Source organism: Desulfosporosinus lacus DSM 15449 (assembly GCF_900129935.1).
Lineage (GTDB): Bacteria > Bacillota > Desulfitobacteriia > Desulfitobacteriales > Desulfitobacteriaceae > Desulfosporosinus > Desulfosporosinus lacus.
In genome coordinates, this window is the sequence record NZ_FQXJ01000016.1 from 57,672 (window position 1) to 115,342 (window position 57,671).

Annotated in this window: 57 protein-coding genes, 1 pseudogene and 1 riboswitch (2 of these 59 cut by a window edge); of the genes and pseudogenes, 22 read left to right on the forward strand and 36 right to left on the reverse strand. The window is 42.1% G+C overall.

Annotated features, from left to right (window positions below; translation table 11 throughout):
- From BUB11_RS18980 to BUB11_RS19025, 10 genes are all read right to left on the reverse strand, one after another.
- Nucleotides 1-162, reverse strand: the start of a protein-coding gene (locus BUB11_RS18980) for a molybdopterin dinucleotide binding domain-containing protein (protein ID WP_073031334.1). 219 nt of this gene lie to the left of the window's left edge; the window shows 162 of its 381 coding nt (coding positions 1-162); its start codon is at nt 160-162; the stop codon falls past the left edge of the window.
- 44 nt (nt 163-206) lie between these two features.
- A complete protein-coding gene (locus tag BUB11_RS18985) occupies nt 207-1,445 on the reverse strand; it encodes an ATP-grasp domain-containing protein (RefSeq protein ID WP_073031336.1) in 1,239 nt (412 codons plus the stop codon).
- Between the two features lies 1 nt (nt 1,446).
- On the reverse strand, nt 1,447-2,310 hold the full coding sequence (locus BUB11_RS18990) for an NADP-dependent methylenetetrahydromethanopterin/methylenetetrahydrofolate dehydrogenase (RefSeq protein ID WP_073031339.1): 864 nt from the start codon (nt 2,308-2,310) through the stop codon (nt 1,447-1,449).
- 74 nt (nt 2,311-2,384) lie between these two features.
- The gene (locus tag BUB11_RS18995) at nt 2,385-2,984 is read right to left on the reverse strand and encodes a DUF447 domain-containing protein (protein ID WP_073031341.1); all 600 of its coding nucleotides are present in this window, start codon (nt 2,982-2,984) and stop codon (nt 2,385-2,387) included.
- A 20-nt stretch (nt 2,985-3,004) separates the two neighbouring features.
- On the reverse strand, nt 3,005-4,378 hold the full coding sequence (locus BUB11_RS19000; protein WP_073031343.1) for a DUF6513 domain-containing protein: 1,374 nt from the start codon (nt 4,376-4,378) through the stop codon (nt 3,005-3,007).
- 53 nt (nt 4,379-4,431) lie between these two features.
- Nucleotides 4,432-4,998, reverse strand: coding sequence for a flavoprotein (locus tag BUB11_RS19005; RefSeq protein WP_159436957.1), 567 nt, complete (start codon nt 4,996-4,998; stop codon nt 4,432-4,434).
- A gap of 30 nt (nt 4,999-5,028) precedes the next feature.
- Complete coding sequence (locus tag BUB11_RS19010) at nt 5,029-6,003, reverse strand: beta-ribofuranosylaminobenzene 5'-phosphate synthase family protein (RefSeq protein ID WP_073031345.1); 975 nt, start codon at nt 6,001-6,003, stop codon at nt 5,029-5,031.
- A gap of 203 nt (nt 6,004-6,206) precedes the next feature.
- Nucleotides 6,207-6,995, reverse strand: a complete 789-nt coding sequence (locus tag BUB11_RS19015) for an MIP/aquaporin family protein (RefSeq protein WP_073031347.1) — start codon at nt 6,993-6,995, stop codon at nt 6,207-6,209.
- Between the two features lie 120 nt (nt 6,996-7,115).
- Nucleotides 7,116-8,579 (reverse strand): DUF2193 domain-containing protein, encoded by a 1,464-nt coding sequence (locus tag BUB11_RS19020; RefSeq protein WP_073031349.1) that lies wholly within the window; start codon nt 8,577-8,579, stop codon nt 7,116-7,118.
- Between the two features lie 355 nt (nt 8,580-8,934).
- A complete protein-coding gene (locus BUB11_RS19025; RefSeq protein ID WP_084110405.1) occupies nt 8,935-10,818 on the reverse strand; it encodes a sigma-54-dependent Fis family transcriptional regulator in 1,884 nt (627 codons plus the stop codon).
- A 542-nt stretch (nt 10,819-11,360) separates the two neighbouring features.
- Here BUB11_RS19025 and BUB11_RS19030 point away from each other — a divergent pair.
- Together BUB11_RS19030 and BUB11_RS19035 are read left to right on the forward strand one after the other, a co-directional pair.
- On the forward strand, nt 11,361-11,579 hold the full coding sequence (locus BUB11_RS19030; RefSeq protein WP_073031353.1) for a hypothetical protein: 219 nt from the start codon (nt 11,361-11,363) through the stop codon (nt 11,577-11,579).
- Complete coding sequence (locus BUB11_RS19035; RefSeq protein WP_073031355.1) at nt 11,560-11,859, forward strand: hypothetical protein; 300 nt, start codon at nt 11,560-11,562, stop codon at nt 11,857-11,859. Before BUB11_RS19030 ends, BUB11_RS19035 begins: the two co-directional genes overlap by 20 nt.
- Nucleotides 11,860-11,990: 131 nt before the next feature.
- Here BUB11_RS19035 and BUB11_RS19040 read toward each other — a convergent pair whose 3' ends face one another.
- The 8 genes from BUB11_RS19040 to BUB11_RS19075 form a co-directional block, all read right to left on the reverse strand.
- Nucleotides 11,991-13,436, reverse strand: a complete 1,446-nt coding sequence (locus tag BUB11_RS19040) for a DEAD/DEAH box helicase (protein ID WP_073031357.1) — start codon at nt 13,434-13,436, stop codon at nt 11,991-11,993.
- A 248-nt stretch (nt 13,437-13,684) separates the two neighbouring features.
- Complete coding sequence (hepT, locus tag BUB11_RS19045) at nt 13,685-13,930, reverse strand: type VII toxin-antitoxin system HepT family RNase toxin (RefSeq protein ID WP_073031360.1); 246 nt, start codon at nt 13,928-13,930, stop codon at nt 13,685-13,687.
- Complete coding sequence (gene mntA, locus BUB11_RS19050) at nt 13,872-14,342, reverse strand: type VII toxin-antitoxin system MntA family adenylyltransferase antitoxin (RefSeq protein WP_073031362.1); 471 nt, start codon at nt 14,340-14,342, stop codon at nt 13,872-13,874. The genes hepT and mntA overlap by 59 nt, the downstream gene beginning before the upstream one ends.
- 106 nt (nt 14,343-14,448) lie before the next feature.
- The gene (locus BUB11_RS19055) at nt 14,449-15,411 is read right to left on the reverse strand and encodes an ABC transporter ATP-binding protein (RefSeq protein WP_073031365.1); all 963 of its coding nucleotides are present in this window, start codon (nt 15,409-15,411) and stop codon (nt 14,449-14,451) included.
- Entirely contained in the window at nt 15,408-16,394 is a 987-nt protein-coding gene (locus BUB11_RS19060; protein WP_073031368.1) for an ABC transporter ATP-binding protein, read from the reverse strand. The genes BUB11_RS19055 and BUB11_RS19060 overlap by 4 nt, the downstream gene beginning before the upstream one ends.
- A 14-nt stretch (nt 16,395-16,408) precedes the next feature.
- Nucleotides 16,409-17,341, reverse strand: a complete 933-nt coding sequence (locus tag BUB11_RS19065) for an ABC transporter permease (protein WP_073031370.1) — start codon at nt 17,339-17,341, stop codon at nt 16,409-16,411.
- Between the two features lie 3 nt (nt 17,342-17,344).
- Nucleotides 17,345-18,361, reverse strand: a complete 1,017-nt coding sequence (locus BUB11_RS19070; RefSeq protein WP_073031373.1) for an ABC transporter permease — start codon at nt 18,359-18,361, stop codon at nt 17,345-17,347.
- Between the two features lie 88 nt (nt 18,362-18,449).
- On the reverse strand, nt 18,450-20,012 hold the full coding sequence (locus BUB11_RS19075) for an ABC transporter substrate-binding protein (RefSeq protein ID WP_073031375.1): 1,563 nt from the start codon (nt 20,010-20,012) through the stop codon (nt 18,450-18,452).
- A 589-nt stretch (nt 20,013-20,601) separates the two neighbouring features.
- On the opposite strand from BUB11_RS19075, the gene BUB11_RS19080 reads away from it, so the two are divergent.
- On the forward strand, nt 20,602-20,835 hold the full coding sequence (locus BUB11_RS19080) for a hypothetical protein (protein WP_073031377.1): 234 nt from the start codon (nt 20,602-20,604) through the stop codon (nt 20,833-20,835).
- 83 nt (nt 20,836-20,918) lie between these two features.
- Here BUB11_RS19080 and BUB11_RS19085 read toward each other — a convergent pair whose 3' ends face one another.
- The 3 genes from BUB11_RS19085 to fabG form a co-directional block, all read right to left on the reverse strand.
- Nucleotides 20,919-21,074 carry a toxin-antitoxin system YwqK family antitoxin gene (locus tag BUB11_RS19085; RefSeq protein WP_084110408.1) on the reverse strand — a complete coding sequence of 52 codons (156 nt, stop codon included), beginning with the start codon at nt 21,072-21,074 and terminating at the stop codon, nt 20,919-20,921.
- Between the two features lie 42 nt (nt 21,075-21,116).
- Nucleotides 21,117-21,752, reverse strand: coding sequence for a 3'-5' exonuclease (locus BUB11_RS19090; RefSeq protein WP_242947613.1), 636 nt, complete (start codon nt 21,750-21,752; stop codon nt 21,117-21,119).
- Nucleotides 21,753-22,790: 1,038 nt separating this feature from the next.
- Nucleotides 22,791-23,534, reverse strand: coding sequence for a 3-oxoacyl-ACP reductase FabG (gene fabG / locus BUB11_RS19095; RefSeq protein WP_073031382.1), 744 nt, complete (start codon nt 23,532-23,534; stop codon nt 22,791-22,793).
- Between the two features lie 360 nt (nt 23,535-23,894).
- On the opposite strand from fabG, the gene BUB11_RS19100 reads away from it, so the two are divergent.
- Nucleotides 23,895-24,473 carry a Uma2 family endonuclease gene (locus BUB11_RS19100; protein WP_073031384.1) on the forward strand — a complete coding sequence of 193 codons (579 nt, stop codon included), beginning with the start codon at nt 23,895-23,897 and terminating at the stop codon, nt 24,471-24,473.
- A 61-nt stretch (nt 24,474-24,534) separates the two neighbouring features.
- On the opposite strand, the gene BUB11_RS19105 is transcribed toward BUB11_RS19100, so the two are convergent.
- The 8 genes from BUB11_RS19105 to BUB11_RS19140 form a co-directional block, all read right to left on the reverse strand.
- Entirely contained in the window at nt 24,535-25,119 is a 585-nt protein-coding gene (locus BUB11_RS19105; RefSeq protein ID WP_073031387.1) for a helix-turn-helix domain-containing protein, read from the reverse strand.
- 5 nt (nt 25,120-25,124) lie between these two features.
- Nucleotides 25,125-26,042 carry an aminopeptidase gene (locus BUB11_RS19110; RefSeq protein WP_073031389.1) on the reverse strand — a complete coding sequence of 306 codons (918 nt, stop codon included), beginning with the start codon at nt 26,040-26,042 and terminating at the stop codon, nt 25,125-25,127.
- Nucleotides 26,043-26,170: 128 nt separating this feature from the next.
- Entirely contained in the window at nt 26,171-27,130 is a 960-nt protein-coding gene (locus BUB11_RS19115; RefSeq protein ID WP_073031391.1) for an ABC transporter ATP-binding protein, read from the reverse strand.
- A complete protein-coding gene (locus tag BUB11_RS19120) occupies nt 27,123-28,097 on the reverse strand; it encodes an ABC transporter ATP-binding protein (RefSeq protein ID WP_073031392.1) in 975 nt (324 codons plus the stop codon). The genes BUB11_RS19115 and BUB11_RS19120 overlap by 8 nt, the downstream gene beginning before the upstream one ends.
- A 10-nt stretch (nt 28,098-28,107) precedes the next feature.
- Nucleotides 28,108-28,947 carry an ABC transporter permease subunit gene (locus tag BUB11_RS19125; protein ID WP_242947614.1) on the reverse strand — a complete coding sequence of 280 codons (840 nt, stop codon included), beginning with the start codon at nt 28,945-28,947 and terminating at the stop codon, nt 28,108-28,110.
- A gap of 7 nt (nt 28,948-28,954) precedes the next feature.
- Entirely contained in the window at nt 28,955-29,965 is a 1,011-nt protein-coding gene (locus BUB11_RS19130; RefSeq protein ID WP_073031396.1) for an ABC transporter permease, read from the reverse strand.
- Nucleotides 29,966-29,978: 13 nt separating this feature from the next.
- On the reverse strand, nt 29,979-31,538 hold the full coding sequence (locus BUB11_RS19135) for an ABC transporter substrate-binding protein (RefSeq protein ID WP_073031399.1): 1,560 nt from the start codon (nt 31,536-31,538) through the stop codon (nt 29,979-29,981).
- Between the two features lie 380 nt (nt 31,539-31,918).
- The gene (locus tag BUB11_RS19140) at nt 31,919-32,272 is read right to left on the reverse strand and encodes a cupin domain-containing protein (protein WP_073031401.1); all 354 of its coding nucleotides are present in this window, start codon (nt 32,270-32,272) and stop codon (nt 31,919-31,921) included.
- A 168-nt stretch (nt 32,273-32,440) separates the two neighbouring features.
- Between BUB11_RS19140 and BUB11_RS19145 the strand changes: the two genes are divergently transcribed.
- Both BUB11_RS19145 and BUB11_RS19150 read left to right on the forward strand, forming a co-directional pair.
- A complete protein-coding gene (locus tag BUB11_RS19145) occupies nt 32,441-33,667 on the forward strand; it encodes an aminopeptidase (RefSeq protein WP_073031412.1) in 1,227 nt (408 codons plus the stop codon).
- A 57-nt stretch (nt 33,668-33,724) separates the two neighbouring features.
- The gene (locus BUB11_RS19150; RefSeq protein WP_242947615.1) at nt 33,725-34,252 is read left to right on the forward strand and encodes a Uma2 family endonuclease; all 528 of its coding nucleotides are present in this window, start codon (nt 33,725-33,727) and stop codon (nt 34,250-34,252) included.
- A 191-nt stretch (nt 34,253-34,443) separates the two neighbouring features.
- On the opposite strand, the pseudogene BUB11_RS19155 reads toward BUB11_RS19150, so the two are convergent.
- Nucleotides 34,444-34,677, reverse strand: a pseudogene (locus BUB11_RS19155) (oxidoreductase); the annotation flags it as partial.
- 134 nt (nt 34,678-34,811) lie between these two features.
- Between BUB11_RS19155 and BUB11_RS19160 the strand changes: the two are divergent.
- On the forward strand, nt 34,812-35,540 hold the full coding sequence (locus BUB11_RS19160) for a GGDEF domain-containing protein (RefSeq protein ID WP_073031417.1): 729 nt from the start codon (nt 34,812-34,814) through the stop codon (nt 35,538-35,540).
- 283 nt (nt 35,541-35,823) lie between these two features.
- Here BUB11_RS19160 and BUB11_RS19165 read toward each other — a convergent pair whose 3' ends face one another.
- Entirely contained in the window at nt 35,824-36,999 is a 1,176-nt protein-coding gene (locus BUB11_RS19165; RefSeq protein ID WP_143187662.1) for an AI-2E family transporter, read from the reverse strand.
- A 402-nt stretch (nt 37,000-37,401) separates the two neighbouring features.
- Here BUB11_RS19165 and BUB11_RS19170 point away from each other — a divergent pair, with 402 nt between their 5' ends.
- From BUB11_RS19170 to BUB11_RS27645, 13 genes are all read left to right on the forward strand, one after another.
- Nucleotides 37,402-37,773, forward strand: a complete 372-nt coding sequence (locus BUB11_RS19170) for a GntR family transcriptional regulator (protein ID WP_073031418.1) — start codon at nt 37,402-37,404, stop codon at nt 37,771-37,773.
- Nucleotides 37,770-38,468 (forward strand): ABC transporter ATP-binding protein, encoded by a 699-nt coding sequence (locus BUB11_RS19175; RefSeq protein WP_073031419.1) that lies wholly within the window; start codon nt 37,770-37,772, stop codon nt 38,466-38,468. The genes BUB11_RS19170 and BUB11_RS19175 overlap by 4 nt, the downstream gene beginning before the upstream one ends.
- Nucleotides 38,462-39,262: a hypothetical protein gene (locus BUB11_RS19180; protein WP_073031420.1), complete on the forward strand. Its 801-nt coding sequence runs from the start codon at nt 38,462-38,464 to the stop codon at nt 39,260-39,262. The genes BUB11_RS19175 and BUB11_RS19180 overlap by 7 nt, the downstream gene beginning before the upstream one ends.
- Before the next feature lie 163 nt (nt 39,263-39,425).
- Complete coding sequence (locus BUB11_RS19185) at nt 39,426-39,980, forward strand: ferritin-like domain-containing protein (RefSeq protein WP_073031421.1); 555 nt, start codon at nt 39,426-39,428, stop codon at nt 39,978-39,980.
- Nucleotides 39,981-40,217: 237 nt separating this feature from the next.
- Nucleotides 40,218-40,664, forward strand: a complete 447-nt coding sequence (locus BUB11_RS19190) for a MarR family winged helix-turn-helix transcriptional regulator (protein ID WP_143187663.1) — start codon at nt 40,218-40,220, stop codon at nt 40,662-40,664.
- Nucleotides 40,665-40,678: 14 nt separating this feature from the next.
- The gene (locus BUB11_RS19195; protein WP_073031422.1) at nt 40,679-42,121 is read left to right on the forward strand and encodes an MATE family efflux transporter; all 1,443 of its coding nucleotides are present in this window, start codon (nt 40,679-40,681) and stop codon (nt 42,119-42,121) included.
- A gap of 376 nt (nt 42,122-42,497) precedes the next feature.
- Nucleotides 42,498-43,247, forward strand: a complete 750-nt coding sequence (locus BUB11_RS19200; RefSeq protein ID WP_073031423.1) for a sensor histidine kinase — start codon at nt 42,498-42,500, stop codon at nt 43,245-43,247.
- Complete coding sequence (locus tag BUB11_RS19205) at nt 43,244-43,957, forward strand: response regulator transcription factor (RefSeq protein WP_073031424.1); 714 nt, start codon at nt 43,244-43,246, stop codon at nt 43,955-43,957. Before BUB11_RS19200 ends, BUB11_RS19205 begins: the two co-directional genes overlap by 4 nt.
- Nucleotides 43,950-45,314, forward strand: a complete 1,365-nt coding sequence (locus BUB11_RS19210; protein WP_073031425.1) for an SLC5/6 family protein — start codon at nt 43,950-43,952, stop codon at nt 45,312-45,314. Before BUB11_RS19205 ends, BUB11_RS19210 begins: the two co-directional genes overlap by 8 nt.
- A 100-nt stretch (nt 45,315-45,414) precedes the next feature.
- The gene (locus BUB11_RS19215) at nt 45,415-46,761 is read left to right on the forward strand and encodes an APC family permease (RefSeq protein WP_073031426.1); all 1,347 of its coding nucleotides are present in this window, start codon (nt 45,415-45,417) and stop codon (nt 46,759-46,761) included.
- A gap of 55 nt (nt 46,762-46,816) precedes the next feature.
- Nucleotides 46,817-47,704: an acetamidase/formamidase family protein gene (locus BUB11_RS19220; protein ID WP_073031427.1), complete on the forward strand. Its 888-nt coding sequence runs from the start codon at nt 46,817-46,819 to the stop codon at nt 47,702-47,704.
- A gap of 30 nt (nt 47,705-47,734) precedes the next feature.
- Complete coding sequence (locus BUB11_RS19225; protein WP_073031428.1) at nt 47,735-49,108, forward strand: APC family permease; 1,374 nt, start codon at nt 47,735-47,737, stop codon at nt 49,106-49,108.
- A gap of 342 nt (nt 49,109-49,450) precedes the next feature.
- Nucleotides 49,451-49,603, forward strand: coding sequence for a hypothetical protein (locus tag BUB11_RS27645; RefSeq protein ID WP_159436958.1), 153 nt, complete (start codon nt 49,451-49,453; stop codon nt 49,601-49,603).
- Nucleotides 49,604-49,977: 374 nt separating this feature from the next.
- Here BUB11_RS27645 and lysA read toward each other — a convergent pair whose 3' ends face one another.
- Nucleotides 49,978-51,237, reverse strand: a complete 1,260-nt coding sequence (lysA, locus tag BUB11_RS19230) for a diaminopimelate decarboxylase (RefSeq protein ID WP_073031429.1) — start codon at nt 51,235-51,237, stop codon at nt 49,978-49,980.
- A gap of 93 nt (nt 51,238-51,330) precedes the next feature.
- A riboswitch (Lysine riboswitch) is annotated at nt 51,331-51,504 on the reverse strand.
- Nucleotides 51,505-51,573: 69 nt separating this feature from the next.
- The gene (locus BUB11_RS19235; protein ID WP_073031430.1) at nt 51,574-51,924 is read right to left on the reverse strand and encodes a thioredoxin family protein; all 351 of its coding nucleotides are present in this window, start codon (nt 51,922-51,924) and stop codon (nt 51,574-51,576) included.
- Between the two features lie 112 nt (nt 51,925-52,036).
- On the opposite strand from BUB11_RS19235, the gene BUB11_RS19240 reads away from it, so the two are divergent.
- Entirely contained in the window at nt 52,037-53,209 is a 1,173-nt protein-coding gene (locus BUB11_RS19240) for an MFS transporter (RefSeq protein WP_084110411.1), read from the forward strand.
- A 147-nt stretch (nt 53,210-53,356) separates the two neighbouring features.
- Here BUB11_RS19240 and BUB11_RS19245 read toward each other — a convergent pair whose 3' ends face one another.
- From BUB11_RS19245 to BUB11_RS19255, 3 genes are all read right to left on the reverse strand, one after another.
- Nucleotides 53,357-53,938, reverse strand: a complete 582-nt coding sequence (locus tag BUB11_RS19245) for a Uma2 family endonuclease (protein ID WP_073031431.1) — start codon at nt 53,936-53,938, stop codon at nt 53,357-53,359.
- 174 nt (nt 53,939-54,112) lie between these two features.
- Nucleotides 54,113-55,723, reverse strand: coding sequence for a hypothetical protein (locus tag BUB11_RS19250; RefSeq protein ID WP_073031432.1), 1,611 nt, complete (start codon nt 55,721-55,723; stop codon nt 54,113-54,115).
- 318 nt (nt 55,724-56,041) lie between these two features.
- A complete protein-coding gene (locus tag BUB11_RS19255) occupies nt 56,042-56,392 on the reverse strand; it encodes a hypothetical protein (protein WP_073031433.1) in 351 nt (116 codons plus the stop codon).
- Nucleotides 56,393-56,944: 552 nt separating this feature from the next.
- On the opposite strand from BUB11_RS19255, the gene BUB11_RS19260 reads away from it, so the two are divergent.
- Nucleotides 56,945-57,671 carry the 5' portion of a formate/nitrite transporter family protein gene (locus BUB11_RS19260; protein ID WP_073031475.1) on the forward strand. The gene runs 164 nt beyond the window's last position, so 727 of the gene's 891 nt are visible here — the first part of the coding sequence; it begins with the start codon at nt 56,945-56,947; its stop codon lies beyond the right edge, outside the window.

The following is a 57,671-nucleotide window of genomic DNA, read 5'->3' on the forward strand; positions in this document are numbered from 1 at the left end:
CGCCGGTTGGCCCGGAGCCATTTCGAGTGCCGCTAAATCCTCCGGATTAATAGCCAACATGGATGTTTCTTCAAGGTATTCCGGGGTTAACTTTCCGTTTTCCATCGTGGCGCCTTGCCGGCCGGTACGAACAGTAATTAATAAACCGGATATGGTACCCATTTATAACCCCTCCTCTGCCAATCTATAACCTAACGTTTTAACTCTTAATGTGATTCGGCCTGTCGAACCACCGACGAGCTCAGGTCGCCAAAGACCCGAGCTACCCATTCACCCTTCACCTGGAGCTCTTCCCAACAGGTCATGTCACTCTCAGCCTTTGCAATAACCGTGCAGATAGGTTGCCCACACTCAATCTGTGTTCCTGGGAAAGGAATATCTCGAACCCCTTGCTCGTAAAGAAAATCCAGATTACGACCCAGTTGCTCCTTTACATTGAACGATGTTTGGGCATAGACGATACGCTTTCCCCAAAAACCCTGAAAGTCATTCTTCTTTCCCCTCCGAAGGCTAAGCTCAACTGAGTGGGTATCCCTCAGTCCCCGGCCTCCGCAGGCGGTAATATGATCAGAAAAAAAGCGTTTTCCTCTCCATTTTTCGATGAGTTCTACTGAGGCCGACCAGCGGGGATTCAGTTCGAGGATCCATATCCCTCTTGAGTTAATCATAAAATCTAAGGTATTGAGTCCCCGCAGGCCAAAGGTGATCGTTAGGTGCTGACTTATCCTGATCATGTCTGCTTCGAAGGAGCTTAGACCGGATAGGAAAGCAGTATCGAGGGGTACGATATTTCCCGCGTAGATATACGGCTTTCCACTCGGCCCCTGTAAACCGACCAATTGTCGGCTGGTTCCTAACACAACCGCCTCTCTGCCATCCGCCAGAAAGGTCACCGAGGCAGGGATTCCGGAGAGGTATTCCTCAATAATATACTGTGCTGGATCTCCTAAGTCCGCTATGAGTTCTAAGGCAACAGCCTTGTTCTGAGGCAGTTCGAGGATTCCGTGCCCTCCGCCTCTGTTGACAGCTTTTAAGAGCCACTTTTTTTCTGTTCCCTCCGGTCTCCATTGCTCAACGCTATAAAATAAAGGCATCGATACTCCTATTTCCAAAAGGGTTGCCTTAAGTCTCCAGGGATCTCGAACTTGCTTTAATGTCGAAATTCCATTCCCCATCAACAACCCCCGCTCTGCCCAGAAGACCAGCGGGTCAGGTTGGTTTTCCGGACCAGAGGCATAGGTCATTCCCTCACAGGAAATAGTCTTCGCCGCTTGCAGCAAATTTCTTACGGTGGGAGCTGACTTAAAATCGTTTACTAAGCTTAAGGTTTTTCCACACCACCGGCTGTCTACATCCCCAAAGAAATCGATCCCCATCACTGAAAACCCGGCTTCGACTGCCGATTCCATCATAGCCCGAATGCTAACCCCTGCGAGCAGGAACATTTTATCCTTCCATCTCCTTAGCTAACGCATAAATGGACTCATAGTCGAATACTTGGTCATTCCGCTTAAACAAGGCAGCCACTGTGGCGCGGTGCACTTTCATTTTAAAATTACCGATAGCAATCGCCCCATAGAGAATTTTCCCCTCCCGTTCTTTGCCATTGTCTGTCACCTTCATACCCTCTACCCCTGACGGTTCTACCGCATTAATGTCAGCGATAACCTCCAAGGACGGGGCAGAAGTCCAAGTCTCATGGTCGAGCAAACGCACTCCCGGAGAACCACAACAGGCCACGATATTTGTTCCTTCAGCTAAAGCCCTTTTCACCTCTTCCTGATTAGCCGCCTGAAGAGGCTGTATCTTTCTGCCAATATTCTTCTCCATACGCTGGCATACTTCCACTGCGCGTGAAAGCTGGCGTGAGGAAAGAACTACCTGACAGCCCTCCCGAGCGAGCAATGTCGCCACTCGAATCCCTACGGGACCTGTACCAGCCAAGACAAGCACTTTCTTACCCGCCAAGTCACGGCCCTTGGCGACTTTATGCACTAAGGCGGCCGCAGTCGTGTTGCATCCGTTGGCATCGAACATTACGGACACTTTAAATTGAGCAAAGAACGTTCCTAAGACTTGCTTCATCAGCTCCTCCGACGCAGGGACTTGCGTACCCCCAATAAAAATAGCGGTATGGCGCAATTCTTCACCACCGCGAGTAAAGATAGTACCATAGACAAGATTCGCAACATCGTAGGCTTGAACTCCCCCGTAAGGGAGAACATGATCTACCCCGGCATCATAGGCCGTAATCTGGTCGAAGACACTGACCTGCACATCCGGTTCAAGTTGGAGTAAAATATTCTTCATCAGCCGCTCCTCCTAGTATCTCGATTTTATGGGTTACAAATTAAATCAGCTTAGTCTGAAACTCGGATTTTCGTTTAAGACTCAGGAACACCCGCTACCTGAATTCCTCGTTCCATCAAAAAGAGGCTTACTCGGTTAAAGGCCTGGCGTTCCCTTTTCCCTCCTGTTTTTCGAACTATGTCCGACCACATAGGCCATGGGTCTGTAATATTCAACTTCGGCAACCATTGCCAACGGGTTGCTGCGATAGTCGCTTCCAATACAGCCGATTGGGCTCTGCAGAATCCGCCATACCCGGCCCGCTCCACCCGATGCTCCACTTGCCCCTCGACAAACGCAGGTTCGATGGAATCATCAAAGCGGATAACCTTGAATTCCCATAGGGTCTGCACATCAGCTAAGCTTGGGGGACAAACCCTTTGGGACGGCACATAGGGCAAACATTTAGAATACAGAGCGGTCTCAACAAAAACAGCGACATCCTGAGTGAAATTGATCACCCCTTGCCCTGTGGAGCGTAAATTCTCATAGGTTTGGGAATTTGAAAAGAGACGTAAAACAAACGAGTTTACCGGCTCAGGTTTATGGTCCGACTCCAAAATATGAACTCCCATCGGGGCAAAGTTGACATTCCCCTCCGGGCTGAGTGATGAAACGATGGCTTCAAGAATCATAGTGATTAACCTGCCTTAGACTATTCAACTTCGCTCTCATTTATATACCCCCAGCGTAAAGGGTCATCCTGAACATATTTTTTTCCGAGTCTTAAAGCCAGCTCTGCCTTACTTAGTTCACGACCCAGATAAAAGGCATGGTTCACATCGCAAATTCCTAATTGAGTAAAGAGTCCTTGAGCTGAAGTACCTTGTAAGAACATATTGGCATTAAAGATATAAATAGATTTGTCAGCAACAAAAATACGAAAGTTTTTATCTTTTATAACCGACTGCATCTCTTTTAATTCACTATGATTAAACCGATTGCCATAAGGGTCTTTAATCGTTAACAAACCATAATCCAAATGTTTGGGCAAACGCCCCTCTATTGAAGCTCGGTACATCAAATGACGCGCCCTGCTTGCTTCCGAAACTGCGCCCCGGGCCCTATGACTTACTTCGGTGGTCAGGATGTAATTTACGTTTAGCTCTGTAGCAATCCCCATCATGAGAGCATTAATCCCTGTGCTATCCGCATCGACCAGTTCTGTGACATTCCCTAAACCCATTAACAGATTGCAGCCCGGTAATTCCCGCCGAAGAGTTCTGTACCGGCTGATCCCCTCAGCCAAGCCCATGGTTAACGGGGGAAGAATTGGGTCAAGGATGTAAGGTTTATGCCATTTTTCCATTAATTCGAGGGTCCGGTACAAAGAAGGCAAATCTTCCCCATCATCTGGAATCAGCACCGCCGGACAGTCAAGGATTTGCCCTAGGTCAATGTTCTGGGAATTCAAACTAAGAACGAGATCGACCCCTTCCTGATTGGCTGTCAGGATGTCTTCGCGTTGATGGCTGTCAATACTGACTTTAAACCCTTCAGCTTTCAGAGAGCGTATGACCTCTCGCAAACCTGGAAAAGGGCCGTGCACATCCCCTCCAAGATCGATGATGTCTGCACCGCTTTGTTGATAGTAATGCGCCTTTGCTATGATCTCAGCAAGGCTCAAACGAGGTGCATCGACGATTTCCGCTAAAATCTGCATGGGTGAAGCTGCACTGCCTTCGCTGATATCAGGGAGAGACTCCTCAAGGTAAATACCGCCTGTGAGAAAGGCAGGCAAATCCTTTAAATCCTTAGGACCCCGTAACACTTGACAGCCGGTTCTCTGTTTGATGGATTCAAGTGAACCCTGACATAAACCGGGGATGATGATGGTTTCAGCTCCGCTTAAAGAAGCGTACTCCTCCAATTTCCGGGCAATAAAGTCTGTCGTCATCAGGGCAGCCACACTGCACCGGAGAGATTTTACTTCACAGAACAGGTCACAGTTTATGGTTTTCACCACAGAGGCAAGGGCTCGATTCGCAATGGTTCCGGTAATCAATAAGTATTTCTGTAAAGAAGTCATCACTTATCCCCCACACTTTGGGTTAATTTATACGGAAGTATTAAAGAGCGTTTTTACAACTCATATTTGCGATCATGACTGAAAGTGCGCAGTTGTAGTTTCAAGTCTTCCGGATCACGAGCTACTTCCACTCCTGTCCAGCTCGCTAAACAATCTATATTGTCCAGATCGACTTTGCGTACGTGAACTTGCACAGACTCTCCGAGGGGGGTTAACGAATTCATTTCCGGCTTAATATCACAGGGCAATATTAGGGTAGGGATCTGACATTTACCAGCGTGCGCAAATAAATTCGTTACCAAATTATCGGAGATGCCGTTCACCATCTTGGCGATAGTATTTGAGGTTACCGGAGCAATGACTGCCGCCTGATAATATCCCCTATACAGTTTTGTTACTGGTCTGGAACTGAAACCGGTATCCCAAAATAAGTGCCGGCCGGATTGTTCTAATCGTTTAAGCAGTCCATAGTTAGCCAGCACTTCTTTGGCCGCATTGGAGATGAAAATATCCACCTGATCTAACTCAAGCAAGATATTCAGACATGGCTCCAAGAAATGCCCTGCTCCGGTTATTCCCCATGCTATTCTCGGATGCATGCTTTCCACAACTTCAGGCATCCCCATTACCACCCTCTCACTTTTAGGGTTTTAACTTATACTCCATTCTGCTCCATGGTTTACGCCCCCGGCCACCCAAACTTGACCGCGGTCACCCATTAAATTCCGGATGTTCTCTGCTAAGGAGGCCAATTTCTTCCTATCGGTAAACCCGTATACCGTTGGGCCCCACGAACTTTGTCCAACTCCTGCTGCTCCTTGGGACAACATATATTCTGCCACGCGCGCTCCATCAGTTGTTGCAAATCGACCACCTTGAACCGGACTAAAATAGTCTCCTAAATGTTCTTGGATTTCTGTCACACCCTGTCCAAAACGTTGTAAATCCTTTTCTGCCAAAGCCGGTAACAGCTTCATAAGCAGGAGCCTGCTAATCCTCCCGGATATATGCTCTTCCATCGGCAACAGAGATTTAAACGCCTTTTCTTCCTTACTGCCGAACATTTCCTCACCTTTCTTGGGGATGGCAATCACGATGGCCCACTCTTTAGGAAATGAAAATCTTGTTATAACCGGAGGTACATGGTAGTTAGTTTTAGTACCGCTGATCGTTTCACTGGCGGGTTTTCCTCCATCCACTAAAAATCCACCTTTTTTAAAGGCTGCTACCCCTATTCCGGAACGACTTCCCTCGCGATCCGTCAAACCGGCTAATTCCAGCAAAGGGGGACGCAGTCCGTAAACGCGAGTGATAGCAAAACCTAAAGCTAAGGCGAGTTGCGTTCCCGAACCCAGGCCGCTATGGCTGGGTAATGACTGCATAAGTTTGATTTTTACGCCCGGTAATGAATAGTGTTGGAGATATTGCAAGGCAATGCGTTCCGCCCTTTTTATTTCAGATTCCGGACCTTCAATCTGCAACTTACTTCCCTGCTCCGATGTCAATTCTAACTGAGGTTGATCGATCGCTAAACCTAACCCTCCGTAAAGACGGCCTAACGAGCCATTCAAATCTAACTGACCGAGGTGCAAACGGGCGCCAACTCTAACCCAGGCCTTCGGCATACATTCATCACCTTTCCATCGCAAAGTCGGAAAACATTTGCAGGCGCAGTTTACTGTGTGTCGTTTGAGGCATCCACTTTCTTCAACAGGAAGACTCCGCAACGAAGCCTTCCTTTAAAAGAATAGTTAGGCCTTTTTACTCATCAATAGACTCTCGGCATTCGCCGAGGAAGTTGGGACACTTTTTGGAGACTCTCCCCGTTTCAGCTCCCGAAATCTCGCGAGGCTACACCAGTAGCTGTTTCAGCTTCTTTTTCATTCACCACTACTTCATACACAAAAGCCGCTAAGATCGCACCGATAATTGGGGCCACCAAAAAGATCCAGAAGGTAGGCCATCCATTGGGTCCGCCCGCTAAACTGTCCACTAAAATCGGACCAAAAGAACGGGCCGGATTGATTCCTTGTCCGGAAATGTTTCCAAATGCGGTAATAATCAACGCTATATTTAGTCCTATTCCTAAACCAGCCAAGCCTTTGGGAGCTCTTTTGTCAACGGCATAAGCCATGATACCTAACATGAGCAAGAAAGTGCCCACTAATTCAGCTAAAAACACTTGCCCTAAGCTCATTCCAGGGAATACCCCCGGCGCTCCTAACCCACCAACCGTAGCACCCTTGCTCCCTAACATGCCAAGAAGAGTAAAAGAGCCTAGGGTAGCGCCAATAAATTGGGCGATTATATAGACAATGGCATCTTTAGTCGGGATACGTTTGGTTATCCAAAGAGCAATCGTCACTGATGGATTAATATGACAACCCGATACCGGCCCAAAAAGATAAATAGCAGTGGCAATCACAATTCCGAAGCACATACCGATTGCCAGCCAATCACCCAATCCCCCCAAAGCACCAATGCCAATGTTAAAAGCAGAGGCCTTCTGTTCCCCTTCTGCCAGCATTAAAGTAACTGCTGCGCTGCCAGTACCAACAATAACGAGCATCCATATTCCAATTAATTCAGCAAAGAATTTCTTAGTCAATGAACCCATTCCAACACACCTCTTTCAAATATGATCAATCGAGAGAGGAATATTTGAGGACGAGAGGAGGCTGCTTTGGCATCACCTCCAACTCCCCTTCTTGCTTACTCCAACTGCTTGGATATGCTGTTAAACAGCACTGCTCCAGTTACAATAAGCACATCGTTTTATTAAACTGGTGACAGCACAGTCTTTACAGACTCTGGCCGGTGAACCCGGGCTTGTCGGATCTAACGCAATAATATTGGTCATTAAGGTTGCCGTCACAGGTTCACTGGTCAAAAGACATGGGAAATCCGCCAGACGCATTAGGGAAGAGAAATGGACAGTTATTCCGCACGCCGGATAAGTATAGCGTTGTGGATTAACGATCACTTCATTGGCATCAATTGCGCTTATTTGAACCGGAACCCCTTTTACTTTTCCGCTGGCCAGGATTTTAGCGCCACGGTGAATCATGTCCATAAAGTCTACATTGTGAAGCTCAGCCGCAGGCCCGCGATCCGGGTATTTTTGGACAAAGTTTGTATAACGTTTAGTAAGAAGATCAACAACCATCGGGACTGTGAAAGCGTCTTTCTCCAGGATGTAAGTGACAGCTGCAGCCGTAGATCCTGTGGCAACACTCAAGATATCATAAACACCTTTGTAGCCTTGATCTAAACCTAGCTTTAAAGTTTGCTCCATAACATCGGAAGTCGCTTCAATAATTGCCATGGTCATGTCATCTTTGGTCATGTTATACATAGATTGGGAAATGTGATGGGCTACATCCCCAACGCAATACGCCGGTACTGTAACAATGTTGCTGTAATGGACTCCTGCATCAACTGCAGCTTTAATCGCCGGGCGCATTCTTTCTCGATAGATTTCCATGTATTTCTTGACGTCAAACGAGGAATGCCCCGAATCTGTCATCAACTTTGTTTGAGCTTCAATCGGTCGATCATAGACGAGTTGAAGCATGGCAATTTCTTCTTCGACTGCCTTTGCAGTTGTCGCTCCGGCATTGATTGCATTTGCGAAAGCGGAGCCGATTCCATACGAGGTATTCATCCCCCAAGATTTCGAAGACAAGATTGCTTGCTTATATTTTTTCTCTATATTCATGCCGCTTAAAATAGTGTTCACAACGTTACTGGTGGACCCCGGAACGAAAGCAAAATCGACCACAGCTGTAGGCCCATAGAACCCACCATAGCGCCGTAAGGATTCTCTGCCGATTAAAGCCTCGTTGGTAGCAATTGCTGCCATGAACTGTTCGACTGCGCTCCTGAAAGCCGGATCTAATTCGTAAAGAACTTCAAGGATAGCTGGAGTTTGGTAATGCTCAACGAAGGGATCATCTTCAGGGCGAACCGTATCTGTGAGTTGCAGCAAGGTTTCATAATGAGCATTCACTGAATCAACATGAAGACGAATTACTTCAGGACTTTGCCCTTCTCCAACGGTCATGGCGTTGACGGCATCGACATAGGGTTTGGCATCAGTAATTTTAAATTCTCCACCTCTTTTCGCCTTAATCACGCTCAAATCCGCTTTTTGGGCTGCTAAGGCTTCCTCAATCATTTTGGCATACAGTTCTTTTGACATGAAGTTAAAACCCCCCATTTTTTATTTGGATACCTTTGTAAGCATCCATCTACCTATATAGCAAATAAGAGGCCAAGCCTAAAATTCCCTTTAAACACAACTAATTTGACTTAATTTTTGCAATTGAGCCAAATTAGTTGTAAATTAACGCATCTGTAAGCCATCTGAGTACTAGATAATATAAAAAACATTGCTCAAAAGTGGTACGCTGTTCAAAATTGTAACGTTCCGTTTTCTTACAAAGAAAACTTGGCTAGTGCCAAGTACAAAAAAAACAAAAGACCCTTCGATAAATTTCGAAAGAGCCCTTTTGAGCGAAACGTTATTTTTAATTACTAAATACTAAATTTCATCCTTACTTAAACCCGTTTAAATCTCTTGGAATGGAAATGTGATACGTTTTTATTTTTCGATAAAGTGTATTACGGGCGATGCCTAACGCTGAAGCACAATGGGTAATATTCCAACCAGCCATTTCCAGTGCCTCAATAATTAGCGTCTTCTCCAGATCCTCCATCGAGGAAACATTTATTTTGGCTTTTTCAGGAGGTTCACTTAAACTTTGTAAGGACTCCGGTAAAAGCTCCGTCGTAATGATTCGTCCCTTTGCTAAGATCACAGCATGTTCAATGGCATTAGAAAGTTCGCGCACATTTCCTGGCCAGGAATAGCTTTCTAACGCTTCAGCAGCTTTTCTGTCAAGTTCACATAATGGTAACTGGAGCAGTTGCGAAAACTTATTGATATAATAATCTACCAAGAGCAGGGTGTCTCCTTTTCGATGTCGTAAAGGAGGCACAGAAATATTAATAACGTTTAAGCGATAGTACAGATCTGCCCGAAAATTACCCCTCCGAACTTCTTCCTTCAAATTCCTATTGGTTGCCGCAATCACTCTAATGGTAACCGCAATTGGCTTAAATCCCCCAACACGAACAACTTGTTTCTCTTGAAGTACTCGCAGTAACGATACTTGCGTCTCCAAGGGCATGTCCCCAACTTCATCCAAAAAAATGGTGCCTTCGTTGGCCAACTCAAATTTGCCTGGCCGTCCCCCCCGCTTAGCCCCGGTAAATGCACCTTCTTCATATCCGAAAAGCTCACTCTGCATAAGCTCACGCGGGATGGCAGCGCAGTTAATGGCCACAAATGGACCGTGACAGACCGGGCTGGCATTGTGTAAAGCTTGGGCAAACATTTCTTTACCCGTGCCGCTTTCCCCCTGTAAGTAAATCGAGGACATACTGTCTGCCACATCTTTAGCCACTTGGATACTTTTTTGCAGTGAGGAACTTTGTCCAATAATATCTTCGAAGGTAAAATGTGCTCTTGCTCCAACTATTTTATTAACTAAGCGGTGGATATTTTTCACTTCCCGAAGGATTGCCACGCCACCACAGACTTCTTGGTTTTTGTCAATAATAGGTTGACCTGAAAATAGAAAGCGCACCTGCCCTGACCCTGTATCGAGAGTCATCTCGCGGTCGTTAATCCTGCGCCCTTCAGTCAGCATGACAGTGGAAATCTTTGAGTTTTTGAGAAGATCACCAATCAATTGACCTTTGTAGCTCTCAGAGTTAATATGCAAAATTTTTTGGGCAACCGGATTCAACTTAGTAACTCTTCCGGCTTCATCAAAAGAGATAAGCCCTTCTGACATATACTGCAAAATAGCATTAACATTATTATAAGCGCGAATGATTTCCCTATTAGCCGATTCCAGGCGCAGTAAGTTCTCAATTGCTTCGGCTGCTGCGACGACCATCCCTAATGTATGAGCGTGAGCATTATGATAATCCCCAGAAACATCGAGAATCCCTATCATTTCACCGTTTTCTCCCCTGATAGGCGCCCCTGAACATGTAATCCCATGGTTCTTTCGGAAAAAATGCTCTGCCGCAAAAACTTGAAGTGGCTTTTTCTCTATTTTCACTAGGCCCATAGCATTTGTGCCTTTGTTCTCCTCATTCCAGAATTCGCCAATTCTAAAAGTACAGTTTTCTCCTATGATATCTTGGTCCCCCAAAAGTTCAAGTATACAGGCCTCATGGTCAAGTAAAAGAACAACGAAGCCCGAACCTTTTACCAACTGATAAAGTCTCTCCAAAAAAGGTTTGGCCACTTCAATAAGCTTTCGATTAGATTTTCTTCGAATCTCTATCTCATTTTCGGATGCTCGTGAGGTTTGAACCACTTCCGGGTCCAGATTTTTCGCCAGGCAACGTTGCCATGAGGACATGATTATTGGATTCAGCTGGTCTGTCTTACTATTTGTATTTCCCTTTATAACAACCTCTTCCCAGGCTCTGTCTAGATTTTGAATATATTTTCACCTCGCTTTTTATCTGAATTAATTAAATACTTGGGTGAAATACCTCCCGAATTATTTAAATAAATCCCCTATCCTTATACGTAAGCAGGGCTACAATCATATTAATGACAGCTATACCCTGCATCTTTCTTTTCTTTTCTTTTCTTTTCTTTTCTTTTATTTTCTTATCTACATTCTACATCACTTAACTGAATTTTCAAGGATTATGGCCGTTTATTAAGAATAGAATTTTCTAATATCTTTTTATAAAAAAGAGACATCTAACGCATCTTGTCCGCTCCAAATGCTCTTTTTGGAGTTGGGCATTGGCAAGGGCCAGACTATCCACTTCTTTTAACCACTCAAATAAACGATCATTCGTTTAATGTGAAATCCTAGATTTTCAACATTTCAGGACAAAATCTCACATCCTAACACCCCCACTCATAAACTATCGTGGAGGTGTAGGAATGAATGGAGTGAATTCCGTCCCTGGTCCAGTAACCCAATGCAGCACTCGAATTAAAAGTGTTGAAGAATTTCTAAGTACTGTCGATAATGCCTTTAAAAACATTTGTCCAGTTACCGAGAAATGCGAATTATGGTATCGTGGTCAACCCCTATGGACAATACTAAAGTGTAAAGAAAATCAAGGGAGAGGTGACCATTTTGAGGGAGGATTTCAATAATATTGAAGCTGAGTCCGATCAACAGCAAAATGCAGCTAATGCCGCAGAAGGTTCAATTCCATTTACCGATCTTTTTTCGTCTCAATTTATGCAACAGTACACACAGTTTGATTCCATTGACGAGTTGCTGTCATCTGGTGGATTTGAAGTAAATTCTGAAGAAGATTATGAGGCTATCTCAGATGAAGACATAGATGCTCATGTAGTAAAAACTACCAAATTTAATTCTTGGAAAGAAATGCTAACGAACGCGATAGCAACCGAATTTACTATGAAATAGGTTGTTATGGAAAATTGCTTTTTCTTGATTGGTGTTCAATATTAAACAAGGTGTTCCGCTAAACAACGAAACACCTTGTTTTTGAGTGTTCGGCACTTTACCGAGAGTTGAGATCTAAATCAGGGCTCCTTTTACCTGTCCGCTTTGCTTACCTTCCGAAGCCGGCCCTTAATCGGAGTGTTTTGCAGATTCTGCAACACCAACTCCCCTTTATTGTTTAAGATTTCGACAAAGGTTGATACATCCAGGATATTGATGATCCCGATATCTGCCGCAGTTATGCCCTCAATACTGCAAAGCGTGCCCACAATATCGACGGGCCTCATCTTTGTTTTCTTCCCGGCATTCACATGGATCTTCATGATTTCGGTGCTCAGCTGCACGCCTTTTGTTTCCTTGATTTCTGGCAACGCATTGTTTTTCTCCATAAAATCTGGTTTCGACTTATGTACCGTTTCTTCTTCCGGTCTTTCCTTTAAAAGAATCTCTTTGCCGATGTAGTCGTGGATTTCCTTTAAAAACTTATCTTCATTTTTGGTAACAAAGGTTATGGCTTTACCCAGTTTGTTGACTCGGCCTGTTCTTCCGATCCGATGAACATAGCTTTCTCGGTCGTATGGGATGTCATAATTGATGACCAAGGTAATGTCCTCTATATCCAGACCTCTCGAGGCAACATCTGTCGCACATAGATATCTAAAATACCCTTGTTTAAAATCCTTCATAACATTCAATCGATCTCGTTGTTCCATTCCGCCATGAATCTTCTCACAAGCATAGTCCAGCTTCACGAGTTCAGTGTAAACTTCATCAACCGTTTGTTTAGTATTGCAAAATATCATGCAGCTGTCCGGGTTTTCAATAATCGTCAGATCTCTCAAAAGTTTCATCTTGTCTGTCTGATCGACAAGATATCTTTCCTGAGTGATCCGATCTGCCGCCGGATTCTGTTCTTCGATTTCCACGCGGATGGGATTTTTCATAATCTTACTGCATAAAACATTGATGTCTTGGGGCATTGTCGCTGACAATAAAATGGTCACCCGCTCTTGAGACAAGTTGGCAATGATCGTTTCGATTTGCTCGATAAAACCCATATTCAGCATCTCATCTGCTTCATCGATGACCAGGTATTTTATATTTGATATATCCAAGGTCCCTCTTTCGATATGATCGATCAAGCGACCCGGGGTTCCAACCACAACATGGGTTTTTTGTTTAAGTTCTTTTTCCTGAACATGAAAAGGGTACTTCCCAAAAATTGCTGCTACTTTTATTCTTCTAAATCTGCCGATATGAAACAGATCTTCTTTGACCTGAACTGCAAGTTCTCTGGTGGGGGTAAGCACTAATGCCTGGGGTTTATTCTGCTCCCAATCCACTAATTCACAAATAGGAATGGCAAAGGCCGCCGTCTTTCCGCTTCCGGTCTGGGACTTGACGATGATATCCTTTTGGGCCAAGACAGCCGGGATCACCTGCTCCTGGACTTTAGTGGGACTGGTGAAATTCAATAAGCTAATTGCTTTTAATAACTCACTACTTAATTGATAGTCGTTAAAATTACCCTTGTTCATTTAGAGGTCTCTCTTTCATTATGCGTTTCCTGATACTGGCTTTCAAAGTATAAGATTACTAAACACAGTTTAAATAATCCAAACTAAATTATAATGCAAATTCATATTTAAGCAAATTTATGCTTATCTTCTTGAAATCCCCTCTGAATCCCGCAGTTCTCGGAACAGCCCAAAAAGGCCTTAGGAGTTTGCGCTCCTAAGGCCTGGCTTCTCTAAGCGGGATAGCTGATACTCATAGATTTGCTGAGTTAAAAAAATCTGTTTATCACTGCCTGGATAAACCCTTTTATATCCTTAAGGTTTTCTTGTAAAATCCGATAAATCTCAGCGTCATCAACCTCTTGGTACAGGTTCACAATTCGATTGCGGAACTTCACCATTTGCACTAGCGAGTGTTCTTTATCTTTATCCAATATCCCATGTTTTATTAATAGCTTAACAGCTTCTGCAGATGTATTGGGGATTCCCCACCGCTCTCTTGCTACTACCACCATGACTGTATTCCTCCTTAAGAGCCAACTCGTAATCTCGAGCGAATACTGCATACTTAACTGCATAGTCAGGATAAGCCTTTATCACACATTCAATAAAATCGCTATGTTTTACATAATCTCCCTCGTAAAGAAGCATGCCTTCCCGGAGTGCACGAAATTGTAAAGCGATAGGTGAGCGATTAAGATTTACCAAATCTATTCGATCATGACCAATATGAAGGCTTAAGGCTCCATCCAGCTCCAACTCTTCCGATAATGTAACTGGGCGAGTAAAAACTACCCCCAAATCAATGTCACTCTGTGGATGCTCAAACTCTGTCCCAAGTGATCCAAATAAATAAACAGCAGCTATCTCAACTCGGGCCCGAAAAAATTCTTTCCATGATTGCAGCTCCACGGGTACCTTTCGCATAGATATGTCCCCCCTTGTCCCATTATAGCATGGCATATGTGAACAAAAAAGGCATATGGAAAAATTTTACTATCGCGATATCCGTCACTCAAGACAATTCGATTATTTAAAACAAATGACAGGCGACCCAATGGCCGGGAGAAACTTCTTTCAGTTTCGGTGCATTTAGTTTACAAGGTCCAAACTCCTTAAAACAGCGGGAACTGAAGCGGCAGCCGGCGGGCGGGTTAATCGGACTGGGCACGTCGCCCTTTAAGATAATGCGTTCTTTTTTCTCCGAATTAATGACGGGAATAGCCGAAAGCAAAGCCTGAGTGTAAGGGTTCAGTGGGTTGGCGTAAAGCTCTTTTTTCGGAGCGATTTCAACCAGTTTCCCCAAGTACATTACCCCTACCCTGTCGCTGATGTGTTTGACTACCCCTAAGCCATGAGCAATAAACAGATAAGTAAGCTTAAACTCTTCCTTTAAATCATCTAGCAGATTTAAGACCTGGGCTTGGATGGAAACGTCCAGGGCGGAAACCGGCTCATCACAGACGATTAGCTTGGGCTCCACAGCCAGGGCACGGGCAATCCCCACCCGCTGCCTCTGACCGCCGGAGAACTCATGCGGAAAGCGGTTGCGCTGGTGTCTTGCCAGACCCACACAGTTTAAGAGAAAGATGACCCGCTCTTCCACTTCACTCATCGGAAGCAGCTTGTTGATGATGATCGGTTCGGCGATGATATCCCCAACTGTCATTCTGGGATTCAAAGAAGCGTACGGATCCTGGAAAATCATCTGGATATCCTTACAATAGGAACGGCGCTGTTTCTTATTTAGAGCAGACAGTTCCTTGCCCTCAAAAAATATCTTTCCGCTTGTAGGACTGTAGAGATTGACCAGTATTTTACCCAGGGTTGTTTTCCCGCAACCCGATTCACCAACTAAGCCGAAGGCCTCCCCTTTGTTAATGGTTAAGGACACTTCATCAACTGCTTTCAAAACGGAAACGGGCTTGCCGCGCCAATCAGTATCAATGGTAAAATACTTGGAAAGGTCTTGAACTTTCATTAATACTTCGTTCATTTTGCGCTCAATTCCCCTTCCTCGGCTTTGTCATATAAAAAGCAACGTACCTTGTGCCCATTTATCTCTTGCAACTCCGGCATTTCTTTAGTGCAACGTTCCATGCAACGGTCGCAACGGTCGGAAAAGGAACATCCTGGCGGCATATGCAAGGGGTTAGGCACCATACCTTTGATCATGAATAAATGTTCATCACTCTCATTATCGATTTGAGGAATAGATTGCAGCAAACCCACGGTGTAAGGATGTTGAGGGTGCTCAAAAAGGGTCTTTACGTCGGCTTCCTCCACAATTTTACCGCAGTACATTACGATAACCCGATCGGCTGCTTCGTAAACAACGCCTAAATCATGGGTAATGAGCAGAACAGCCATATTAAACTTTTCCCTCATTTGATAAAGCAGCTCCAGAATTTGAGCCTGAATTGTTACGTCCAGTGCCGTAGTGGGTTCGTCGGCAATCAAAAGATCCGGTTCGCAGGAAAGTGCCATAGCGGTCATGACTCTCTGGCGCATTCCACCACTCATTTGATGGGGATAGTCGTTGGCACGTTCGGCCGGGGAAGGTATGCCCACTGTATCCAGCATTTCAACAGTACGTGCCAGGGCTTCTTTTTTGGACATTTTCATATGAGTCATAATGTTTTCCATGATCTGATCCTTGATACGCCAAACCGGATTTAAAGAGGTCATCGGTTCTTGGAATATCATTGAGATCTTATTGCCACGGATTTCTTGCAGTTCTTTTTGGCTCAACTTAGTCAAATCCTGAGATTTAAATAAGATTTCTCCGCCGGCAACTCCGCCCGGTTTCTGGATTAGTCCCATAAGGGAAAGGGATGTCACGCTTTTTCCTGAGCCGGATTCGCCAACAATGGCCAGAATCTCGCCTTTATCTATAGTAAAACTGACATCATCGACGGCCCTTACAGTGCCACGTTTCAGTTTGAATTCCGTTCTTAAATTTTTAACTTCCAGTAACATCCTATTCACCACCCTTATTTTATTCTGGATTTCGGATCTAGGGCATCTCGAAGTCCGTCGCCAAAGAGGTTAAACGCCAGTACAGTAATGGTGATAGCAATACCGGGGAAAATCAGTGTATAGGGTGCAGTGAAAATAAAACCCCTTGCTCTGCCCAGCATATCGCCCCACTCGGCAAACGGTGGCTGAACACCCAAACCTAAAAAGCCAAGTGCCGCAGTGTCTAGCACAGCACTGGATATACCCAGGGTGGCCCGGACGACAATTAGGGAAATAATATTCGGCAAAATATGCTTGAAAATAATACGACTGTCTCCATTGCCAATGACCCTTGCAGCTTGGACATAGTCATTTTCTTTGACTGAGAGAATACTTCCTCGAACTATTCGGGCATATTCCGGAATGGAAACTAGACCGATGGCAATGACTGCCTTGTCCAATCCTTTGCCCAGCGCCGCCATAAAGGCGATGGCCAGCAAAATAGACGGAATAGCCAGCATTACATCCATTGTCCTCATAATGAGAGCATCCGTCTTGCCCCCGCGGTACCCCGCAATGGATCCTAACAGAACTCCGATGGAAAGAGAAATCGCAACGGCCGTAACTCCCACAAACAGTGAGATCTTTGTGCCGTCAATAATTCTGCTGAACACGTCTCTGCCCAGTTGATCCGTGCCAAACCAGTGCTCGGCATTTGGCCAGATAAAGCTTTTAGTCATATCGGAATAATTGGGATCATAGGGCAATATCTGTATTCCTATTAGCTCACTTATCCATACAGTAATGGCAATCAGGGCCAGCAAAGCGATGATAACCAGACCAACAACTGCGGCCTTATTCTGCTTAAGGGTTTCCCACATTTCTTTCAGCTGCGATTCCGGTTTCTCCACATATTCTGCAGCCTGTATCAAATTCTCAGCTGAATTCGCACTATTATCTTTAGCCACAAGCTACACCTCTTTTTTAGAATATTTAATACGTGGATCAAGGAATGCATAGAACACATCAACAATCAAGTTTACAAGCACGAAAATTGAAGCAATGAGCAAGACAACCCCCTGCACCACAGGAAAATCCGATTTTAGGATGCAGGCCACGGTGTAGGCACCGATCCCGGGCCAGGAGAACACTGTTTCCGTTAGCACAGCACCGCCGAGAAGACTGCCAAGTTGCAGTCCAATAACCGTGACGATGGGAATCAAGCCATTGCGAAGAGCATGCCTGATAATCACTCTGCCTTCTGAAATTCCTTTGGCTCTGGCAGTGCGAATAAAATCCTGCTGCAAGGTTTCCAGCATACTAGAGCGGGTCATTCTGGCAATGATGGCCATGGAATACATTGCCAGGGCACTTGCCGGCAGCACCAAATGCCGAAAAGCATCCTTAAAGCCGTCCATATTGTTTGTCATCAGACTGTCAATTAAATAAAAACCCGTAATATCTAACGGCTGCAACAAAGGGTCAATTCTTCCGCTCGAGGGAAGCCAATGCAAGGTGCCTGAAAAGAAAATAATCAGCAAAATACCAAGCCAGAAAATCGGCATTGAAACGCCGATGAGAGCAATAAACATACCGGCATTATCGAAAATTGAGTTCTTTTTCACCGCAGAAATCACACCAATAAGGATACCGAAAAAAGAAGCAAGCATTATAGCAACTAAAGCCAACTCGATTGTGGCCGGAAAACGGGCAAAAATCTCTTTAGTGACGGGCATCTTGGTATAGTAAGAAGTACCTAGATCGCCGGTTAGAGCACCTGTAATATAATGAAAATACTGCAGGTAAATCGGATCATTCAGTCCATTTGCCTGTCGCCACACCTCGACAGCTTCCTGCGTTGCGTGCTGGCCCAAAACAATCGGAGCGGGATCCGGTGAAAAGACGCGCATGATGAGAAACACAATAATGGAAACCCCAATCAATACGGGAATTAACATCAAGATTCGTTTAAAGATATATTTGAGCATTTACAACAACCTTTCAGCAAAAAACAAAACCGGGAACCGGTTTGAAGACCGGTTCTCGGCAGCCTAAATTCACAATACGAAAACAGAGTTATTTCTTCGATACGCCAACAAACGGTGTAACACCGGTCATATGGAAGTAGAAATCACTAATATTCGGTCTGTAGGCACAAAGTGTTTCAGCGTGGGAAATTGGAAGCCAAGCAGCGTCTGCAGCAGCCATTTTTTCCAGTTGGGTATAAATCGCAATGCGATCTGCACCGGCAGGAGTTTCCACACCCTTGACAATTAACTTATTAAATTCAGGATTTTTGTAGAGTGCAACGTTCATGGTGGGGTCTTCGTGAGCTAACAGATACATAAAGTTATCTGGGTCCCCGTTATCTCCGATCCAACCATAGAAGCAGATATCATAATTGCCTGCTTTTAATTTTTCCTTATAAGTTGTCCAGTCATAAGAATCGATAGTGCAGGTGACGCCTACTTTGGAAAGATACCCTTGAACCGCTTCAGCCAACGCTTGTCCTGTTGCTGAATTATAGGGTCTGGGGTTGGTGTAAGTCATCAATTTTACGGAAGTTAAGCCTGATGCTTTAATCGCTTTGGCAGCAGCCTCGACATCGTATGGTACTTGAGCGATGCTCTTGTCGTACCCTTCCATAAAGGTGGGCAGAACGGAAGTTGCAGGTTCGGAGTAACCTTGATAGAGGCTCTTCACCATTTCTGGGACATTGATAGACTGAGAAATAGCAGCCCGAAGCTTAGGATCGTTAAATGGTTTTTTGGATGTGTTGAAAGCCATGTAATTGATATTCATACCCGGGGCTTGGAAGATTTTATTGCCTGCGTCAGTGATCTGTTTAACCACAGTGGCATCAATACCATCAATCATATCAGCCTCGCCATTGTTTAAAGCAACTACGCGTGCTGAGTTGTCTTTAATAAATTTGAAAATAACATTCTTGGTAAGGGCCTTGGTTCCCCAGTATTCGTCATTGCGAACTAAAACAATGTTTTCGTCCTTTGCCCAATTTACAAACTTGTAAGGACCTGTACCAACCGGTGCCTGGTTCACATTGTTGTTATTGTCTTTTAAAGCCTTGGGGCTGATAATCGGTGCACTCATAACCATGGCCAGATTGGCGAGGAAAGGCGTGCTGGGAGCTGTCAGATTGACTTTGACTGTGTTCTTGTCCACAACCTGAACATCTTTCACGGAACCGTAAACAAACGATGCGTAAGCCATGTCCGCAGTCACCTGGGGAGGCAACTGGCGATCGATGTTAAACTTCACAGCATCGGCATCAAAATCAGTGCCGTCATGGAATTTTACGCCCTCTTGCAGATGGAACGTATATGTAAGGCCGTCCGGACTCACATCCCAACTTTTAGCAAGAGAAGGCTCAACCTTTGTGGAATCTTTGCTGTACTTTAGAAGCCCATCATAGATATTGATCATTACTTTAGCCGACTCACCGTCGTCGACCATTGCCGGGTCCAGCCCTCTTGGCTCTGCGCCCTGAGCATAGATCAGGGTATCACTTGCCTTTGGTGCTGTGTCACTGCTTGCCTTAGGCCCTCCGCAGCCGGTCAAGGAAATCCCGACGAGAGCTACTGACAGAACAAGAGCAGCGATCCTTTTGAATTTCTTCATTTTTTTCTCCCCTTTTTTACTTTCTGATTTCAGAATACAATATACCGTCACTTTTTTAATAGTGACACCATAAAATTGTATGCGCAATACTTCATTTGCTAATAAAACTATAATTTCTATTTAATTATTTGATAATTGAAAATTACAAGCGGATATCCCCAATGTATGGTTACGTCACATTTTTTCATTACATATTCTTAGTATACTTCAGTTAATTTATACATTACTGTGTTGTATTACAGACCGTCTGACAAACCGACAAAAACTAAGTATATTTTATCTCCAATCTACACATTTGATCATTATAATTATATTCATCTAATAAGTATTAACTTTAAAGTAACTTACTTCAATTGGAAAGATTCCTTTAATATAAAGAAAAGTTTTTCAGCAGATTATAACTTGGCTCAGGCAATAAGTGTTCAAGTGTCATAGCTTGATCATTGAGATCTTTTGCAGTAGGCCAATAACAGCCCATCACATTCAATACATAATACTTAGAATTTAAATGATTCTTAATCCCTAATTTCATTTCATAAGTCTGCCAAAAGATATATAATTAATTAAAATCACGAAAGAAGGTAGAACTATGTCCGTCTCTTTAGTTTTTGTAAATAACAAAATCGAGTTTGAATATGTCTCAGATCAAAATAAAATTTTTGTTTTTGATATCAAGAATGATAAGGCGTTACCAACTTATTCATTACCTGATAAATCTGCAGAACTCGATAAAGCTGCTTTCATTGATATTTGTCTGAATATCCGTAAACAAATTGACAAAGGAAGACAGACCTTGAAACAGCGTTCGCAAGCAAATTTGTAAATTATGCAGCTGTGCCGTTAAAAGTAAACTCGTTCAATGAATTTCAAAAGCCCCAGCAATGCTGGGGCTTTCGCCGTAAGACCCTATTTTATCTTCTTATCATTCACAAACTCTTCTTCATATTCTAATTGTTTATTCTTATCGTACCTTACCCAACTCCCATTTTTCTTGCCATTCTCAAAACTTCCAATTTGCCATAACTGACCCGTTTCCCTATAGAACTTCCATTCCCCTGCCATTAGTTCATTTTCGTAAGCACCTTCTGCTCTTACTGTTTACGCCTATGCCCTTTTACTTGTTTTCTTCGCTATGCTGCAAGGCTTATATCCCCCGGCGTACAGTTTTCCGAGCCTCATTCCTACAAGAGAAGCGAGTTCGTCTATAGAGGACACTCCCCTTTCAGATAATGCTGACAATAAAACATTTCCACAAGCAGCAGCATCTTCTAAGGCGTTATGATGCTCAAAATCATGATTTATAAATTTGCAAACTGTATCAAGTTTGTAGTTGTCTAAACCGCTCCAGGTCTTTAGCGCCGTTTTATATGTACATAAATATTCTACTTCTGGATATGGGATTTCATATAAGTCCAATACATGGCGCAATACTGACATATCAAAAGACGCATTGTGCGCAATAACATAAGCATTTTTAAAGAGCGGTTTGAGTTCCGCATAAATCACATCGAATTCCGGAGCGTTCTTAACATCTTCCTCTTTAATTCCATGGATCATGACATTGTAAGGATCAAAGTAGCAATACTCCAGATGTGGTTTTATAAGCCAATACTTGGTATCGATTATCTTACCCTCTTCGATAACTGCAATCCCCACTGAGCATGCACTTCCGATAAAATTATTTGCTGTTTCAAAATCTATACACACGGCCCTCATTAAAATTTCCTCCTGTTTTCCCAATCCTTTGAGTATGCCAATCAAATCTTTTCTGTATAAAAGTCTACCAATGACCTTATTCTGCGTTTTTCAGCTAAACCCTGCTTTAATGTGCTTGCTCCATTGGCAATTGGACCAGAAAGCTGATTCGCCATTAATTCGGGTAGGAAGTGTGCTCATAGAAAAAAGGCCACTCATTGAGTAGCCTTCAAAATTAAATCCCGCAAAGTTCCTCCAGAATTAATGGATACACGGCTCTAGATTAATCGTCAATCAAACTGAACCTATACGTTTTTCACCGGAGTAAATAGGGTTGTAGCAAAAGCTCCTTACAACTACGAAAACAAAACAAGATAAATGTCACTCTGTAAACCAACTAGTAAGGGAATCTCAATACTTTGACCTAACTAAACGCAAACCAGTCAAAAACTAAGCTTTTAAGGTAATGAAACTAATCTGGACAAATCCTCCACTATTTCTTCAATTACTTTAGGTTCTAACCAGGAACAATCGAAAAACAGTCACTAAGGAGAAGTTTTAGATTTCAGATCACTCAACAGGTAACTTGAAAAACCATACAACAATTAGGATAATCTTCGGACTAGACTTACCGAGCTCATTGACATGCGGACTCAACAACGACTTTCCAACACGCTTTTCCCAAAGACCAAACTACTACTGACTTCTAAATAGTGAGAGGAACTTTGCGGGAAATCTCTCATTATAACAACAAAAACCACCCTTCTAGGCGGCTCCAATTCTTCGAAATTCAGCATCGACTTAATTAATTGCGATGCCTAAACCTTCGATGAATCGAAACTTTACCTAGCACGCGACCAATAAGTTATTTTGCAAATCTGAATCTTATGATTGACTCTTTATGCCTTTATTATAGCTGAAATCCGGTTCCTGTCAAGTGCCTTTAAGAAGTTTTTTAAAGGCCTTGTGACGTGTCTGAATCCAATAATGCAATCGTACAAAAGAAGCATGCCCGCGCCTATTCAACGTGGAGCATACTTCTTGTTTATCCTTAATAACACCCCCCGGCAAAGCAGCTTGTCATTACATCAAGAATCCTCCACAGACTTTGATACATTCACCATTAACAAAACTAGAGTCATCTGAAGCCAAAAATGATACCACTGAGGCAACTTCTGACGGATTTCCGGCTCTGGCCGCAGGACATAACATAATTGCCATGGACTTCATGGGTTCAGGCATGACCCTTGTCATCTCTGTATCTATTAGTCCTGGGGCTATCGCATTAATGGTGATATTTTTATTTCCCAGCTCTTTGGCAAGAGACTTGGTTAAACCAATCATACCCGCTTTAGAGGCGCTGTAGTTTACTTGTCCTGCATTACCCCAAGCAGATGTTGAGGAAAGGTTGACTATTTTCCCATATTTCTGCTGACGCATTTTGGCAACTACTGCCTGACAACAATTGTACACGCTAGTAAGGTTTACAGATATAACCGAATCCCATTGATCTTCTGTCATTTTATGAAACATAGCATCTCTGGTGATTCCTGCATTGTTGACAAGTATATCTACTTTGCCAAGTGTCTCATAGATTTTGCTGAATACTTCATTTACTTCGCTTCTATCTGCGATGTTACATTTCATAGGTATAACTCTTTTTCCCCCAGTGTCCAATTCCTTAACTGTTTGGTCCAGTTGTTCCTGGTTAATGTCCAAAGCCACTACTGAAGAAGCACCGTCTTCCAATAGCCGCGCTACAATGGCAGCACCAATACCTTGGGCCGCTCCTGTTACAACCGCCACTTTGTTTAATAATTTCGTCATAAATTTTCCCTCCTTATTTCGGATGCAATTTGATAACTTCATTTGTAAAACTTCATTTGTTTAAACTTTCCATATCTTCCCTTGATCTCCTGCCAGAATCAATAGGAATAATCAAAAAAATCAGACCTTTAATCGCGGCAGTTCATCACTATACTCCTTACGAGGTCATTCGAGACTCTTTCAACCCTTAAGACCATGTTTAACTTTGCAGTCCTGAGGCAATAACCTGTATTTAGACGGATTGATCAAATCATATGACCGGAGCGATAGGATCTCAAGTATAAATAGTCCTTGTCCCAACAAGAACGATGTGTTACCATATTGACAGGGAATAACTGGAATCAGAAGGAGGTTTAATCCTTGAGTGATACTGCTCAGCGCTCTGAACAATTGTACACGTACCAGGATTACCTTACTTGGCCGGAAAGTGAGCGCTGGGAATTGCTTAATGGACGGGCTTACAATATGACTCCAGCCCCTTCGCGCAAGCATCAGGAAATTTCCGGACAGTTACTTACTCTATTTAATAACTATTTAAAAGGTAAAACTTGCCGAGTTTATGCAGCCCCTTTCGATGTCCGCTTACCCCAGCTGCAAGAGAGCGACGAACAAACTTCAACTGTGGTTCAACCGGATTTAGTGATAGTATGTGATACGAGCAAATTAGACCATCGAGGCTGCAAGGGCAGTCCGGACCTGGTTGTGGAGATTACTTCTCCCTCCACTTTTCAAAAGGACCTGAAGAAAAAATTTATTTTGTACGAAAAAGTAGGCGTTCGTGAGTACTGGATTGTTTACCCGGAGGAAAATACCCTATCTGTATTTCATCTTACCCAGGAGGGTAAATACAGCAGACCGGAAGTGTACACCGAGCAAGATTCAATTAAGGTTGGTATATTCGAAGATCTGACAATAGAACTTTCAGAAGTCTTTGCCTAGACAGAAACATAAAAACCACTGACATCTGCGTCAGTGGTTTTTATATACGCTCTTATCCATACTAAAAAGAAGCCGGAGTCATGGCCCAGATTCCTATGGCAACCTGATCTCCGTGATTAAAAAAGCGATGGGGAATTGTGCTGTCTAAGTAAATACTGTCCCCTTCCCTCAACAAATATTCCTTGCTTCCAGCCACTACCGTCATCTCCCCATGAACAACAACTCCGCATTCTTCTCCTTTGTGTGCCACTAAATCTCTATAGGTTGAAGTCCCCGGCTCTAAGACAATTGAAAGGAACTCTAACTTAGTCTGATTATTAACCGGCGAAAGAAGACGATAGGTCACATTGGATTTAGGCAATATCATAACTTTTTGCTCTTCACGTGGAATCACAATAACCCGCTCATTTGAACTTTCTTCAAATAATTCAATCAGAGATATCCCTAAAGCGTGGGTAATCTTCCAAAGTGAATCTAAGGAAGGAGTGGAAAGACCGCGCTCTATCTGACTGATCAAACTGGGGCTTAGGTTACATTTGTTGGCCAAAGCCTCAACTGTCAGTTCTTTTTCATGACGGAAATTGCGAATTTTTCTTCCCATATCTTTGATGGGAATTCCCTCAGGCAAGTTTGATAAATCATTCATATTCTCTACGCTCCCGGAAGATAGTGTTGCAAAAGGTGATCATCCAAATATATTTTGGGTTTTCGAATAACAAAATCCACATGATAGATGGACTTTGTTAAGCCCAGATTGTAACTGTCCCCAATAGCAAAATGGACGCTGCCGCCTTCCTTTTCATCTGTCGAAATATTGTTGTAGGGTTTATTTATAGTTGGATTCATCCCAATTGCAAATTCGCCGATATTACAGACCCCACCGGCATAAAGTCTAATTCGGTTAATGAATTCATGACTTCCAGCGACTAACACCCCTGCCTCAAACTCTAACTTCAAGGGTTCGCTTGGCAGCCAAAGCCGTGATACGGTGCCATCGACAACAATTTGACCTGAAAATGTCTCTTCGATTGGACAGGTATAGATTTCTCCATCCGGCAGTTGGGCTAATTTGCCTGGCTCACAATATCCGTCTGCTGTAATCCAGCGCCGTCCTTCGATTGAAAAGCTAATATCCGTTCCCAATTCCGAAGTAATCTTCACTTTTTTAACGGAAGACAGTTTCTTCTTTAAGGACTCTGTCGCAGTGGAAATTACCGGATACTCCAAATCTCCCCAGAAGTCATCTTCCAAATACCGTTCATCCCAGTTCCAAAGTGCCAAAACAAGTTTTCCCTGATCAAATAGCTCTTGTCGCAATTCCTTTAAGTAAATAGAGTTTTCTAAAGTCGGACTGTATAATTCAATGATATGGGTAGCTCGACAGATCTCTGGAGATGAGGCTAAATATATTACAGAAATATTTAAGGGAACGGATAAGATTGGACAGGTGATATTAAGTAATTCTTTAAGTTTATATCCAAACCTTAGATTATCGGTTAGCAGCAACAAATTTTCGATTGGTTGTTTTTTAGCCAATGATTCCAAGATACGTTGTCCAACTTTTGGCAACCTATACATCCCCTTTATTCTTTTCTCCCCGACTCATTGCATTGTAAAGAAAACTTGGCTGGCACCAAGCCACAGGCGCAGGCGGCAGCCTTAGTTGCACTTATGCTTCAGAAAGTATGTAACAAAAATTATACTTTCTGTCTAGTGCAAGAAACCCAGTGCCCCTCTTTAATAAGTTGCAATTCCGAACCTGCTTCACGACACAGATCATTAGCATAGCTGCACCGAGAATGGAAACTGCATCCTAAGGGAGACTTATGCGGAGTCGGCATTTCACCCTCAAGTTCAACAAGAAGGGGTTTTTCCGGATTAATATTGGGTATAGATTGCAGAAGAACTTTAGTATAAGGATGGAGAGGATTATTAAATAACTCATTTGTGTCAGCTAACTCAATAATTCTGCCATAATACATAACTGCAACTTTATTGCTTAAATGCCTGACAACGGCCAGATTGTGCGAAATAAATAAAAATGCTAAATTTAAATCTCTTTGCAATTCTTTAAGCAAGTTGAGAATTTGGGCTTGCACTGATACATCTAAGGCTGAGGTGGGTTCATCAAGGACGATAAGTTTTGGATTTAGAGAGATCGCCCGGGCGATAGCCACACGTTGGCGCTGACCTCCACTCAGTTCATGGGGAAACCTGCCTAAGTATTCCTCCCCTAATCCTACTTTATCTAGAAGTTGCCTTACCCTTTCCTTCCTCTTTTGTTTATCCCGCCATCCATTTAAGCGTAAAGGTTCTTCGACAATCTGTTCGATTTTAAATCTCGGGTTCAGCGAAGATTGCGGATCTTGAAAGACAATTTGAATTTGTGATTTTAAAGCTCGCTGCTGGGCCTTGTTGAGATTTGCTAAACTTTGACCCTCAAACAGGATCTCTCCACTGGTTAAATCTAAGAGATTAAGCACCAAATATCCTAAGGTGCTTTTTCCACAACCGGATTCACCCACTAAACCCACCGTCTCACCGGGATAGATATCCAAGGATACTTCATTGACGGCTTTATAAGATAACCCTTTTCCAGATCCGCGAGCAGGAAACTCCTTTCCCACCCTTTGTAAGGAAAGAAGCGGCTTAAACATGATCTTCCTCCCTCCAGCAGGCTACATAATGATTTTCAGAAACTGTTGTCAACTGTGGCCGAAGCTCCATGCAGGTCTTTTCAACTAAATCACACCGTGGGTGGAATCGACATCCGGCTGGGGGAGTTAATAAGTTTGGTACGCTCCCCGGGATAGATTGCAGCTCTGTTTCAGAGTGATCGGGATTAGGTAAGGCTTTTAAGAGAGCTTTCGTATAAGGATGACACGGTTCGTGTAAAACTTTGGTCACTGGGCCAATCTCTACAATATTACCACAGTACATTACCGCAACTCGCTGACAGGTTTGCGCCACCACAGCTAAGTCGTGAGTTATTAAAAGCACCGAGGTCCCAAGTTGATCAGCAGTCTCCTTCATGAGCCTTAAAATCTGGGCTTGGATGGTAACATCAAGTGCGGTTGTAGGCTCGTCTGCCAGCAAAAGTTGTGAGCCGCAGCTAAGCGCCATGGCTAAAAGGACTCTTTGCCTCATGCCGCCGCTTAACTCGTAGGGATACTCCTTTACAACTTTCTCTGGATTTTGTATATGAACCTGTGTTAACCAGCGAACCGCTTCCGCCTTCGCTTCCTTATTAGATAACCCTTTATGCAATTTGAGGATTTCCACCATTTGTTTACCAATTTTATAGGAAGGATTCAAGGCATTCATGGGCTCCTGAAAAACCATGGAAATCTTTTTGCCTCTTAGGCCTTGGAACTCTTTCTCCGATCTCCCAATCAATTCCTTCCCTTCGAACATAATTGAACCCTTAGAGATCACAGCGCTCCTTGCAGGCAGTAATCCAAGCACAGCGTTGGCTGTAAGAGATTTCCCTGAACCCGACTCACCCACTAATCCTAAAAACTCTCCGGGAAAAAGCTCTAAATCAATCCCATTTAGGACTCGGGCTACTCCAGCATAATTGAGAAAGCCAACATGAAGATCACTAATTTTCAGAAGAGGTTCCATGACTTTCCCCCTAATTACGGAAACGCGGATCAAGCATATCTCGAACCCCATCTCCAAATAGATTAAACCCTATGACCGTAATGAATATAGCGATGCCTGGGAAAGACGCATACCACCATTGATCAAGCAAGTAGATTCTACCCATACTCACCATGGCTCCCCACTCCGCTGCCGGTGGTTGAGCCCCCAAACCAATAAAGGACAGCGTCGCAGCAATCAAGATAGCTTCCCCAATCCCTAGTGTTGCTTGCACAACAACCGGAGCTAAACAATTAGGTATAATATGACGACTTATGATCCAAACTTTAGGCGCGCCAAAGGTTTGAGCTGCCTTAACAAATTGCCTTTCTTTGATGGACAGAGCCTGTCCACGGACCAAACGAACATAAACCGGGATTTTTACAATCGCAATGGCCAGAATACTATTGCGAAAATTAGCTCCTAAGGCAGCAGATAAGGCTAGAGCCAAGACCAAGCTTGGAAAGGCTAACATGATATCCATAAGACGCATAACTGCTTGATCAACTTTACCCCCTAGTAATCCTGAAACACTCCCTATGACTATACCAAACAGCCCTGCAATACCAACAATCCCTACACCAGCTAATAGAGAAAGCCTTGCCCCATAAATTATCCGACTCAGTATGTCACGCCCCAGCTCATCCGTCCCCAAAAGATAAATGCTGCCCGGAGGTTTCAAACGGTCTGTCAAGTTCAATGTATAGGGGTTATGCGGTGAAACTAACGGAGCTGCCAGAGAAACCATTACTACCAAAAAAATAATGACTGCGCCTGTTACGGTCAAGGGGTAACGCTTTGTAAAATACCTAAGATATCTAAACTGAGCCAACGTTAGTTCACCCCTTAATCTGCGGATCTAGGATAGGATACAGCAGGTCAACTACCATATTAATTATGACGTAAATGGTAGCTACTAAAATTGTGAAACCCATAATAGCTGGAAAATCAAGAAAGGAAATAGAATCTACCACATATTTACCCATACCGGGCCAAGTAAAAATTGTTTCCGTTAAAATAGCTCCCCCCAAGAGCTCACCAAAGGTTAAACCGATCAAGGTCACCGTGGGTATTAAAGCATTTCGCAAAGCATGCCGATAAATAATTCGATAACGAGGAATCCCATTGGCAAGTGCTGTCTTAATGTAGTCTTGCTCAAGCACCTCGATCATACTGGCCCTCACTAAGCGAGCAATTGTAGCCAGTTGAATATAACCTAAACAAATGGTTGGTAAAACCAAATGCAAGATACTGCTTTTGAGGGCAACCCAGTCTCCCGTCAGGATACTGTCTAACACGTAAAGCCCGGTTATTTGGGTAGGCGGATTAATAAAAGAGTCCAGTCTGCCGGACCCGGGCAGCCAACCCAGATGCTTGTAAAATAACAGCAAGACCATCAAACCCAGCCAAAACAACGGTGTCGAGACCCCTAAAATCGCCAGAACTCGGGTGCCATGATCAATGGGAGTATCTCGGTAGGCTGCAGATAGCAAGCCGAGTCCTACTCCACTAATCACTGCAAATCCCATGGCAAAGAGTGTTAATTCAATGGTTGCGGGAAAATAGGTCAAAAGTTCGCTTAGAACAGGTCGTTGGCTACGGATAGAGATTCCTAAATCCCCTTGTAATAACCCTCCCAAATAGTCAAAGTATTGGAGCCAAACTGGTTTATCAAGCCCCATAACATGTCGCAGGTTTTCCAAGGTTTGGGCGTCTGCTCTTTGTCCAAGCAGCATGCGTGCCGGATCACCCGGCACGACATGCGAAACAAGAAAAGTTACAAGTGAAACCCCTAGAAGAACAATAAGGAGTTGGCTCATTCGTTTGACTGCTGATTTAAGGCCACTCATTTTATTACCCCATTTACTTGTTCATCATTTCGAAATTATACATATCCTGAAGCATAGGATTGAAGACAAAACCTTGTACGGATTTTCGCATAGGTAATTGATAGTTTTTCTGAACTAAGAAAACATAAGGCGCATCCTGCACAATAAGCTCCTGAGCCTGTTTATATAAGTCGGTTCTCTGCGCTTGATCATTGACACTGGCTGCTTTACGGACAAGTTGATCGACTTGGTCATTTTTGTAGAAGGCACGATTGCCAGCTAAGCCGAAATTGTCAGAGTCAAACCAATAATTCATAAACATATAAGGATCCGCATAATCAGGACTCCAGACACCCAGTGTCAGATCGAAATCCCCTGCATCAATTTTTTCCCGTTGAGCAGCATAAGCGATTTTTTGCAAATTGACTTTAATCCCGATCTCAGAAAGATTATTTTGGATAATTTGGGCCTCTTGCTCCCACCAAGCTTTGTTATCGGAATACATAAAATTAAGTGTCAAGTCTTTAACACCGGCTTCCTGCAATAAAGACTTAGCCTTTTCAACGTTTTTGGTATATTGGAACAGGTCAAACTGATAACCCCACAGCCCCTGCGGAACAGGGCCACGCATTTGAGTGGCATTTCCCTGCCAAACACTTGAAATGATGCCTTGATAGTCTATAGCATAAGAAATTGCTTGTCGGACTTTAGGGTTATTAAGGCCAGGTTTTTGCGTATTTAAGTACACATAATCAACCATCAGGCTCGGGGTATTAAAGACAACTAAATCTTGATTACTCTTTAACTCTTTAAGCTGATCCACTGGAATATTTTCTGCAATATCAACATCCCCTTTTTCCAAGGCCATGCGCTGGGAAGAGGGATCTTTGATAATCTTTACATTAATTGTAGCCAAATTTGGTTTCTCCCCTGAGTAATTGGGATTGGCTGTTAGTTTAAGCGACTGTTCAGGAATCCACTCTGACAAAACATAGGGGCCACTGCCAGCAGTGTGATTAGCTAACCAGCTTTGTCCCAAGTCACCGTCTTTCTCTTCCTTCATAACAGCAGGGTTTACTATGCCTCCACCATTTGTTGCCAAGGTCGAAAGAAAGGCTGGAAAGACTGTTTTCAGTTTAAATACAACAGTATGTGGATCAACCACTGTCACGCTTTCTAAACTGGGAAATGCGTCAGAGGGTCCTTTTTTTATTTTCATTAACCTATCAAAAGAATATTTGACGGCTGCAGCATCCAGAGAAGTACCATCTGCAAATTTATGATTTTCTTGTAAAATAAATGTCCAAGTTAACCCGTCCGGAGAAATACTCCAGGACTTCGCTAAACCAGGCTCGACCTCAGTACTGCTTCCTTTGAAGTTAACAAGGCGCTCGTAAGCCGGATAACTAATTTTCCAGGCTGAATTGTCCATAGCCACAGCCGGATCAATCGTTCCCAAATCGGCTGCAGTCGCTATCACCAAGCTTTTATCCTGGGTGGTTGAAGACTCTTGAGGTGCATTAGCTGACTTTGCACACCCTGCTAAACTAGTCAGGACTAGGATACTAATAATTAGAACCAATACTCTTCTCATTTTTCTCTCCTCCTTCTAAATATTAATCAAATATGTTCCCTAAGTTGATATAAAGATAAAGCTGCTCACCCCCTCTATAAAACTACCTAATTAAAACCTCATCAAGATTAAATACCGTTAAATTTTTTTTAATGAGAGTGAAGAAAATTCTCATACTTATACCTTTAGGAGTTTCTCAAAGTTAATTTCTTTATTAAAAAACGAGGCCCAAGAAAAAAACTGTAAAGTTTAAGTCTTGAGCCCCGTTGCTCTTCAAAGCTGTAATTTTTACTCAATTGTATTCGCGGCTTGTACAAGTGTCAATAGATTACTCAGATGTATACAAAATATCTTTCAATGCTTCTCAAACGCCCCAATCATGTATAACCCACGAAGATTGTTCAGTCGAATAGGATTAAGGCCATAACCTCTAAATCAACTGTCCCTGTATTTTCAAGCGAATGGCTTTCTCCATTTTTAGTAATGATTACATCTCCGGGTTTAACCGGTTTTTGATCTCCGTTATCATTGATTAGGCCTTCTCCACTTAGAATGACATAGGTTTCAGTATCTCCTACATGTTCATGATAACCAATGGAGGTCCCAGGTTTTAAGACATTTTTAGCAAATAACCGACCTTTAGCATTAAATTCATTCTTTTCTGTTTCAAGAAAGTGTGTCATTTGAATTTCACCTTTCCCTCCACGGAAGTTAGAGACTCTATCTGTCCTTAAATCCTTTGAATGTTTTATCATATTCTTGCTCCTTTATAATAAATTTAGAGAAATTATATCATAATCAGCGGTTAATATCTTCGTTCTCACGAAATCACTGCAGTAATGACTGTTTGTATTTACCTGAAACTTTATGATATAATTTTTTCCAAATTTAGGTTTCAATTAAAGCTAATTAAAGGAGTCTATATGAATAACAATTTACTGGAAAAATATGCCCATCTCATTGTAAAAACAGGTATAAACCTCCAAGACAATCAAACGCTTGTTATTTCTGCTCCTATCGAATGCGCATCATTTACGCGCTTGGTCGCTCAAAAAGCTTATCAAGAAGGCGCAAGGGATGTTGTGATTCAGTGGAGGGATGAATTATTCTCAAAGATCCGCTATCTCCATGCTCCAGAAGAGATTTTTGAAGAATTTCCAGAGTGGCAAAAGGAATTTTACCTTTCCTACGTACATCAAGGAGCTGCTTTCTTAAGCATAGCTGCTTCAGACCCTGAGCTAATGAAAGATGTCAGTCCGGAAAGAATCACCAAGTCCCAAAAAGCAAGCAATACCGCCCTCAAAGATTATCGGGATCGGCTCATGAGCAACAAAAATACCTGGTGTGTTGTCTCGATACCGACAGCATCTTGGTCCAAGAAAGTCTTTCCACACCTTTCTGAGGAAGAGTCAATTGAAAAGCTCTGGGATGTCATCCTAAAAACGGTACGTGCCGACACCGAGAATCCTATCGATTCTTGGGAAAAACATAAAGCTAATCTTAAAACAAGAATGGATTTTTTGAATTCGCTTGCCTTAACGTCTCTTCATTACAAAAATTCCTTAGGAACTGATTTAATAATTGAGCTTCCTGAAAATCACATCTGGCTGGGCGGTTCAGAATTTACTCCTGATGGTATTGAGTTTATTGCTAACATGCCTACAGAAGAGGTATTTACGTTACCTAAGAAAACAGGCGTGAATGGCAAAGTCGTCAGTTCGTTGCCTCTAAACTACAATGGAAACCTTATTGAGAATTTTTCTATGACATTTAAAGACGGTAAGATTGTCGATTTTAGTGCAGAAAAAGGGTGTGAGACGCTAAAGACAATTATTGAGACCGATGAAGGCTCCCATTTTCTCGGTGAGGTCGCTTTGGTACCCTATGATTCTCCCATCTCAAATTCCAATATCTTGTTTTTCAATACTCTCTTCGATGAAAATGCCTCCTGCCATTTAGCATTAGGAAAGGCCTATCCCGTATGTATGAAAAATAGCGCGGATTTAACCCCAGAAGACTTTCCGAAACTGGGAATCAACGAATCTCTGGTGCATGTAGACTTTATGATCGGAACAAGCGATCTGGAAATCTCAGGGATGACTTCAGACGGCAACTCAATTCCCATCTTTAGAAACGGCAACTTTGCTTAGTCACTTTCTCATCGCCTTTTAAAAGAAATTGAACCATGGTATAATTTTACAAAGGAAGTGTTTTATTTGGAAGAAATACCATTGGAATTCGAGTTCAAACGATGGGAACGTATTGATAGTGTAATTTACGATATGACACCACCTCCCTCATCCCAACACCAAGCTATTGTAGGGAATTTATATGGTGAATTTTATACATATCTAAAAGGTAAACAGTGCAAGGCCTTTCCTGCCCCTTTTGGGGTATGGTTGGATGATGAAAATGACAACTACGTTGAACCTGATATAACTATGGTATGTGATCAATCAAAGATACATCAAAAAGGCTGTGTCGGGGTTCCAGACCTTGTGGTTGAGGTATTGAGTCCGTCAACAGCGTTAAAAGACAAGCGAGTCAAATTAAGACGCTATCGATTGTCAGGAGTACGCGAATACTGGATAGTCGATCCATTTAATAAGATCGTGGAAGTTTATAAATTTTCTAAGAATGTATTTACTGAACCAGAAGTGTACGGGAAAGACGAAACAATAATAGCTGGGATATTTGATGACTTAGCAATTGACTTACGCAATATATTTGACTAAGGTTCTTTGAGCAAGCAAGTGAACTCGTTCAGCTAAAGCTGAACATCGGGACTTCGGTAGGGGATTCTACCCCCACCGAAGTAGAAATCGGAACACCCACTTAAAGAAGTGGGAGTCTCGGAATTGATTAAGGGGTCTGTTCATTTCGTATGAACAGACCCCTTAATTTATTTTTTATATTTATTCATTTATCAAAGTTCCATGGCCCTCTTAGCCCAAAGTGAATCGGCTAATATGGCACTTCCTACCCCGATTAAATCTGCCTTTTTCTCAGCTAAAAGCCGTTCGGCCGCCTCTGGTTCTGTTATACCGCCAGTTAAAATAACCGGGATGGACACAACTTCTTTAATAGCCTGACTAATTGGAGCAAAATATCCTTGCTCGGTTAATCCCGGTACTATAAATCCTGAAAAGCCCCCAGAAATATAGGGTGCACCCCCATAAAATTCTAACAGTTTCCGTATTCTTAAGTGAAAGGAAACGTCATTATTCGTCATCATCTAGCATATATCTGCGATAAAGGCAAAATAGCCCATTTAAAGGAAGGTGCATTCTTGCGATGGCTAAAACTATAAATGTTTTACAAAATTCCCCGCATACAATTTTGGCTGTACTTGGCGGTTGTATAGGAGTTTTGATATGTTTGATATATACATTTCTTCCAACAGCATTACACTTAAATTTATTTGTTATGATCACTGTCATCCTTGTTGTCAACGGATGGCTTTTGGGGTTAATAATTCGCAGATTATTCATCAACGGATACAGGGATACTCTCACCGGATTAGGAAATAAAAATATGTTTTATAACACCCTCAAAAATGAAATGACCCGTACACGAAGCAAAGACTTATGTCTAGCGATGCTGGACCTAGACAACTTCAAGCAAATAAATGATACCTTTGGTCACATTGCTGGAGATACTGTTTTAAAGAAACTGGCTGAAATATTAAAACAAAATACTCGAGGAACAGATTCTGTAGTCAGGTGGGGCGGTGAGGAGTTTGCTATCGTAATGCCGCACACTAGTATGCAAGGGGCATATGCACTACTGGAAAGAATCAGAACCATTATTGAATCCTATGATTTCGGTCCACAAATTAACTCAAGGCAGATAACTTTCAGTTCTGGTGTGGTGTCCTACATAAATTTGTCCAAAGTTATGCAAACGAAAACCAATGAGTTAAATCCGTTAGACCTCTTCGTTAACCTAGCCGACAAAGCAATGTATCGAGCTAAAGCATCGAAAAATACTGTTGTCAGATGGAATGAAGAGTATTGTGCCTAGGAGTTGACCGTGCTAGGTGAATCCGTATAAAAAACAAAGGCTGTTGCTTAGATCCTGCAATCGATCAGGACCCCAAGCAACAGCCTTTGCTGGTTTAATTATTTCTTTATCAATTCCGAGACACCCACTTCTTCAAGTGGGTGTTCCTTATTCTACTTCGGTGACGATAATCTCCAGTGGGGATCATCGTACTGGAGACTTACGTCACTGAAGTCTCGATCTGCAGTTTTACTGAACGAGTTCACTGCTTAGAGAACTTTCTAAGCTGAGAACTAAAGTACTTCTATTTGTCCAGATAGTCTTTCGTTTCCACCGGTAGTCCCTTGGCTTTCAAGCGCGCTTCCACAATCTCTTTGATGATGGAATAGATAAGCACAAAGAGCGGCACACCGATAATCAGTCCGATGAATCCGAAGAATTTACCCCCTATTAGGATTGCAAAGAGAATCCAAAAAGAAGAGATGCCCAAGGAGTCTCCAAGGATTTTCGGTCCGATGACATTCCCGTCCAGTTGCTGCAAGATAAAGATGATGATAAGGAACCAAAAGGCCATGATCGGCGATTCAAAGAAGATGATGATCACTGAAGGAACAGCTCCGATGAAGGGACCGAAGAAAGGGATGATGTTAGTAACCGTAATGATGAAAGTAACCAGCAAGGTGTAAGGCATATCCACGATGGTGAGGATGATAAAGGCTAATAATCCGATAATCAAGGAGTCGAGGATTTTGCCGCCAAGAAATCTGCTGAAGATTATTTGGGTGCGTCTCAAAATCTCAAGGACTTTATCTGCATTCTTCACGTTGAAAACACTATAGTTGAGTTTCTTCGCCAAACTGATGAACTGCTCTTTTTCTGCCAACATGTAGATAGAGATGATGATACCGAGAAATACGTTCCAAAGGGAGAGGGCAGTGTTTCGAAGGAAGGAAAGCGCTATGGGAACCAGGTCCTCTGCAACGTTACTAATGAAGATCGCCAGCTCGTCCAAGCGTTTATTGATGAAATCGACAACCTCCGATGGAAGCAGAATATCGTCAGACAGATACTTGATGTATTCCGTCGTGGAGCGCACATATTCCGGGATGTTCCGGACAAGCCCGGTGATGCTCGCGACGAGCTGGGGGAAAATAAAGGCCAGGAAAAGATACACAAAAAAACTCGAAACCAGATACGCTAGGAAAAGGGACAAAATATGGAACCACGATTCCTTAATTTTTTTCAGAGATGGAATCTTTCCTAGCTGCTTTTTAAAGAAGTTTAAAAGGAAGTTCACGAGATAGGCGATAACGAACCCGTAGATAAATGGGTAGAGAGCGGAAAAATAACCCGCCAATACTCGGGTGAAATTGTCCAGTCCCGACATGACAAGAAAGAACAGGATACTGGAAGCAATGACAATGAAGCTGTACATCGCGATGGTAGTGTATTTCCTATTCCAATTACAATTTAAATCCACATTAACCTCCAATAATTTCGCAATCGATGATGTGATGCAATACCTAGAATATTAAAAACTCAGCGTTTGGAAGTGTCCATTCTTCATTGAAGACTTGACTATTATTAAGCTTATCTAAATATACCTTTTTTTATATATCATTGACAATAACTAAGCTGGTAAAACAGCATAAGAAAACCTATCGAAGGTCTTTGGTCAATAGATTTTTTCTTGTATTCAGCTTTTGCAATCCTTGTGAAGCGGAATTTTTGGACGATGTTCAAATTAGTGAACCAATCTTCTCAAGCAAAAGCAGTCGGGTCATGCCGACTGCTTTTATAATTGCTAATGCTCTTGACAATATCTTCAAAGGGTGTATTATTGTATTAAGTTATTAATACAATAATACAAGGGGTGATACAAATGCCATGGGAATTAAAATCTGACAGACCTATTTACACCCAGCTAATTGAACAAATTGAGCTGATGATATTTTCCGGTGTTTATCCCTTGGGGTCAAAACTCCCTTCGGTACGGGATATGGCCCAAGAGGCCGCGGTAAATCCCAATACCATGCAGAAGGCTCTGGTGAAGTTGGAGGAAGATGGCCTGATAATTACGCACCGCACAAGCGGTCGGTCGATTACGGAGGATGCACGAATGGTTGAAATGGCAAAAACTAAGTTGGCTCAGGAGCAAATCTCAGAATTCCTTGAAAAAATGCAGTTGATGGGCTTTGAGCAAAAGGAGATCTTAACCATTATTGATAACATGGTAAAGGGGATGAAAAAATGAGCACTATCTTAGAATGTAACGACCTCACCAAAAAATTCGGAAGCAAAACAGCCGTATCTGCCGTTAATCTAAAGATAGAGCGCGGGCAAATTGTAGGACTTCTGGGGCCTAACGGCAGCGGCAAAAGCACCATCATTAAACTTGCCAACGAACTCTTGACCCCCACCAGTGGGAATATTCTTATTGGGGGTAAGAAACCAGGTACCGAGACCAAGAAAATCGTATCCTACCTCCCGGAAAAAACTTATTTGAATGATTGGATGCGGGTACACCAAATTATTGAGCTGTTCTCCGATTTCTATGATGATTTCAAACCGGAAAAGGCTTACGATATGCTTAAAACTCTCAATATCAACCCTGATGACAGGCTGAAAACTATGTCCAAAGGAACGAAGGAAAAAGTGCAGTTAATTCTTGTTATGAGCCGGGAAGCAGAACTTTATCTTTTGGATGAACCTATTGGCGGCGTGGACCCAGCTGCCAGGGATTATATTCTTCAAACTATTCTCCGCAATTACAATGAAAATGCAACGGTGATTATCTCGACCCACCTGATTTCAGATATAGAGAATATCTTGGATTACGTAGTTTTTATCAATCAGGGCCAAGTGGTTTTGACCTCTTCTGTCGATAATATCCGAGACGAGAAAGGTAAATCTGTCGATGCTTTATTCAGGGAGGTGTTCAAATGTTAAGCAAGCTTTTAAAGTACGAAATTAAAGCTACCGGAAGGATATTTCTGCCACTATTCCTCGCTTTGCTGACGTTTGCCGGAATCACACGATTTATCTATTCAATAGGTCCGGAGAAATGGGACACCCCCGCAAGCATCAGCATGGCTATCTATATTATCATTATGGTAGGGATGTTCGTCATGACCTTTATTATGATGATTCAACGCTTCTATAAAAATCTGCTTTCCGATGAAGGCTATTTGATGCTTACTCTGCCCGTAAAGCCCTGGAAGCATATTTTCAGTAAGCTTCTGGTTTCTATGCTGTGGATGCTGACCAGTGTGATCGTCGCCTTGATGTCGATCTTCATTATAACTCTCGAAAAAGGAGACATCACCAAAATCGCTGTGGGATTAGCAAGTTTTTATGACCAAGCTTTTGCACATTTGGGCGCTTCGATGTACCTTTTCTCGTTTGAGATTATTATAGGTCTTTTAATAACCCTAGCTTCAGGCATCTTGATTTTATACGCCTCAATTGCCCTTGGACACTTATTCAGCAAGCACAAAATGCTAGCCTCCTTCGGAGCATTTATTGTCCTCAGTACTCTTTCCCAGATCCTTTTCAAGTTTATCAGTTTGGTCCCTGGAATGGACTATTTTGCCAATATCCATATCTCTTCCAATGATTTCATCGGCATGCAGCATGCAATTCAATGGGCGATGGCTTTGGGAATCATTTACACCGGTCTTCTATGTGCAGCCTACTTTGCAGTGACTAATTTTATTTTAAGCAAACGACTGAATTTGGAATAAGGCAGACTGATAGCCTTTTGCGTATTACATTTTATTATGAACTCGGTCAGGATTGAAATAATCCTGGCCCTTTTCTTTTAAAAGCCGTTCTAAGCTTACAGACATTTTTTAATCCCTTCAGAATATATAACAAAAAAGAACTCTGTTTCTGGAGGTTGATGCAATGACTGAAATCAATTGTAAAAGTCATAAAAGAGGGCAATACTCTGACCCATCTCCCTATCCCGAGGTGAAAGTCCTTAGTCCTAATCTCAATTATGCTGAAATACTAATGGATGACTATGCGGGTGTAGTCAGTGAGTTCACTGCCATTAGTCAGTACCTTTATCACTATTTCTTATTTAAGCAAATTGATAAAGAGCTTGGAGAGTTACTAGAAAATGTATCAATAACTGAAATGCACCACATGAATATCTTGGCAGACACAATAACAAAGCTTGGGGGAAATCCATTAATTAGGGGTTCCAACAGTACACATCGCAATTTCTGGTCAGGAAAGTTCATTTATTACGGAACTAATCTTTGTGAACAATTAAAGGCAGACATTGATGCTGAGTATAAAGCAATCTCAGAATACCAAAAACATATTTGCTATATTGCAGATTCACAGATACAAGCAATACTTCAGCGAATTATTTTGGATGAAAAAGTACATATCCGCCTCTTCAATCAAGCACTTCGCAAGTTTTGCGGTTGTCAATATTTACCTCCTGAATGATAACTAGGGTTTTACCTTTGTCATTATATTTGAAATCTTAAACAATATAATTTCAAACTGCATAAAACTAAAAACCTTCCCGCAGCTGATAATTAATTTAGCACGGGTTGTTTTTTTTACACCGAATTACTTTTATTTTATACTTGACGATGTTAAATGATCGGAGTAAACTATGTTAGTATTCTTACAGTTGGTATTCTTACAGTTAGATTTCTAACTAGATAGGTGGTGTAGAGATTGAATTATTCAGAGACTAGGGAATTACATGATCTACTATTTAGCTTTATGGATATGTTTCACGAAAAATTCCTTTATTCCTTTCGAAAAAATAATGAAAGTAAAACTGGAATGAAGAAAAATCACGCCAAAATCATCATGATGTTATATCGGTTTAAAAGTCTGACCTCCACAGAAATTGCTAGGATGTTATATATGGAGAAAGGCAGCGTAACCACATTAATAGACCAATTGACAGAGTCTGGTTTTGTTGTTCGTTGCAATGTTGCTAATGACCGTCGAAAGTCCTTAGTTTTGCTGACTGATTCCGGAAAAGCACAGATGGAGATTATTATTGCAAATCACATCCAAAGTATGGACGAACTATTTCACGATGTAGATTCCAATGAAATGGAGCAATTTGCAGACAACCTAAAGAACGTCGTGAAATTTATGAACAAATTATAGAAGGTGGATTATTTATGAGTAATGAATTAGCTATGGGAAAACAGAACATTGGCAGTTTGCTTTGGAAATTCTCTCTGCCAGCCATCGTCGGTATGCTGGTGAACGCACTTTATAATATTATTGACAGAATATTTGTTGGCCGCGGAATTGGATCACTGGCCATTGCGGCGACTACTGTGGCCTTTCCAATCATGCTTATTATGATGGCCTTTTCGATGCTGATAGGAATTGGGGCTACTGCGTTAATCTCGATACGTCTGGGAGAACGGAAAAAGGAAGAAGCGGAAAAAATCATCGGCAACGCCTTAACGATGTTAATTATCTTACCCCTAATTATATCGATCATCTATCTCCTTTTTTCTGATCCCATTCTGATTCTATTTGGTGCCAGTCCGGAAGTCTTACCATATGCCAGAGATTTCACGCACATCATCATGTTGGGTTCCGTTTTAGGCTCACTCGGTATGGGCATGAACAACTTCATAAGAGCAGAAGGCAATCCCAGATTGGCCATGATTACACAACTGACGGGCACGTTTATCAATGTGGTGCTAAACTATATTTTTATCTTTAAAATGGGCTTAGGCATTAAGGGATCAGCTTTAGCAACAATATCAGGTCAGATGGTTACGACGCTCTTGGTATTAAGCTATTTCTTTTCAGGACGAAGCATAGTGAAAATTAGGTTGAGAAATATGAAACCTCAGATCGCAATACTAACCAGTATCGTTGCCATAGGATTCGCACCTTTTGCTATGCAGCTTGCTAACAGTCTTCAAAATCTAATACTCAACAAAAGTCTGTTCGCCTATGGCGGAGATTTAGCTTTGTCTGCCGTAGGAATTATTATGAGCGTCTCTATGTTACTATTGATGCCTGTCGTAGGCGTTAGTCAGGGAGCTCAACCCATTATTGGTTATAATTATGGAGCGAAGCAATATGCCCGAGTAAAAGAGACTTTACAGAAGGCAGCCATCGCAGGTACAGGGATCTCTATCATTGGCTTTTTAGCTATATATCTATGGCCAACACAAATTGTGGGACTGTTTAGCAACAACGATGTGGCACTTACGAAAATGACGGCTGATGCCATGCTTGTATATTTTGCGTTGTGCCCTTTGATTGGTTTTCAAATTATTGGTTCCAGTTACTTTCAAGCAGTGGGAAAAGCAATCCCCTCCATTATACTCAGTCTATCCCGACAGGTTTTACTGTTTATCCCTCTCTTAATATTCTTGCCGAAATTCTGGGGAATCGACGGCATCTGGAGAACAGCCCCTATTGCAGATGGATTAGCAACACTATTAACCGCTATCCTGATTTATTTAGAAATGAAACACATTGCTAAGATGCGGCATGATCAAGCATCAAGCGAAGACAAGAAGATGGATCATGCTGCCGTAAACCATTTTGGGGGCACCGATAATAGACCCTCCCCTATAACTGGACGAAGCTAGGCATTGTCTGAAAGTCGATCTCAGCCAGCACGTCTAAGTGGAAATACCCTCCTGCGTTAAAATTTGCGCAGGAGGGTATTAATCTTTGCAGTCCGCCGCGCTTGAACACACCCGATGTTTCAGATCACTGGAATAATCTCCACAACCTCCCCCTATTCCACGGTCTTGCCTGCATCTCCATGACCCGATTACAAGTTTCCTCCATCACTTTGTCAATCTATCCTAAAACAATTGCAAGGAAGCAGGACTTCAAAAACTAGTATTGAATACTAACAGCAACAACAGTGTATTCGAGGGGGGCCTATGCAGAATAATAAAAGAAGAGTGCATCAGATTGATATAAGTCTCCAAAAGCTGTTAGGATTAGGTGAATGCCATGATTTCTTATAATGTCTTTTCTCTGTCCTTAATGGTGAGCACGCTCCTGCCGGTAGCCGGTTTTGTAATTATTATTCTTTTATCCTTCTTCGAGAAGGAAGTTAATATTTTGGAAATTGAAAACAGAAGAGTTTGTCTTGAGCATGACTTACAGCAAAGCCAATTCATGCAACTCAACCAGCAGATCCAGCCTCATTTTTTGTTTAATACGTTAAATGCCATTACCAGTCTGGGACGATTAGGACGCCTAGAGGACTCGGTCAAAGCCGTGGAAAATCTGTCTCTTTTTCTAAGATACAACTATATGGAAAAAGAACCGCTTGTGACCTTTGAAAAAGAGTTAAAACATACGGAAAACTATCTTTGTATTCAAAAGACTAGATTTGGGGAAAAACTACAAACCGTGATTGAAATCGACTCCAAGGCCAGAGATACTCTCCTACCTCCCTACACCCTGCAAACCTTGGTTGAAAACGCCTTTAAACACGGATTGGATAAAAAGACAGGCCAGAAGTTTCTCAAAATATCCCTGTATCGTCAGGGCAACTGGGCCTCCTTAATTGTTACAGACAACGGACCGGAGCTTAGAATTGAGGAGGCCTTCCTTTCTAGCGGTATCGGCTTAAAAAACCTGCGTAAGCGCTTGGAAATGACCTTTGATATGAGGACGGAATTAAAAATTCAAAGGAAAGAAGAAATGACAGAGGCCAGTATCGTCTGGCCCTACACTCCGGAGGTTAAACTATGAAGCTATTATTGGTTGATGATGAACCCTTGGAACTAGAACAACTCACTCACATGATAAAACAGAAATGGCCAGTATGGGAGATCTATTGTGCCGAAGAAACCTCTCAAGCTCTTAAACTATCCCGGGATTATAAGTTTGTGCTGGCTTTTATTGATATCCATCTACCCGGCATCTCAGGCTTAGAGCTTATTGAAACTCTGAAGGGAGACAATCCCGATCTGAGTTTTATCATCACAACCGCCTATCAGGACTTTGCCTATGCTCAAAAATCCATCAAGTTAGGCGTTGTCGATTATTTAGTTAAGCCTATCATTGCCGGCGAATTGGACGAAGCGATTGAGAAGTTCATTGAACGCAGTGGGTATTCCCCGTCTAAAACCGTCGTCGTTGAGCAAGTCTTAGATATCATCAGCAGTGATTTTAGTCAAAAAATTAGCCTAGAAAGCCTAGCTGAAGCTGTACACGTCAGCCCGACCTATTTGAGCAAGAAATTTTCGGATGAAATGGAACTCAGCATTCCTTCTTATATAATGAAATACCGAATTGAAAAGGCTAAGTCTCTACTCCTCAAACATCCAGATTACAGCATGGCTTTGATAGCCGATGTCGTTGGTTTTCATAGTCAAAACTATTTTAACAGCATTTTCAAAAAATACGAGGGGTTAACCCCCAGTAAGTATAAAGAACTGAAGAGTGGTCGTTATGATTAACTGGTATATCCCCTTATATCTTGGGGTTATCCTAATCCTTTTTCTGTTCCCGCATATCGGATCATTTCCCAATCTGCAAGTCTACACCGAAGGACGATCCGGATTTGGTGGGCTGAGTACAGGTACCAACCTCTTACTGTCGCGTCTGATTTCCGGGGATCTCCTGGCCTTCGCCATAATCTATGTACTTCTGTTTGGTGTTCTAGGTGGTATAGCCTTTGCCTTCACAGTCTTGGCCAGTCTCCTTATTTATGTCCTAATCCTTTACAAACTCCGTAAAAAGAAGGGGATTCAGAGTATCCATGACTTATTAAGAACACAATCCGATACCAATAGCTACAGATATCATTTGATGGTCTTGTTCGGGATAAATATAGGGAACATGCTCCTGCAGTTGGCAGCCTTAAAGTATTTACTAGGTCCCTATTTTCTCCAATCCAGTTATAGGATTGTGTTCTTTATGGTTGTCTTTTCCTTTATTTATGCAGGACTTGGAGGGTTTGAAGCCCTGAACAAGGGAGCCAAACCTCAAATGATCCTTGTCTTTTTCACCACAGCTTTGATCACTGTTTCCGTCTTCTTAGAAAAAGGCGTCTATGCCACCTACCAAGATCTTGTCATCATCCCTCTTAACCCGCTCAGTTTCTCGGAATGGACTATTCTTGTACTGACCGGAATTATCATCCTGACCTCCCAGTACCTCCTCGATCATTCCCTCTGGCACAGCGTATACCGGCTTAAGCCGCAACGGCAGTATTCCATCCTTTTGATCACCATATTCTGTGTCTTTGCCATATCCATGGGCTACTCGGCCATCACGATTTACGGGATGTCTGAAACAATACTCACCGGGAATATCATCCTTCAAGTCTTGGAGCAAAACAACTCGATTGTTTTGCTTAATCTATATATCATCACAGTCTTCATTGCCGTCTTTTCTTCCTACGCTCTCAATCTTTTCAGTTCCGTCTTACTCTATTATAAGTTCCGAGAGATTGATCACCCCGTCAAAGAGTCGAACCCAATTAAACGCGGGTATATTTTTTCACTCTTTATAAACCTGCTCGTCGGCACCTTTTTTCTCTTCCTGCTTTACAGTTCTCTAATCGAGGTAATCTCTGGCTTAGGCATTTTGTATGCCTCCCTGATCATCCCTTATCTGATTACCCTTTTCCGGACCACTTACTCTCAGAGATTTTTTGCTTATAGCGGCCTGATTCCCTTAATCTTGGGGGTTTATCTTCATATGAGGTTTGGTTTCTTTTACACGCCCATCCTCTGTTTAAGCTTAAGTATTGCTCTACAGGCTTGCCTTAGTTTCCTTGAAAAAATGCAGGAAATTATAAAAACTGGGTAAATTTTTGCAAAAGCCGCGCTGCGTCTCCTGATATAATACAGATTAAGTAGCATTGTATCGTTATGTAATAATTTTATAATTCTCTTGAGGTGAAAGTACAATGCCGCATTCAGGGTATCAAGAAGAGCTTAAGCGTTCGTTAACACTTGGAGATTTATTAATCTACGGAATCATCTTTATGGTTCCCATTGCACCCTTTGGGATTTTCGGCTATGTTGCCAGCAGTTCCAAAGGCATGGTTCCTCTGGTTTACCTAATTGGGATGACTGGCATGCTTTTCACAGCTTTAAGCTATGCACGTCTGGCAGAAGTCTTCCCTGTTGCCGGGTCCGTTTACTCATACGCCCAGCGGGGAATTAACGAGCATATTGGCTTTGTAGCCGGTTGGCTTATTCTGCTTGACTATATCCTGATACCTCCTCTGCTTTATTTAGTGAGTGCTACCGCTCTACATACCATGATTCCGTTTCTACCCAGGGCGGCTTGGGTAATCGTCTTCGTCTTTATCAATACCGTCATCAATATTTTAGGCATTGAGATTACGGCAAAAGCTAATAAAGTGATTGTCGCTTTGGAAATCATCGTTCTTTTAATTTTCCTTTTGGTTGGCATTACTGCAGTATATGTTCATATAAATGCGGCCCATTTTTCTCTTAAGCCCTTCATTAACAGGGAAGAATTCAATCTGCCTCTGCTGATGAGTGCTGCCTCCATCGCAGTACTTAGCTTCCTCGGATTTGACTCCATCTCCACTCTTACAGAGGAAGTAAAAGGGGATCGAACCGTTGCCGGCAAACTTGTAGGAAAGGCTATTATCCTAACCATTCCAATCATCGGGAGTCTGTTTATCCTTCAGACTTGGGTGGCTTCACTAATCGTATCTGACTATACGTCATTTCAGGATTTGAGCGGAGCCTTCTATGAAGTTGCCCAAATCGCGGGAGGAGACTGGCTAAGAGGGCTAAGCAGTGTAGCTACAGCCTTGGCTTGGGGTATTGCCAATGCCTTAGTTGCTCAAGCTGCAATCTCTAGGATACTCTTTAGTATGGCTCGTGACCATAAATTGCCTGCGATACTTGCTCTAATCCATCCCAAGTATAAGACGCCCTATATCAGTACGATCCTCGTAGCCTTAATTACCCTGGTGATCATTATGGCTGGCATTGGAATCGATGACTTGGCATCCCTGATCAACTTTGGTGCATTATCCGCCTTCCTTATCCTTCATATTACTGTTATTAATCATTTTATCATCCGGAAGAAGAGTCGGGATTATCTGAACCATCTTCTGCTTCCCGTCATCGGTCTCTTGATTATCGGCTATGTCTGGATGAGCCTGGGATTCTTGGCTAAAGAACTGGGTTTTGTCTGGATAAGTATTGGCCTGGTTTACATGATCGGTATGAAGCTTTTAGGTAAGGAAGGTTTTAAATCTGAGGAGTATTAAGGGGTTACATTAAGGACAAATCGTCTGCCTAAAATTAAGAAGGAGGAGTTTCGGTATGTTCATCTCTAAGGATACGCATTTCTTTGCCTTGGATAAAAACAACTTATCCGTTGCTCAAGTTGATTTACCCTGTGAGCTGACCTTGGAAACCTTGGACTGCTTTAGTGAGCAAATCAATTCCTCTCAGGATACTCTTGAAATTCTCGACTTTGAGCGCGTCAATCCCGCTACAGGTCCAGTTTTTCTAAACGGAATAAAGGCCGGGGATGTCATCTCAGTCACGATTCAGGCGATTCGGGTCAAATCACCGGGTAAAATGGTTGCTGCCCCTGATGCAGGTATTCTGGGCAGCCTGATTAAAAAATCAGAAACCCTGATTATCCCCATCGAAGGGGACACTGCTTGCTTTAAAAATTTACAATTACCCTTAACTCCAATGATCGGAGTCATTGGGATTGCCCCGGAAGGAGCAGGAGTACCCTGCGGAACTCCTGGAAGTCACGGCGGCAACATGGATTGCACCCTGATCAAACCGGGATCTACCCTCTATCTGCCCGTTCAGGTAGATGGCGGCCTGTTCGCACTTGGAGATTTGCATGCCGTCATGGGGGATGGGGAAATCATGGTTTCAGGCGTCGAAGTTTCCGGCGAGGTGGATGTAATCATCCGCAAGGTCGATAACTGGGAAATCAGCAATCCCGTCGTACAGACTGAAAAAGAACTGGCTTTCATTGCTTCGGCTCTAACCCTCGATCAAGCGATCGAAACAGCGACTATCGAGATGGCTCAATTCCTGACTCAGAGAAGTTCTCTCAGTCTCAACGAAGCCGGCATGTTAATGAGTGCCTGTGGTAACGCTCAGATCTGTCAAATCGTAGATCCTTTAAAGACTGCCAGATTTTCTATGCCTCTCAGTGTTCTTAATCAACTCAAAATTCTTTAAAATTCTTTTTAGAAAGGAAGGTTTTTATTTATGCCAAATATCGAGAATCCCCCGAACAGTTCAAGCCTAGAGGAATTTGGATATAAGCAAGAGCTTAAAAGAGCTCTCAGTTTTAAGGACCTGCTCTTCTATGGAATGGTTTTCATGGTTCCTATCGCTCCAATGGGCATTTACGGATATGTTACCGATGTCTCTAACGGGATGGCTCCTATGGCATATATCATTGGAATTATTGCTATGATTTTCACAGCATTGAGCTACGCCAGAATGTCGAAAGCCTTTCCGATGGCCGGTTCCGTCTACTCATACGCTTCTCGGGGAATCAATCCCTATGTAGGTTTTTTTGCGGGTTGGTCCTTACTTTTAGACTACATTCTCACCCCTGCCTTGGTTTACCTTGTTGCAGGTTATGCTCTGCAGGAGATCTTACCCATCCTTCCTTATTGGGGCTGGATCGCTCTCTTTGTTATTATCAACACGGTGGTAAATTTCCGCGGGATTGAGCTCACTGCTAAAACTAATATCGGACTGCTGATTTTTGAACTGTTTGTTCTTGTAATCTTTGTGGTCATGGCCTTTGTGGCAGTTTTGAAAGGGGCCGGCCAAGGTGCTTTCACCTTAGACCCCATTTGGAAACCTGAAGGTTTCAACATGGATATGGTCATGGCTGCCACTTCCCTGGCGGTTTTAAGTTTTTTAGGCTTTGACGCTATCAGTACTCTGGCTGAAGAAGCCAAAGAACCTCAGAAGATTGTTGGCAGAGCTACGGTAACGGCCTTAATTCTCGTCGGCGGACTCTTTGTTCTTCAAACGTACCTGGCCGGACTGCTCTGGCCAGATCACACCACCTTCCAAAACCCTGACACCGCATTCTACGCGGTCGCTCAAGTAGCCGGAGGAAACTGGCTTAGAATTCTTGTCGCTCTGGGGACAGCCGTGGCTTGGGGGATCGGTGACGGGCTCGTGGCTCAAGCCGCAATCTCCCGTCTGCTCTACAGCATGTCCCGTGACAAGATGATGCCCGCTTTCCTGGGTAAAATTCATCCCAAGTATCAAACTCCTTATATGAGCACTCTGTTTGTGGCTTTTATCGCAATTGCCATTGGTGCACTTCTTAGCATGGACCTCCTGACCTCTATGGTCAACTTCGGAGCACTGACCGGTTTCATGTTTCTGCACGCTTCCGTGGTATCCCACTACGTGATCAGGGGCAAGCAAACAGATCTGACCTCTTTGTTCAAATACCTCCTCCTGCCAGCCATAGGGTTCATTATCATCTTCTATGTCTGGATGAGTCTCCAGCCTCAAGCCAAAATTGTTGGTTTCAGTTGGCTTGCCATAGGCTTTGTCTACACAGCCTATAAAACTAAGTTCTTTAAAGAAAAACCACCAGCTTTTAAGTAATTAAACCAGTAATACTTTTACTATAACAACAAGGCTAGAGGGCATCTATAACCCCTCTAGCCTTGTTGTTTATGCTACATTATCGAAGAAATTCGCAAGAATAGAACTATTTAGCCCCAAAAAGACTTATGATACATCACCGATAACCTATGTCTATCGAGTTAATATCGAGGAAACTCTTGGATGATACCTAGATACCTAGATTAGGCTTATCATATCTGAGAAATTACCTAGGAAAATACCTAGGAATTTATTTTTCAAGCCTATAGTTTATACAGATGCCGATATTCTAGAACGGATTTATACTAAGTTATACAAGTTGCTACAAACAAGAGTATTAATATGATAGAAAATAATTTTTTGGTCGAAAATAAAAATGGAACATCATTCATTAAAGAAGGGGCTGATAAATACATTGACCAAATAACTCTAAATCAAATTACTACAGGAATCAATAGCGACAGCATAGCGTTTTTCCTTGGTGATCCGTCATAGGCACAAATAACCCATGTCGATGTCAGATAGCATTTTTTCAGCACAAAGAGCACTGTATTCTTGATAAAATACGGTGTTCTTTGTGAATCGAATGGAGGTTGTTACTATTGAATAAAACAAATAAGCTTTTTACTTCAATTAATGTATTTAAATTTCTAATTGCTGTCTCTGCGGTGAACGAAGTTACATCTCCCTCGCAGCCATGATCTTTGGCAAGTGGACTCCTTTAGGCTCAAAGGGCAAGCCGCACAGAGCACTGTGATATTGATGAAACAACTTTAAAATCTATATATTGGCTAGTAGAAGAAATTACAAAATAAAGAAGGGGCCGTATCGAAATTAAAAGTTTATTTCGCCACGCCCCCTTTTGTAAATTAATCCTCCAGCCCCGAAAAATCTAAAGTAGCAAAAAGGTCCTCAATCGTCTCTTCTCTGCGGATAACTTCCACACTTCCGTCCACTTTGAGGAGCAATTCTGCCGAGCGTAATTTGCCATTATAGTTAAATCCCATAGCATGGCCATGTGCTCCAGTGTCATGGATAACAGCAATATCCCCAATATCCATTCTGGGTAACGCCCTATCTATAGCAAATTTGTCGTTGTTCTCACACAACCCCCCTGTTACATCATAAATGTAATCAGCTGGCCAATCCTCTTTGCCCATCACTGTGATGTGGTGATAAGCCCCATAGAGACCTGGACGCATTAAGTTAGCCATACAGGCATCTAACCCTACATAATTTTTATATATTTCTTTCTTATGCAACACCTTGGTTACTAAATAACCATAGGGGCCCATGATCATCCGTCCGCTCTCCAGGGCGATCTTCAATGGGTCCAGCCCCTTAGCCGCAATCAATTCGTCGTAAGCCTTCTTTATCCCTTTGCCTATAGCATCCAGGCTAACGGGTTCTTGATCCGGTCGATAAGGAATACCAATGCCTCCGCCCAAATTTACAAATTCAATTCTGATCCCTAATTTCTCGTTTATCTCTCCGATAAGCTTAAACATCATAGTGGCAGTCTCTATAAAATACTTAGAATCAAGTTCATTAGATATAATCATTGTGTGAATCCCGAAGCGTTCTACTCCTTTTTCTCGGGCAATTTGATAGGCTTCAAAAATTTGCGACTTTGTTAAACCGTATTTAGCGTCAGCCGGTTTGCCAATAATCGCGTTCCCTCCGTCGCGTAAGCGGCCCGGATTATAGCGAAATGATATAATTTCAGGCATTCCGATATTTTTCTCTAAAAAATCGATATGAGTAATGTCATCCAGATTAATAATTGCGCCTAATTCTTTGGCCTTTTTATATTCGTGAACAGGGGTATTATTGGAAGTGAACATAATATTTTCGTCAAAAATCCGAGCCTTTTCCGCTAAAATCAGTTCAGCCATTGAACTGCAATCCGCTCCGAATCCTTCTTCACGCAAGATTTTAAGGATATATGGGTTAGGTGTTGCTTTGACTGCAAAGTACTCTTTAAACTCCGGTGCCCAACTGAATGCCTCAATCAATTTCCGGGCATTTTTTCGGATAGCTGCTTCATCATAAATATGAAAAGGTGAACCGTATCGGTCGATCAATGTCTCCAGCTGTTGCTTGTCAAAAGGTAATGTTTTTTCTGCCACTAATGTTCTCCCCTTACTTAATTTATACTCTAAATAATAAGAAAACAGTTTAAAGAGCGCACTCCTAAACTGCTTAAATATCTAAGCCAATCTTTAAGAGATAGTGCTCCACCCAACGTCTGGGTGACAGTCATGTACCTATTAAATACATAACCAGTAAAAGTCCTTATACCGCAGCTTTTACTTCGGCAATTATTCCTTTCGGCACACCTCATCGCTGGATCGCTTAGTGTACTTACTCTTAATAACCGCGCCTCTATCAAAATTATTGAGTTGTTTAATTATGCAACAATGTTTAAATAAATGTCAATCAAATTTTAATATTTGTCATAGTTTCTACTCTTCAGATTGCCCTGTTTGCACTGATTTTATGAAATTTAATGTCCTTTCGACTTTTAGAAAATCAATAAATCGGCTTTCTCTCAAAATTTCTCTGCCTTCGTAAAATATTAAAATAGTCGGTACTGTAAATACTGAGGATTGCCCTGCTATTTCTGTCTGTTCAGCGACAGATATTTTGATTACTTTAATTGGATAGCCTTCTGCTAGACTCATAAGTTTCGGGAAAACGGCCTGGCAAACATTACAATCTACGGAGCTAAAATAAAGAATTACCTGTTTCTCTTCTGCCATCAACTGTTCGAGGTGCTCTTTTGTCTCAATAATAACTGCCGATTTAATGCTCATTTCTATTGACTCTCCCTGCTTTAGATTTACCCCAATTTAAAGAATATCTCAATCTTGTGCGGCTTAATCATAAACAAACTCATTACCGATATATTGATTATGGGTGATTTAATTGCGTCTGACCTTAAGAGAAACCATTTATCTTCTTACCGGATGGCTCACCTTATTTATTATTGGCACTGATTTGTTTGTTATATCCCCATTATTGCCGTTGATCGCTAAAGAATATGGAATAACGCCCGCTGTTGCAGGGTGGATAGTTACCGTATTTTCGCTTATGTATGCCCTTAGTGCTCCGCTGTTCGGGTGGCTTTCAGACCGCAAAGGTCGCCGCCTTTTTATTGTATTCGGTTTATTAGCTTTTTGCCTGTCGAATTTTTCAACAGCCATTTCCCCTTCATTTACTACGTTAATAATCAGTCGCATTTTTGCTGGTTTATCTGTGGCAGCTATAACCCCTTTAGTTTATGCAATTATTGGCGACGCAGCCTTACCTGAACACAGAGGGGTATGGCTTTCTGTGGTAGTATCTGGACATCTTATGGCATTATGGGCAGGTGCACCTATCGGAACTATGTTAGAACAAGTTCTCGGGTGGCGTGCTATTTTTATAGGTTTAGCTATAATTGCTGCTTTACTGTCAATTTTAAACTTTAGAGTTTGGGCATCAATACAAAAAGTAGATTCCATAGAGGCACCGACAAAAGGCAGTGTGTTAAGAATTATTTCCGCAGTAAGTGTAACTGCTTTTTGGGCAATTGCCATGTATGCTCTTTATGTCTTTCTTGGCACAGGATTGGTTCTCTATAATCATTTTTCCTCCAATGAGCTTGCAGCTTCAATTACCGTTTTTGGTATAGGGGCTGTACTAGGCAGTTTATGCAGTGGGAGAGTGACAGATAAAATTGGTACAAGAATGGTATCGATTTTCAGTACAGCCATACTTATCGGCGTACTTGCCCTATTAGGCCTTTTCTTCTCAGCAAGAACTTTAGTTTATCTTTTGTTATTCTTATGGGCACTTACCGGATATGCCTCCTTTACTTCATACCAAGCACGTTTGGCAGAAGAATTTCCAGAAACTCGAGGAATGGCACTTGCCTTAAACAATACAGCATTATATATCGGTATCACTCTTGGCTCTATGACAGGCAGTTTGGTTATTACAAAATGGGGTTTTTTCGCTTTACCATTTATCTGTAGCGGAATAGCCTTAATAAGCTGCTTAATATCTGCTAAAAGAAAGAGGCATACTCCTAAGGCAGCTCTAAAGCCATCATCTTAGCCAGACTTAGGTCAGGTGATGGCTTTACTGCTTATACAAAATTCGCTTAAAAATCCCTATATCCTTTGCGTTCCCTGTTCAAATCGGTGAAAATCATTAAAGCAATGAACTATCTAATCCTCATGTCAGGTTCGCTGCTTCTCGTACTTAAATTCGTCGAAAAACGGATTCTAATGGTATGATAAAATCCTCAAATAACTCTACCGGAACCTCATCAGGTGCAGAGTAGACCGTGGGTTTTCCATACTGACCGTTTTGAAGTCGAAATACCAGGACTGTTTCATCCAAGGGGTGAACGACCCAATACTCTTTTACCCCCGAATTTTCATAAAGTCCTAGTTTTATTCCTAAGTCTTTTTTAAACGTTGAAGGTGACAGTATCTCTATAATCATGTCCGGTGTACCCAAACATCCGCGCTCATCAATTTTTCGCGGATCACACACCACCGAAATATCTGGTTGAACAACCTTATCAATTACTGAATCGGGCTGCTCTGATTCGCCTAGCCGGACATCGAAGGGAGCCATATAGACTCGACATCTATTTCCCGTGAGCCAATTTGCCAATATGCGAAACAATTCTCCTAAAATTTCTTGATGTTTTGGTGTAGGCGAGGGAGTCATATTATAGGAAACACCATCAATCAGTTCCCACCGCTCGTCTTCCGGCCAAGTCAAATAGTCCGCGTAGCTGTAATAGGCTGTCAACACTTTAGAAGTAGGCGACATTTAGACACCTCCTCACTTTTCCATATTATAACACGTTCCCGGCCTGAATATCACTCATTCCAACATCATGCAATGCGGCTTGCAACTGTTTGAAAATAGATAAGGGAACAAGTTTGTTATTTTGGTTTCGATAATCCAAAATATTGAACCTGCCCCCTTGTTTAATGCCTTACTTTAATGTACGGTTACAATACTATTTACCGTTTCTTTGTCTTGTACATATTTAACGCTAATCGTTTCACCTATTTTCAGGAAGGGTAATCTTTCTGATTTGGAGATATTCGCTGTAAAGACATCCGCCTGTCCTTCTAATAGAATATAGTAATAAGTATTCCCTTCGATAACGACATTTTGGATATCCGTAATCTTAGCTGATACTTCAAATTCCTCTTTTGGAACTTGTGCATCTTTTCCTATTGTTCCAGCGCCTCCAACTGTAAACTTTTCGTACGTTTCTTCTACAGTAACACCTGTTATTACTTTTTGATAATCCCCTGCATCTACTAAAGCATACATCTTAATAAGCCCTGCATTGTCTTTCAATGAAATGAAATAGGTTGGTTTTCCGTTGATATTTAAAAGCAGAGGGAAAGTTGAGTTATAACCTTTCTCTTGTACTGCACCTTGGGCACTATCCATAGCGGAATATTCTTCGGCTGACGGTATACTGTAAAATGTCGTTTCTTTTGTCCGTAGATTGACTAAGATAAAACCGATATTTGATTCATCACGCACCACAGATGTTATTCCCGTATACAAATACACGTCATCATTAATCGCCAGATAATTGTATCCCTCTGTTGTCGCCAAAACCCCTCGCTGTCCGACTATCGAATTCAAAAACCCGCCTTGATATTTTCCATTATAATTAACTTGTTCTAACACTAGTTCGGACTCAAAGACTCTATCAACCCATGTTGGAACATCTTCTATACTTATTTTTTGATGCTCTCCTGTTGAAGCATTTAGCATAATTACGTTTTTAACATCAGTCCCACCAAACAGACCGATTTTCTTTTCATGGACAGCTACAATCCAATAAGGCGTTCCTTCTTCGTCTACTTCAAAGCTGAAGTCTCCTAAAATATCGGTCATATAATTAAATCTTAAGAATCTTTTTAGATTACTGCCAAACCGTTCACTTTCAGAATACATAATATTCTGTTTTGGTTTTTCTAAAGTTACTTCTCCATTAATCATATCGACCATAATAATATTTGGAATTCCAGCTTCCTTATTATTGAGCCATTTAAAGAACCCAGCGTATTCCAAGGGAGAGACTCTAATTGGTTTTCCTTGGTAGTTGATTTGCGTATAATCCGAAGCTACGCTAAATTGGGAGACCAATTCAACAATCTCACCCATTTTTCTATCCCCTAGTCTTTGAGCTGTATCTCTATCAACTGTTGGGACTTGATCAAACGCTATCTCTGTAACATCCTCAGCAAAATTACCTTCCTGCTTTTCAATTAGAGTTGCGTATTGTTGGGCATGAAATAGTGGCATAGAGTAAATTGCAACTACTCCGGCGACGACTAATATCAGCACTGACGCAATGAGCAGATAAGATGATGTGGATACTTGCTTATTTAAGATGATCTTATTATTTACTATTGCAAACTGAGGCAACAGAAATAACCCTGAACCTAAAAGAAGCATTATGGATAAGTAGGTCCAAAAGCCTATTGATTGGATGTTAATAGGTACTAGTAAAAAGTAATACGAAATTAAGATAAGTGCTATCCATATGATTGCTGTAATGATGTTCCCTTTTGCATTTTTCATATTTTATTCCTTTCCTTGCACCAGTTTATATTCAGTACTCCATGCCCCATTACTAACGTTTATTTTAGGTATACGCTTAAAGACTTCGCTAAAAGTAGTCAAAGTCCTTTTTATCTGTGGCAAAGATACTCGCTGCAGGGTACTTGATAGATTAATAATTATGTACTAAAAGCTCTGGGAAATCTTATATAAGAAGAGGGGGATTAACTCAGAAAACTAGATACCTGCAAAAATGCCGCAATCAGGCCAAGGGTCTGATTGCGGCATTTTTGCAGTCGACATTTTACGACTAAACCGGGATTTAGGGCTTTATTCCTCCTAGGAAGACATCCTTCTCTCCAACTCCAGACCGTACTCAGGCTGTGATAATTGGGCTTTCACTTTAAGAATGCTCGCTCGTCTTCTTTCGTCTGATCTCCTGCTAAATTCCAAGCCATTCATTGTAATAGTTTCCTGTTTTCTATGAATCTTAACGTAAAAGATAAGGGAACCGATAACAGCAAAAAAGATTGCTAACACAAAGTAGGTTGTTGCTAGAGATATATAAATTGTATAGTCATAAGTATTTGCTTGTGCAGTAATTACGTCCTTAATGAGCAAGACTTTTGAATAACCCATTCCATAGAACAATAAAGAGGAAAGATAACAAATTACAGTTACATTTGGCATATTACACCCTCCAATTAATCCAGACGATATTTTGATCTTCGAAATTAACAACCAAGGACCCATTGCCCTTTCTTTATAAGTACTTCTTCCTTATTAACCACACATTGCCCAATCTCCAGTAATGCATTCGGTACATCCTCCTACATGTATCAGTCTGTTCCGACACACTGGGCACTTGCCGTTGTGGATTAGCCACTGTTCACAGGGCTCCAGGCAATAGGTCTTTCGGTTGCAATCTACGCATGCATCGTTCATTATATTCGCCTCTCAGTACAGGTATTTGTAATTTATGCGAACCTATGTTCTTATTATAGCGATATTCTGTACGAATATCAATAGAAAACCGTTCCTTTTTGCGATAAAATTTACTTTGATTAGGAGTCTGTTACTCTTACATCAACCTTTAAAGCGCAGAAATCAGGCATGGAGCCTGATTTCTGCGCTTATATGTTGTCGCCAAACGTACTGGTTTAGTATATTTTAAAGCTTATTCTACAGAATAATACTCAGATGTTTAGAGAGACGAGGCGATATTGTTTGGAACAAAGACCTATGAATACCGTTGAAGCAGTAGAAGAAACCATTAAAGTTGGTGAGAATAAGGCGGCTAAAACCCATACCTTTCAAACACTCATAGCGGGAATCCTTGCGGGTACATTTATAGCACTTGGGGCATTCGCAGCGGCTATGGCCTCTCATGGCATGGAAAACATCGGGCTTGCTAAGCTTGTTGCCGGAACAATTTTCCCTGTGGGACTTATATTAATTGTAATTTGTGGAGGAGAGCTTTTTACAGGTAATACCCTCCTTATCCTAGCTTTCATCGAAAAAAAGATAACTGCCAGACAAATGCTTAGAAACTGGATTATTGTCTATACTGGAAATTTTATCGGGACACTGCTTATTGCGTTTTTAGTATTTAATTCAGGATTACTTTCAACCAATGATGGAATGCTTGGAGGCTATGCCCTCAAGGTTGCCTCCTACAAGGGAGGGCTCACTTTCATTCAGGCATTTTCCAGCGGAATACTCTGTAATCTCTTGGTATGTCTTGCAGTTTGGGGATCATACACTGCAAGTGATGTATTTGGCAAGATATTAATCATTTGGTTTCCTGTAATGACGTTTATCGTATCTGGCTTTGAGCACAGTGTTGCTAACATGTATTATTTTACAATAGCGGCCCTTGCCAAGCTAAACAGCACATTTGTTGAGGCCGCGCATATAGGGGATCAAATTGCAAATATCAATCTTGTCCATATTCTATTGAATATAATAC

Bases quoted from the DNA above. Each gene is read 5' to 3' on its own strand.
- BUB11_RS18985 (WP_073031336.1), bottom strand. From the start codon at position 1,445: ATGTTCCTGCTCGCAGGGGTTAGCATTCGGGCTATGATGGAATCGGCA.
- BUB11_RS18990 (WP_073031339.1), bottom strand. From the start codon at position 2,310: ATGAAGAATATTTTACTCCAACTTGAACCGGATGTGCAGGTCAGTGTC.
- BUB11_RS18995 (WP_073031341.1), bottom strand. From the start codon at position 2,984: ATGATTCTTGAAGCCATCGTTTCATCACTCAGCCCGGAGGGGAATGTC.
- BUB11_RS19000 (WP_073031343.1), bottom strand. From the start codon at position 4,378: ATGACTTCTTTACAGAAATACTTATTGATTACCGGAACCATTGCGAAT.
- BUB11_RS19005 (WP_159436957.1), bottom strand. From the start codon at position 4,998: ATGCCTGAAGTTGTGGAAAGCATGCATCCGAGAATAGCATGGGGAATA.
- BUB11_RS19010 (WP_073031345.1), bottom strand. From the start codon at position 6,003: ATGCCGAAGGCCTGGGTTAGAGTTGGCGCCCGTTTGCACCTCGGTCAG.
- BUB11_RS19015 (WP_073031347.1), bottom strand. From the start codon at position 6,995: ATGGGTTCATTGACTAAGAAATTCTTTGCTGAATTAATTGGAATATGG.
- BUB11_RS19020 (WP_073031349.1), bottom strand. From the start codon at position 8,579: ATGTCAAAAGAACTGTATGCCAAAATGATTGAGGAAGCCTTAGCAGCC.
- BUB11_RS19025 (WP_084110405.1), bottom strand. From the start codon at position 10,818: ATGTCCTCATGGCAACGTTGCCTGGCGAAAAATCTGGACCCGGAAGTG.
- BUB11_RS19030 (WP_073031353.1), top strand. From the start codon at position 11,361: ATGAATGGAGTGAATTCCGTCCCTGGTCCAGTAACCCAATGCAGCACT.
- BUB11_RS19040 (WP_073031357.1), bottom strand. From the start codon at position 13,436: ATGAACAAGGGTAATTTTAACGACTATCAATTAAGTAGTGAGTTATTA.
- hepT (WP_073031360.1), bottom strand. From the start codon at position 13,930: ATGGTGGTAGTAGCAAGAGAGCGGTGGGGAATCCCCAATACATCTGCA.
- mntA (WP_073031362.1), bottom strand. From the start codon at position 14,342: ATGCGAAAGGTACCCGTGGAGCTGCAATCATGGAAAGAATTTTTTCGG.
- BUB11_RS19055 (WP_073031365.1), bottom strand. From the start codon at position 15,411: ATGAACGAAGTATTAATGAAAGTTCAAGACCTTTCCAAGTATTTTACC.
- BUB11_RS19060 (WP_073031368.1), bottom strand. From the start codon at position 16,394: ATGTTACTGGAAGTTAAAAATTTAAGAACGGAATTCAAACTGAAACGT.
- BUB11_RS19070 (WP_073031373.1), bottom strand. From the start codon at position 18,361: ATGCTCAAATATATCTTTAAACGAATCTTGATGTTAATTCCCGTATTG.
- BUB11_RS19075 (WP_073031375.1), bottom strand. From the start codon at position 20,012: ATGAAGAAATTCAAAAGGATCGCTGCTCTTGTTCTGTCAGTAGCTCTC.
- BUB11_RS19080 (WP_073031377.1), top strand. From the start codon at position 20,602: ATGTCCGTCTCTTTAGTTTTTGTAAATAACAAAATCGAGTTTGAATAT.
- BUB11_RS19085 (WP_084110408.1), bottom strand. From the start codon at position 21,074: ATGGCAGGGGAATGGAAGTTCTATAGGGAAACGGGTCAGTTATGGCAA.
- fabG (WP_073031382.1), bottom strand. From the start codon at position 23,534: ATGACGAAATTATTAAACAAAGTGGCGGTTGTAACAGGAGCGGCCCAA.
- BUB11_RS19105 (WP_073031387.1), bottom strand. From the start codon at position 25,119: ATGAATGATTTATCAAACTTGCCTGAGGGAATTCCCATCAAAGATATG.
- BUB11_RS19115 (WP_073031391.1), bottom strand. From the start codon at position 27,130: ATGTTTAAGCCGCTTCTTTCCTTACAAAGGGTGGGAAAGGAGTTTCCT.
- BUB11_RS19120 (WP_073031392.1), bottom strand. From the start codon at position 28,097: ATGGAACCTCTTCTGAAAATTAGTGATCTTCATGTTGGCTTTCTCAAT.
- BUB11_RS19130 (WP_073031396.1), bottom strand. From the start codon at position 29,965: ATGAGTGGCCTTAAATCAGCAGTCAAACGAATGAGCCAACTCCTTATT.
- BUB11_RS19135 (WP_073031399.1), bottom strand. From the start codon at position 31,538: ATGAGAAGAGTATTGGTTCTAATTATTAGTATCCTAGTCCTGACTAGT.
- BUB11_RS19140 (WP_073031401.1), bottom strand. From the start codon at position 32,272: ATGATAAAACATTCAAAGGATTTAAGGACAGATAGAGTCTCTAACTTC.
- BUB11_RS19145 (WP_073031412.1), top strand. From the start codon at position 32,441: ATGAATAACAATTTACTGGAAAAATATGCCCATCTCATTGTAAAAACA.
- BUB11_RS19160 (WP_073031417.1), top strand. From the start codon at position 34,812: ATGGCTAAAACTATAAATGTTTTACAAAATTCCCCGCATACAATTTTG.
- BUB11_RS19170 (WP_073031418.1), top strand. From the start codon at position 37,402: ATGCCATGGGAATTAAAATCTGACAGACCTATTTACACCCAGCTAATT.
- BUB11_RS19175 (WP_073031419.1), top strand. From the start codon at position 37,770: ATGAGCACTATCTTAGAATGTAACGACCTCACCAAAAAATTCGGAAGC.
- BUB11_RS19180 (WP_073031420.1), top strand. From the start codon at position 38,462: ATGTTAAGCAAGCTTTTAAAGTACGAAATTAAAGCTACCGGAAGGATA.
- BUB11_RS19185 (WP_073031421.1), top strand. From the start codon at position 39,426: ATGACTGAAATCAATTGTAAAAGTCATAAAAGAGGGCAATACTCTGAC.
- BUB11_RS19195 (WP_073031422.1), top strand. From the start codon at position 40,679: ATGAGTAATGAATTAGCTATGGGAAAACAGAACATTGGCAGTTTGCTT.
- BUB11_RS19200 (WP_073031423.1), top strand. From the start codon at position 42,498: ATGATTTCTTATAATGTCTTTTCTCTGTCCTTAATGGTGAGCACGCTC.
- BUB11_RS19205 (WP_073031424.1), top strand. From the start codon at position 43,244: ATGAAGCTATTATTGGTTGATGATGAACCCTTGGAACTAGAACAACTC.
- BUB11_RS19210 (WP_073031425.1), top strand. From the start codon at position 43,950: ATGATTAACTGGTATATCCCCTTATATCTTGGGGTTATCCTAATCCTT.
- BUB11_RS19215 (WP_073031426.1), top strand. From the start codon at position 45,415: ATGCCGCATTCAGGGTATCAAGAAGAGCTTAAGCGTTCGTTAACACTT.
- BUB11_RS19220 (WP_073031427.1), top strand. From the start codon at position 46,817: ATGTTCATCTCTAAGGATACGCATTTCTTTGCCTTGGATAAAAACAAC.
- BUB11_RS19225 (WP_073031428.1), top strand. From the start codon at position 47,735: ATGCCAAATATCGAGAATCCCCCGAACAGTTCAAGCCTAGAGGAATTT.
- BUB11_RS27645 (WP_159436958.1), top strand. From the start codon at position 49,451: ATGATAGAAAATAATTTTTTGGTCGAAAATAAAAATGGAACATCATTC.
- BUB11_RS19235 (WP_073031430.1), bottom strand. From the start codon at position 51,924: ATGAGCATTAAATCGGCAGTTATTATTGAGACAAAAGAGCACCTCGAA.
- BUB11_RS19245 (WP_073031431.1), bottom strand. From the start codon at position 53,938: ATGTCGCCTACTTCTAAAGTGTTGACAGCCTATTACAGCTACGCGGAC.
- BUB11_RS19250 (WP_073031432.1), bottom strand. From the start codon at position 55,723: ATGAAAAATGCAAAAGGGAACATCATTACAGCAATCATATGGATAGCA.
- BUB11_RS19255 (WP_073031433.1), bottom strand. From the start codon at position 56,392: ATGCCAAATGTAACTGTAATTTGTTATCTTTCCTCTTTATTGTTCTAT.